Below are 57671 nucleotides of genomic sequence, written 5' to 3' on the forward strand. Positions count from 1 at the left end.
GTCGTCGGACTCGGAGGAGATACCGATGCCGGACCCCTCGCCCGAGCCGGTCTCCGGCTCGCCCAAGTACCCGACCGCCGGGTTGTCCCGCTCACCCGGGACATGCGACTTGGCGGCGCCGGTACCGGCGGCGGCCGGGTCGCGGTCGGCGGAGACGGCCCATGCGGGTCCGGAGGCGATACAGAGGGCCGCCGCGCCGACGCACAGCACCTGCACGGGCCAACGGAGACCTGAAATGCGCTTCATTCGCTGCTCGTTCCTTACGCAACAGAAACCTGCGGAACGCACAGCGTGTCCTACCGCCCGAGGGCATATGCCCGTTACTACGCCAGGCCGGGGGTAATTCAGATCACAGACAACTCTTCCGGATGAGGGGTCGCAGAAAACTCCGAAGACTTCTCCCTGCCCCCCTGTTACCCTGGTCGCATGACGAACGTCAGGCCCCGTACCGGCACTGCTACCGCGCGAGCGACCAGCTCCTCGGTTGCCGCTGCCTGACGTCTCACCGCACGCCGGCGACCGGAAACGGATCGCCGGCGTTTTTCGTGCTCAGCTCCGACTCGGCTTCTTTTCCGGTTCGTCGTATCAGCGTCATCGCCCATTTCTCGTACGAACCCGACCGGAAAGCGAACCGCCATGAATTCCGAGCAGATCACCGACACCTTCGAATCCTTCTACCGGGACCGCGGCCACCGCCCGATCACCGGCAGCACCCTGCTGCCCCCACCCGGCGACCCGGTGCTGTTCACCACCTCCGGCATGCATCCGCTGACCCCGTACCTGGAGGGCGACCTCCCCCATCCGCTGGGGCGGCGGCTGACCAACGTCCAGCGGTGTCTGCGCACGACGGACCTCGACGAGGTCGGCGACAGCCGGCATCTGACGGTCTTCGAGATGCTGGGCTCCTGGTCGCTCGGCGACTACGGCCACGCGCAGAGCCTGCGCTGGGGGTACGAACTGCTCACCGACGGCTACGGGATCGACCCCGGCCTGCTGTACGCCACGGTCTTCGGCGGCGACGGACAGGTGGGCCCCGACACCGAATCCCTCGACACCTGGGACGAACTGGGCGTCCCGGTGGAACGTACGACCGAGGACAACTGGTGGTCCAACGGGCCCACCGGGCCGTGCGGTCCCGACTCGGAGATCTTCCACTGGACCGGCGACGGCCCGCCCGAGTCCACCCCGACCGGCGACGAGCGCTGGGTGGAGGTCTGGAACCACGTCCACCTGCGCTACCGCCGGCACGAGGACGGCAGCCTCACCCCGCTGCCCCGGCCCGGCGTGGACACGGGGATGGGGCTGGAGCGGCTGGTGACGATCCTCCAGGGGAAGGAATCCGTGTACGGGACCGACCTGTTCGAGCCCTGGACGCGGCTGGTCCCGGGCCTGTGGGGGCCGCTGGACGAGCCGTCGCTGCGGCTGGTCCTCGACCATCTGCGGTCCGGGATCGTGGTGACGGGCGACGGCGTCCGGCCGTCGAACACCGGGCGGGGTTACGTGCTGCGCCGGCTGCTGCGGCGGGTGCTGACGGTGCTGTGGCGCGACGACCCCACGCGGACGCTCGCCGATCTGCCGCGGGAGCTGCTGGAGCACACCCTGGGCCACTTCCGGCAGGAGATGTCGCCGGACGAGGTGCTGCGGGTGCTGGCCGGGGAGGAGCGGCGGTTCCGCGGGCTGCTGGAGCGCGGCCGTACGGTGCTGTCGAGGCCCCGCTTCTCGGGCCGGGAGCTGACGCCGGAGGACTACGGCTATCTGCACGACACCCACGGGCTGCCGCGCGAGCTGGTGGACGGGCTGACCGGCGGGCCGACGGTGTAGCCGGCCGGGGGAGACGGCAGGGCCGTGTGGGGCCGGCCCCGCCGTCGTACCCCGGTGACACCGGGGGCGGCCCGAAGCGCGACGGGCTGGAAAACGGTAGCCGCGCCCCCGGAAGTCTGGCAAGTACGCGTCAAAACCATGGGCGACGACCGGCCACTCCCGCACCCCGGCGGCGCGTCAGGGATCCGTCAAAGGTCCGTCCGGCGCCGGGATCCGTCCGGTTCGTCCCGAAGTCGCGCCGTAGGCTTCGAGTGAGTGGAATGGCCGACGAGACGGACAATCAGCACATGGGACGCGGCAAACTGCGGATATACCTGGGATCCGCCCCCGGCGTGGGAAAGACCTACGCCATGCTGTCCGAGGCCCACCGGCGGCTCGAGCGCGGCACGGACGTCGTCGTCGGCTTCGTGGAGAGCCACCGCCGCCCCCGTACCGAGGTGATGCTGCACGGGCTGGAGCAGATACCCCGGCGCGAGATCGAGTACCGCGGCTCCGTCTTCACCGAGATGGACGTGGACGCCGTCCTGGCCCGGCATCCGAAGATCGCGCTGGTGGACGAGCTGGCGCACACCAATGTCCCCGGCTGCCGCAACGAGAAGCGCTGGCAGGACGTGGAGGAGCTGCTCGCAGCCGGCATCGACGTGGTGTCCACGGTGAACATCCAGCACCTGGAGTCCCTGGGCGACGTGGTGGAGAACATCACCGGAGTCCGCCAGCGCGAGACCGTCCCCGACGAGATCGTGCGCAAGGCCGACCAGATCGAGCTGGTCGACATGTCGCCCCAGGCCCTGCGCCGCCGGATGGCCCACGGCAACGTCTACGGCCCCGACCGGATCGACGCCGCGCTGTCCAACTACTTCCGCCCCGGCAACCTCACCGCCCTGCGCGAGCTGGCCCTCCTGTGGGTCGCCGACCGGGTCGACGAATACCTCCGCGAGTACCGCAGCGAACACCACATCCGCGCCACCTGGCAGGCCCGCGAGCGGATCGTCGTCGGCGTGACCGGCGGACCCGAGGGCCGCACCCTCATCCGGCGCGCCGCCCGGCTGGCCACCAAGGGCTCCGGCGGCGAGATCCTCGCCGTCTACATCTCCCGCAGCGACGGACTGTCCACCGCGTCCCCCAAGGAGCTCGCCGTCCAGCGCAGCCTCGTCGAGGACCTGGGCGGCACCTTCCACCAGGTCGTCGGCGACGACGTCCCCGAGGCGCTGCTGGAGTTCGCCCGCGGGGCCAACGCCACCCAGATCGTGCTCGGCTCCAGCCGCCGCAAGGCCTGGCAGTACGTCTTCGGACCCGGCGTCGGCGCCACCGTCGCCCGCGACTCGGGCCCCGACCTGGACGTGCACATCGTCACCCACGAGGAGGCCGCCAAGGGCCGCGGACTGCCCGTCGCCCGCGGCGCGCGCCTGGGCCGCGGCCGGATCCTCGCGGGCTGGCTGGCGGGGCTGGCCGGGCCGGGGCTGCTCGCGCTGCTGCTGACCACCGCCGGCGAGGGCTTCGGCTTCGCCAACACGGTGCTGGTCTTCCTCACCATGACCGTCGTCGCCGCGATGCTCGGCGGCATGCTGCCCGCGCTGGGCTCCGCGGCGTGGGGCTCGCTGCTGCTGAACTACTACTTCGCCGAACCGACCGGCACCCTCACCATCGCCGACCCGGAGAACATCGTCGCCATCGCGGTCTTCTTCGCCGTCGCCGCCTCCGTGGCCTCCGTGGTGCATCTCGCGGCCCGCCGCACCCAGCAGGCGGCCCGGCTGCGCGCCGAGGCCGAGACGCTGTCCTTCCTGGCCGGCAGCGTGCTGCGCGGGGACACCTCGCTGGAGTCGCTGCTGGAGCAGGTACGGGTGACGTTCGCGATGGACTCCGTCGCCCTGTACGAGCGCACCGCCGACCCCGAGGGCTGGACGTGCGCCGCCGTCGTGGGCTCGGCGCAGCCCGCCTGCCCCGAGGACGCCGACGTCGACCTCCCCGCCGGGGAGGGCCGCGCGCTCGCGCTCACCGGGCGCAAGCTGCCCGCCTCCGACCGCCGGGTGCTGGGCGCCTTCGCCGCGCAGGCCGCCGTGGTACTGGACCGCCGGCGGCTGGAGGAGGAGGCCGGCGAGGCCCGTAAGCTCGCCGAGGGCAACCGCATCCGCACCGCGCTGCTGGCCGCCGTCAGCCACGATCTGCGCACCCCCCTCGCCGCCATCAAGGCCGCCGTCACCTCGCTGCGCTCCGACGACGTCGAGTGGTCGCCGGCGGACGAGGCGGAGCTGCTGGAGAGCATCGACTTCAGCGCCGACCGGCTGGACGCCCTGGTCGGCAATCTGCTCGACATGTCCCGGCTGCAGACCGGGACCGTCACCCCGCTGCTGCGCCCGGTCGGGCTGGACGAGGTGGTGCCCCGGGCGCTGGCCGGGGTGCCGGAGGACAGCGTCGTACTCGACATACCGGAGAGCCTGCCGCTGGTCGTGACCGACCCCGGGCTGCTGGAGCGGTCCGTGGCCAACGTGGTGGAGAACGCGGTGAAGTACAGCCCGCCCGGCGAACGCGTCATGGTGCGGGGCAGCGCGCTGGGCGACCGGGTCGAGCTGCGTGTCCTCGACCAGGGCCCCGGCGTGCCCGAGGCCGACAAAGAGCGGATATTCGAGCCGTTCCAGCGCTCCGGCGACGTTCCGCGCGGCGCGGGCGTGGGCCTGGGCCTGGCCGTGGCGCGCGGGTTCGCGGAGGCGATGGGCGGCACACTGGTGGCCGAGGACACCCCGGGGGGCGGGCTGACGATGGTGCTCACGATGGACGCGGCGGCGTAGGCGCGCGGTGGAGAAGGAACGAGAGGCCGACGCGATGCACAGGGTGTTGGTGGTGGACGACGAGCCGCAGATCGTACGGGCGCTGGTCATCAACCTCAGGGCACGCAAGTACGAGGTGGACGCGGCGTACGACGGCGCGAGCGCGCTGCGGCTGGCGGCGGACCGCCACCCCGACGTGGTGATCCTCGACCTCGGGCTGCCCGACATGGACGGCGTGGACGTGATCCGCGGGATCCGCGGCTGGACCCGGGTGCCGATCCTGGTGCTGTCCGCGCGGCACTCCTCGGACGAGAAGGTCGAGGCGCTGGACGCGGGCGCCGACGACTACGTGACGAAGCCCTTCGGCATGGACGAGCTGCTGGCGCGGCTGCGCGCCGCCGTCCGCCGCGCCGAGCCCACCCCCGGCGCGGAGTCCCCGGGGACGGTCACCACCGACGCGTTCACCGTCGATCTGGCGGCGAAGAAGGTCAACCGGAGCGGGAAGGACGTCCGGCTGACGCCCACCGAGTGGCATCTGCTGGAGGTTCTGGTCCGCAACGCGGGGCGGCTGGTCAGCCAGAAGCAGCTGCTGAAGGAGGTCTGGGGCCCGTCGTACGGGACGGAGACCAACTATCTGCGCGTCTACATGGCGCAGCTGCGCCGCAAGCTGGAGACCGACCCGGCCCACCCGCGCCATTTCGTCACCGAACCGGGGATGGGCTACCGCTTCGAGCCGTAGGGCTCCGACCGGGGACCATCCGCCGCGAAACGGGCGGAGACGGATCTTCCGGTGTCGTACAACCATTTGTAGCGGCGGGTGGTCCTGACTGACGACGGGGGGTGACCTACAGAGTCAGGAAGGGCAGGGTGGCGTCCGATGCGTGACGAGTGGGGTCCGCTTCATCTCCCGCAGCTTCTTCTCCCGCTGTCCGGCGAGGACCACGAGGCGGTGGTGCGCCGGCTGCTGCACCGCGCCGATCTGCTGCGCCAGCTGCTGCACCTCGGCCACGAGCAGCCGGGGTTCGCCGAGCTGCGGCCGGACGTCCCGTAGCCCGGCCGATACCCAGCGTCAAGTGTCCGGCGATTCCCCGTGATGCTCTTGTGATCTGACCGCCGGGTCTCCTAGGGTCCTTGGCGTTCGCACATGCGAGCGCCGTGCCTCCGGGTCGCCGAGTCCTGCCCGCCGGAGCCGGCTTCCGTCGTCCGTACCGTCGGGCAGGAGCGGGGGACCCACACGTTCTCCGTCGGTGCGGGAGCGGTGCCAAGGCGCGCCGTCCCCGCCGACTCGGGGTGAAGCCGCGCCGTGCGGCCGGGCGAACTCCAGCCCGAACCCGACAGCTCACCTCGCAGGCGTCGGAGGAGGACCCCATCCATGGCATCCACCGGCACCCATCGCGCGGCCAAACCGCGCACCGCCCGCCGCGCCCTGACCGTCGCGGGTCTCGCGATACCCACCGTCGCGGGGCTCGGCACCTCCGCGGCGGCCGCCTACACCGTGCAGTCGGGGGACACCCTCTCCGACATCGCCGCCGACAACGGCTACGGATCCGACTGGCAGAGCCTGTACGAGGCGAACAAGGGCACCGTCGGCGACGACCCGGACCTGATCCTCCCCGGTCAGGAGCTGGACCTCGGTGACAAGCCCACCGGAACGACGGCGACCACCACCACCGCCCGTTACGTCACCCACACCGTCGCCGCGGGCGACACCCTCTCGAAGATCGCCGACCGCTACGACGTCCCGGGCGGCTGGCAGCGCGTCTACGTCGACAACAAGGCCGCCGTCGGCTCCGACCCGGCGGCCCTGCGCCCCGGCACCGAGCTGAAGATCGACACCCAGGGCGGCAAGGTGACCGAGCCGGTCACCACGGAGGCCGAGACGACCGAGGCCACCCAGGCGTCCACCAGCACCCCCTCGGTCCCGACCACGGTGTCCGGGATCAAGGCCGCGGCGCAGAAGATGATGCCGGCCGACCAGTTCACCTGCTTCAGCAACATCGTCCAGCGCGAGAGCGGCTGGAACTACCGGGCCACCAACCCCACCTCCGGCGCCTACGGCCTGATGCAGGCGCTCCCCGGCTCCAAGATGGCCACCGCCGGCGACGACTGGCGCACCAACCCGCTCACCCAGATCGAATGGGGCCTCGGCTACATGAACGACCGCTACGGCAGCCCCTGCGGCGCCTGGTCGTTCTGGCAGGCCAACAGCTGGTACTGACCCCGGCTGCCCCGTCGCCGCCTCCTGATCAGGCGGCGGCGGGGCGCTCCGTCATCCACCGCGCCGCCAGCAGACCCGACCCGGCGGTCAGCACGGCGGCGGCGATCACCGTGGCGTTCAGCCCGAGGAGGTCGGCCAGCACCCCGGCGACCAGCGCGCCGGCCGCGTAGCCGATGTCGCGCCAGAACCGGTACGTGCCCAGCGCGCCCACCCGCCACGCGGGATGCGCGTGATCGGACACCGAGGCGATCAGCGCCGGGTACACCATCGCCGTGCCCAGGCCCAGCGCCACGGCCGACAGCACCCCGGCGAGCAGCGGGCGCTCCAGCAGCGCCAGGGCCAGGGCGAAGCCCCCGGACTGGACGAGCATGCCGCTGACGACGAGCGGCTTGCGCCCGATCCGGTCCGCCAGCTGGCCCGTCGGGATCTGCCCCAGGCCCCACAGGATCGGGTAGAGACCCTTGATCAGCCCGACGGCGGCCAGTCCGAGGCCGTGGTCGGTGAACAGCAGCGGGAACACACCCCAGGTCAGACCGTCGTTGAGGTTGTTGACCAGCCCGGCCTGGCTGGCGCCGCGCAGCGACCGGTCGCGCCAGGAGGTCCGTACGAACGTCTCGGCGAGCCCGGGCGTGTCCGCGGCCGACAGCGGCTTCGGGTGCCGGGCGAGCTCGAGCGCGACATGGCCGGCGGTGTCCTTGGCCAGCAGGGACAGCCCGAGGCCGGCGACGACGAAGACGACGCCGATGAGCTCGGGCAGCGGGCGCAGGCCGTGGGTGGTGGCGAGGTAGCCGGTGAGCAGGGCCGTGACGCCGACGGCGGTGTAGCCGGCGGCCTCGTTCAGGCCGGTGGCCAGGCCGCGGCGGGACGGGCCGACGAGGTCGATCTTCATGTTGACGGTCATCGACCAGGCCAGGCCCTGGTTGAGGCCGAGCAGGACGTTCGCGGCGACGATCCAGCCCCAGGAGGGCGCCCAGGCGAGGACGAAGGGGACGGGGATGCCCAGCACCCAGCCGGCGAGCAGCAGCTGCCTGCGGCGGTAGCGGGCGGTCAGGGCGCCGGCGGCGAGATTGGTGAGGGCCTTGGTGAGGCCGAAGGCGATGATGAAGGAGAAGACGGCCAGATCGCTGGTGAGGCCGAAGACGTCGGTGCCGATCAGCGGCACGGTGGTGCGCTCCAGACCGACCAGCCCGCCGACGGCGATGTTCACCACGACGAGCAGGACGAACTGCGGCCGGTTCGCGCGCAGCCCCAGGCGGATCGGCTCGGTCGCGGTGGCGTTCATGAGGGGTCCTCCGGGGTGGCGGCCGGCGGGTGGCCCTGCGCACCCACGTCCGGCTATGATATTCCATGGATTAATGGAGGATGCAATGTCGGACGTCACACACGAGGCTGCGCCGAAGGCTGAGCTCTACGAGGCCTTCGCGGCCAGCGGCAAGGCTCTGGCCAGCGGAAAGCGGCTGGAGCTGCTGGATCTGCTGGCCCAGGGGGAGCGCGGCGTGGACGCGCTGGCGAAGGCCGCGGGGCTGAACGTGACCACGGCCTCCGCGCATCTGCAGATCCTCAGGCAGGCCGGCTTCGTCGCCACCCGGCGCGCGGGGGTGCGGATCTTCTACCGGCTGGCGGGGGAGGACGTGGCGCGGCTCTTCGCCCTGCTGCGCAGCGTCGCCGCGCGGCACCGGCCGGCGGTGCCCGCGGCCCGGGAGGCGTATCTGGGGGAGGGCGCCCCCGAGGAGCTCGACCCCGCCGAGCTGCTGTCCCGTACGGACGCGGTGGTCCTGGACGTGCGCCCGGCGGAGGAGTACCGGGCGGGCCATGTCCCCGGCGCCCTGTCGATCCCGGTCGACGAGCTCGCCGGGCGGATCGGGGAGCTGCCGGAGGACGCCGAGATCGTCGTCTACTGCCGGGGCGAGTACTGCGTCTTCGCCCACGACGCGGTCCGGCTCCTGCACGCCCGCGGCCGCCGCGCGATACGGCTGCGCGACGGCATGCTGGAGTGGCGGCTGGCGGAGCTCCCGGTCGCCGTGGAGGGTTAGCTCACAGGCGCGCGGCCACGCAGGTGACGTCGTACTCCAGCAGGTGTGCGAGGGTCGCGACCGGGGCGGCCGTGCGTGTCCGCCGGCTCGAGCAGCGCCGTGGTGTCGCCCAGGACGAGGTGCGCGCCCGCGCGCATGAGGGCGAGTTCGGTGCGCGGGGAGCGGGCGCGGTCGAGGGCCACGATCAGCCCGGCGCCGGTCCGGCGGGCGGCGACCACCCCGTCCCGGGTACCGCCCAGCGGCGACGACACCACGACGGGCACCCCGGCCCGGGTCAGCGCCGACACCAGACGCATCGCGCCCGGCGAGGCGACGGTGGCGTGACGCCGCACATACGCGCCGAAGACCCGGTCGTGGTACGCCTCGACGGCCCGCAGCGACCGGAACCCCGGCGGATCCGCCGGAGGCCCCAGGGGCAGCTTCATCCCGCGCGAGGCGAGGAACGCGGCCACGGCCGCCGCCCCGCCGCGGCCCGCGATCAGGTTCCGGTAGTCGGACCGTACGTCGAAGGGCCGGATCCGCAGCGGTTCCGGCACCGTGACCTCGCGCAGCAGACCGTCGAAGACCCGCTGCCACGCGGCGGCGTGCACGGAGGGCAGATACGTCAGCACCGCGTCCAGATCCAGCACGACACCGCGTACGGCCTTCAGCCGCGGGATCACGGCGAGTCCGGCGGCGCTCACGAACGGAGCCGTCATGGCCCCTCCTTCCCGGGCGGGTCACCCCCGCTCCAGGATCACCGCCGGCTCCCCGCGGGGCCCGGGCCGGGCGGCTCCGGACCCGGGGCCGGCGATGCCCGGCCGCCGGGGCCCACCGGTCCCCGGACAAGGCGCCCGCCGCCGGTCAGAAGTACCGCAGCCAGACGTAACCGGCCGAGACGGCCAGGGTGACGGCGGTGACCAGCAGCCCGTACTTGGTGAACTGCCAGAACGTGATGGGCTGGCCGTTGCGCTCGGCGATCCCGAGGACGACGACGTTGGCGCTGGCGCCGATGGCCGTGGCGTTGCCGCCCAGGTCGGCTCCGATCGCCAGGGCCCACCACATCACGTGGTTGCCGCCGCCGCCCAGGGACTCCACCAGATCGGCCGTGATGGGGGCCATGGTGGCGACGTAGGGGATGTTGTCGACGACGCCCGAGAGCACCCCGGAGGCGGCGAGGAGCAGCATGGAGCCGCCGAGTTCGTTGTCCCCGATCACGTCCGCCAGGGTCGAGGAGATCTCGCTGATCACGCCGGTCTCGATGAGACCGCCGATCATGATGAACAGGCCCCCGAAGAACGCCAGGGTGGGCCACTCGACCTCGCTCAGCGCGTCGGACGTCTCCACGCTGGACACGGCGATCAGCAGCCCCGCGCCGAGCAGCGCGACCACGGACGGCGCGTAGTGCAGCACGGGGTGCAGCACGAAGCCGACGACCACGGCCACCAGCACGAACAGGCCCTGGGCCAGCAGCCGGTGGTCACGGATGGCCTCGCGCTCCTCCAGTGCCATGACCTCGGCGGCCCGGGCCTCGTCGTACACGAAGTACTTCGCGAACATGAACCGGCACATCAGCACCAGCACCGCGATGAGCAGCGCGGACAGCGGCGCGAGATGGACCAGGAAGGCGTTGAAGGACAGCTCGCCGCGACTGGCGATGATGATGTTCGGCGGGTCGCCGACCAGCGTCGCCATGCCGCCGATGTTGGAGGCGAGCACTTCCGCGATCAGGAACGGCGCGGCGGGGAGCCGCAGCCGCTCGCACACCAGCAGCGTCACCGGGGCGACCAGCAGCACGGTGGTGACGTTGTCCAGCAGCGCGGAGGCGAGGCCAGTGATGACGACGAGCATGGCCATCACCCGGAACGGCCGGCCCCTGGCCCGCTTCACCGACCAGATCGCCAGATATTCGAAGACTCCGGTCTTCCGCAGCACGCCGACGATGATCATCATGCCGAGGAGCAGGAAGATGACATTCCAGTCGACACCACTGTGCTCGGAGAAGAACGCGGAGCGGTCGTCGGTCGCGCCGACGGCGAGCATCAGCGCGGCGCCGCCGAGCGCGGCGGCGACGCGGTGGATCTTCTCGCTGATGATCAGCACGTAGGTCGCCGCGAAGACGACGACGGCTGCCCAGCTGTGCCAGTCGTTCACAAAGCTCCAGTCGGTCTCAGTCGTTGACGGCCAGCAGCCGGTGCAGAAGCTGGGAGGCGGTGATGACGCCCAGCAGATTCGGGCCCGCCTTGTCGGTGTCCACCACCGCCACCAGCGGGCTGCGCTCGCGGGCCATCAGCGCCGCCACTTCCAGCGCGGTGTCGTCGGGGGCGGCCACCGGCGGCGCGACGGCCGGGTTCGGCAGGCAGTCCCCGACGGTGCGGCCGGCCAGCGCCGCGCAGAGCCGGTCCGCGTGCCGCTCGTCCACCACGGCCGCCAGCGCCGGATCCTCGATCACGTAGCCGGGCACGATCACCTTGACCAGCTGGGAGGCGGGCAGGATGGCCACCGGTGTCCCGCCGTCCAGCACGAGCAGGCCCGGCAGCCTGTGCTCGGCCAGCAGCCGGGCCCCGTCCAGCGCCGGGCTGTCGACGGTGACCGATTCGTAGCCGACGGCCATGTCACGTGCGCGCATCGTCGGAGTCCTTCCGTACGGTGGGTTCCCCGGCGCCGGCGTCGTCGCCGTCCGGGATGCCGACCAGATCGTCGACGTGGAACATCCTGGCCACCGGTACGTCGGTGCTGGAGTGCGCCACGATGGAGAAGGCGATGCACACCGCGATCAGGGTGAACGCCTGCTCTCCCTGGGGGATGCCGGCCTGGAGCACCAGCAGCCCGTACACCACGGAGGCGAAGCCCTTCGGGCCGAACCAGGCCGCCGCGTACTTCTCCCGCGGCGTCAGCTCCCCGGCCCGCCACAGCGACAGCAGCAGCGACGCCGGGCGGATCAGCACGATCGACAGCACCGCCACCACATAGCCGCCCACCGGCAGATCGCCGAACAGTTGCGGGGTGAGCAGCGCGCCGAAGACCAGCAGCGCGGCGAACTTCGCCAGCTCGGCCAGTGACTCGCCGAGCGGCTCGAAGGCCCGGTGGCCCTCCGGGGACACGGTGGCGATCACGGCGCCGGCGGAGAACGCGGCCAGATAGGGGTTGGCGTGGGTCAGATGGCAGGCGGCGTAGAGGATCACGCCGACGGCCAGCGGCAGCAGCGGCTGCAGCTTCGGCTCCGCGCCCAGCAGCCGGAACCGGATCAGCCAGTTCACCACCAGCGGCAGCACGATGCCGAAGGCCAGCCCCAGCACCAGCTCCAGCGCGATCTCGCCCAGCGAGGTGTGCTCGCCGGTCCTCTCGGCCGCCGCGGCGAGGAAGATCAGTACGAACGGCAGCGCGAGCCCGTCGTTGACGCCGCTCTCCACGTTCAGCAGCCCGCGCAGCCGGGCGGGGACCTCCTTGCGCGAGACGATCGCCGAGGCGAACACCGGGTCCGTGGGCGCCAGCACCGCGCCCACCAGGAACGACGTCGTCCAGTCCAGTCCCGCCAGATAGTGCGTGAGCAGCGCCGTGCCGAGGAACGCCAGCGGCATGCCCAGGCCCAGGGCGCGCGCCGGGTTCTTCCAGTTGGCCTTCAGCTGCGGCAGCGCGGCGTGCATGCCGTCGCTGAACAGCACCGTGAACAGCGCCAGATCGGCGGTCACGGAGACGATTTCGCTGTCGGGCCCGATGTGGATGAGGCCGAGGAAGCCGTCGCTGACCAGCGCCCCGCCGACCAGGAACAGCAGTGAGGTGGACAGTACGGTGCGGGCTGCCAGACCGGACAGCAGTACGGCTATGAGCAAGGCCACGCCGAAGACGGCGACGAGTACCACGATGGAATCTCCGATCGGCCGAAACGAGGGCTGTCCCTGTTCGCCGACCAGACTTCCCGGCACACCGCATCCGACCTTACCGGACTTTGACGCCGTCTTGACAGTCCCCTCACGCCGGAGCCCGCCGCGGGGTCAGATGTCGATCCGGGAGCCCATGACGACGGTCCGCTCGCGGGGCAGGCCGAAGTGGTCGGCGGCGTCGGCCGTCAGATACGAGGTCGCGATGAACAGCCGCAGCCGCCAGGGCGCCATCGTGGGCTCGGGCCCGCGGCGCAGCTCGATCTTCGACAGGAAGTACGTCGCGTCGTCCAGCTCCAGCTCGCCCTCGGTCTGCTCCGGGGTGAGCGTGGCCAGCAGGGCGGGGACGTCGCGGTCCTCCATGTAGCCGTAGCGGGCGGTGACATGGGTGATGCCGTCGTCGGGGTCGCCGAGGGCGTCGATCACGGTCCGCTCGCCGTCGGGGACACGGGGTACGGGCTCGGTCTCGAGCGAGACGACGACCACGTGCTCGTGCCGTACGTGATTGCGCTCGACGTTGGCGCGCATGGCCAGGGGCGCGGTCTCCTTGCCCCGGTTGAGGAACACGGCCGTGCCCGGCACGGTCACCACCTTCGGCGGCCGGGCCGCCCGCAGCCGCTCCACGAACCCGAGCAGCGGCCCCTCGCGCTCCCGGCGCCGGGCGGTGACGATCTTCCGGCCGCGCCGCCAGGTTGTCATCACGGTGAACGCGGTCAGCCCGATGAGCAGCGGCAGCCAGGCGCCGTGCAGCAGCTTGGTGAAGTTGGCGGCGAGGAACAGCAGGTCCACGGTCAGCAGCAGGACGGCGCCGGGGACGACGAGCCACCGCGGGGTGCGCCACTGGGAGCGGGCCACGTAGAAGAAGAGCAGCGTCGTCGTGGTGATCGTCGCGGTGACCGCCATGCCGTACGCGAAGGCCAGCCGGGTGGAGGTGCGGAAGGCGAAGACCAGGGTGAGGACGGAGACCAGCAGCAGCCAGTTGATCCACGGCACATAGATCTGGCCGCGCTCGGACTCGGAGGTGTGGGTGATCCGCAGGCGCGGCAGATAGCCGAGCTGGACGGCCTGGGAGGCGACGGAGTACGCGCCCGTGATGACCGCCTGCGAGGCGATCACGGTGGCGACCGTGGCCAGCAGCACCATCGGCAGCCGCCCCCAGCCGGGAACCAGCAGGAAGAACGGACTCGAGATCTTCGCCGGATCACCGAGGATCTCCGCGCCCTGCCCGAAGTAGTTGAGCATCAGCGCGGGGAACACCAGGAACAGCCACCCGCGGGTGATCGACCGCCGCCCGAAGTGCCCCATGTCCGCGTACAGCGCCTCCGCGCCGGTGACCGCGAGGACGACCGCCGCGAGGGCGAAGAAGGCGATGTGGAAATGACCGAAGAAGAACCCCAGCGCGTACGTCGGCGACAGCGCCCGCAGGATCTCCGGATGACCGGTGATGCCGTTGACGCCCAGCGCGCCGATCGCCGTGAACCAGACGATCATCACCGGCCCGAACGCCCGGCCGACCGCCTCCGTGCCCCGGCGCTGGACCAGGAACAGCGCCAGGATGATCACCGCGGTGACCGGCACGATCCACTCGTGCAGCTTCGGCTCGACCACCTCCAGCCCCTCCACGGCGGACAGCACCGAGATCGCCGGGGTGATCATGCTGTCGCCGAAGAACAGCGCGGCCCCGAACACCCCCAGCGCCGCCAGCACGGCCGCCGTCCGCCGCCCCCGCCCACCGCCGCCGCCCCGCCGGACCAGACCGATGAGCGCCATGATCCCGCCCTCGCCGTCGTTGTCGGCGCGCATGGCGAGGAACACGTAGGTGACGGTGACGACGACGGTGACGGACCAGAAGACGAGCGACACGACCCCGTACACGTTCCCGGTGGTCACAGGCACCGGATGCGGATCGTCCGGGCTGAAGAGGGTCTGCAGCGAGTAGATCGGACTGGTCCCGATGTCCCCGAACACCACCCCCAGCGCCCCGACGACCAACCCCGGCCGCACCACGTCCCGCACCACGCCACCGCGCCCGGGCCGCTCCTCGGGATCGTCCGCGGACACGGTCAGCGAATGACGTGGGCTCACGGCGCTCCTCCTCGGCACGGGCATCCGCCGCGCGGCGGCACGATACCGGCGAAGATCACCCGATACGCCCGTTCGCGCCCCGGCGCCCCGGCGTATCGCCCGAACGGCCCGCTCCAGCCGCCGCACCCCGAACCCGAACCGCAGCGCGGCCACGGCGGCCTCGGTGGCCGGCCCCGACCGTCCGAGCCTCAGACGGGCACCGGCGCCTGGATCCGCAGATCCCCGCGCATCGCCTCGTGGAACAGCGATTCGGTCTCCGCCGCCGGCGACAGGCCCAGGTCCTCCTCCAGCCGGCGGGCACAGATCCGGTACCAGGCCAGCACCGAGCCCAGTTCGCCGCGTCGCCCGTGCGAGATCATCAGGGCCTGGTACGCGCTCTCCCGGTACGGGTCGATGGCCACGATCCGCCGGCACCAGTGCACGACCGCCGCGTCGGTCCCCCGCCGGATCCCCTCCTGGGCGAGGCGGTCCAGCGCCCGCAGGGCGATCGACCGGAGCCACTGGCGGGGCTCCTCGGCCCAGAGGCCGGATTCGCCGGGGAGGAAGTCGCCCCGGTAGTGGGCCAGGGCGCGCTCGTACGCGGCGACCGAGAACGCGGTGTCGCCGCGCGACTCGGCGGCGCTGCCCTCCCGTGCCGCCGCCTCGAAGCTCTCGGAGTCCAGGACCAGCCCCGGGGCCTCGAGCACGTAACCGCCGTCCTGATGCCGGACCTCGACGGCCCCCGCGAGCCGGCTCCCGGTGAGATGGCGGCGCAGGGAGTGGACGACGACCCGCAGGGAGCTCGACCTGGCGTCCAGCCCGGTCTCCGGCCAGAGCACGTCCTGCAGTTGTGAACAGGACACGACCTGCCCCCGCCGGGCGAGCAGACACTGCAGGAGTCTTCGGGTCTTCCCCGCCCGCGGCACCGCCGCCGCGCAGCCGTCGATCAGCAGGGTGAACTCACCCAGGAGACGGGCCTCCAGCGAGGGCTCTCGTCCTGTGGACACCGCCCTTACCTCCCTTGTCGTCACACGGCTTACTCAAGCGAGGACACAGTGGCGGTGTCATCGGGACCGGGCGCCACCTTGCTGACATGGCCGCAAACTGACATCAAGAGGAGGGGAGCCGGGCGGGGTTCCCGCCGGGCTCCCCCCGGGGTCCGCGGTGGCTGGTCAGCCGTTGTTGCGGTTGTTGTTGTTCGGGTTGTTGTTCATGACAATTCCTTCCGAGAGGAGGTTCGGGGTGCCTTCTTCCGGGTTCCACTCTAGGAAATGGTGCGTTAATCGGCCGTTATGTACGAGGGGTTGTTTCTTCGCTGAGGGTAAAAATTAGAAACCGTTCGGTGGTATGGAATCCAGATAGAGGGCAACTGTAAGTGCGAACCCCTGCTGGACCTCGCGGCCGCCGAAATTGCCCCCAACTTGGTGAGTCTTACCAGGCGGGACGAGGGACGGCGGACGAGGTGCCCGTCACGAACGGGTTCTCCGCCGTTACAGGGGCCGCGCGTCGTGAGCGGCGGCGATCCGGTCGATCCGCTCGGCGAGGTCGAAGTCTGCCTCGGTGAGCCGGTGACCCGCATCGTGAGTCGTGACGGTGAACCGAATCCGATCCCAACGCAGATCAATGTCCGCGTGGTGGCCGATCAGCCTCTCCACGTCGGATACATGCACGATCATCGCGACGCCGCCGCGATAGCGGATTCCGAAAGAACGAGTGATCTCGTTTCCGACCCGCTGCCATCCGGGCCGTTGCCCGAGGTACTCGGCGACCTCGCAATCGCTGAGTATGTCCAGACCTTCCACCACGTCATCCCCTCTCACTCACAGGTGCCAGAGCGTCGTCCAGATCCCGGCCGACCGAGGTATCGAGCCACGGCTCCATCGCTCGTCGAACGGCGGACAACTCCCGCAACATGCGCGCCGAGCGCGTCTCGGCCGCGATCGCCGCCGCCTTACGGACGAGCTCCAGAGCTTGGTCAGGGTGCCCGGAGGCGGCTGCGGAGGTGGCGTACCGGGCCAGGTATACGCCCTGATCCCGTCTCGCTGTGCGGGGGACAGCCTCCAACACCTGAGCCCACAGTCCGTTCGCGTCGGCGTCGGCGCCCAGCCGGCCGTAGCACGTCGCCCGCTGAACCTCCAGATAACCGGGGGTACGACGGCACGCGTTGCCCCAGGGGAGATCGTCGTCGACGAGGACGAGAACGCGGTCGGCTTCGCCGATGAGCTGATCGACCGCATGGCGGTCGCCGGTCAGGCTGGCCCCGTGCGCCTGCTGCTGCAGCGCCATGAGGCGGACCTTGGGCACCACGCGGCGCGCTTCCGACAGAACCGCTTCGCACAGGTCGATCACACCGAGCCCATCGCCCAGGTCGGTCCTCACCCTGGTAGAGCCGGCCGACCAGCGCGGCGTAGGCGGTCCCGACGCGCAGCAGTCCGATCCGTGTCTCACCTGTGGCACTACGCACGAGGCGATCGATCAGCTCGTACTGCGCCGAGACGGTCCCGATCAGATCGTGGGGACCGAGGAACATATCGGCCCGGTAGTGCCCCTCCAACTGCTCCTGGAAATAGCGGACCAGCGCCGGATCGACGTGACGTCGGGGTACGGGCCCAGTGACAAGCGCCGCAGCCGTGACCGACACGAATGTGCCCCGCTCCACGTCCGCCTCTTCGTGATGCTCGGGTCGAATCCAATCCGGGGGTGGGGTGAAGCCCAGATCCTCGGGCCAGCGCCCGAAGGCGTCATGGAGTACGAGGGCTGTCTCGTCGGACGGCCAGCCGGGGCGTTGCGACTCCCAGCGGCGCCATGTGTGTGGCGAGACGTTGAAGTGCCGGTCACCGAGCAACTGCCGGCCGTGTGCGGTAAGTCCACTCGAAGCTGCCTCCGTCGATCGCCATCCGCGTCGGAGGCGAGCGGCCCGCAACAGTGACAATTCAGCGAGGGCAGAACCAGCCGACTCACCCCGTCACCAGCGGCGCAGCGGTTTCCGAAGCCGATGCACGGGAGTGCGCCATGCGCTACGCGATGGTGCACGGATCCGTCGCCCTTGCCCGCATACACACCCGGCGAATCGCTCGCCCAGTGGTGCTGGCCCGGTGAGGTGGAGGACGCCACGCTCGTGGTCTTCGAGCTGGTGACCAACGCGATCAGGCATGCACGGGTCATCGATCAGGACCTCGGGCTCAAGCTACTACTGCTTGCGACAGGCGAATTGGTGATCGAGGTATCGGATCCACTCGGCGCCTTCCCGAACTTTGCCGAAGTCCTGACCTCGACGCCCGCATGCGATCGGGAATCCGGGCGTGAGCTGTGGTTCCTTACGCTCCTTGGCGCCGAACTGGCCTTCTTCCTGCGCGAAACGGGCGGAAAGATCGTACGTGCCCGCCTCACCCCACTATGTAGCCCGGTCCTCGCTCCACCCCGGGGTTCTTGCGGGTGTTGACCCGACCCCCACGCCCTGGCTCGGAATGATCACGGTGTGGTGTGGGAGCTTCCGAGGAGCCACCCGGGGGTGGGCGAGCGGGGTTGCCGGGGGCGGGAACTCCAGTACCGCCCGGCGGAATGGCAGGGCGACGTCGGACGGACGACCGCCTCGGTGGTGGCCCGGCGCACCGCCCTGCCGGGGTCAGGTGCTGGATGCCTCGAACGTCTCGATCGTGCAGCGTGCAGCCCCGCTTCGCTCGATTCTGGCGTCGCTGGTGATCAGCGGAACACCGAAGCTCTCGGCGAGGGCCACGTAATGTGCGTCGTAGACGGAGAGGTTGTTCGACAGCGTGCGTACGCGCTTCCACAGGACCAGCGTGGGGCGCAGGTCGAGAGCCAGAGTCTGGTAGTCGGCGATTGCCTTCACCGCCTCCTTTTCCGTGATCTTCGGTTCGTTCCCTCGTCGGCCGCGCGAAAGTCCGAAGACGGCCGAGGTGATCTCGTAGTCCAGCAGACCGGGCGCCGCGAGAGTGTCGGCGCGGCCGACCCGCTCACGGATCGCGGTGCCGGTTTTTCCGTGGTCAAGGAGGAAATGCACAAGGCTGGAGCAGTCAATGACGATCAACGTCGGTTCCGCCCGTCCTCAATGGCGTCGAGGATGTCGGTCGTGCCGAGCTCGGTGCGGGTTTCGCGCTCCAGCCGTGCGGCCATGTCCGCGAGGGTGGGCTTGGCGGCGTCCCGTGCGAGTAGCTCAAGGGCGTACGCCTGGAGCGACTTGCCCGCTTGTGCGGCGCGGACCTTCAGGGCGTTGAGGGTGTCGTCCGGGACGTCCCGGATCGTGATCGCAGTCATGCCTTCATTTTAGCGGCGATGCAGGCAATATGCAGCTACCGGGGAGTGGTCGCACTGCGGACCGGTGGTGACTTGCCCGTACGGCGAGTGGCCGGAAGGCCGGTGCCTCTTTCCGTGGCGTGCGCAGGGAAGGCCCAGACGGCGCACAAAGACATGAACGCGCAGGTCAATCCCACCCCGTCAGCACTCGATGACGTTCACCGCCAGCCCGCCCCGGGCCGTCTCCTTGTACTTGACCTTCATGTCCGCCCCCGTCTCCCGCATCGTCTTGATCGCCTTGTCCAGCGAGACGTGATGCCGGCCGTCGCCCCGCAGGGCCATGCGGGCCGCCGTGACCGCCTTGACCGCCGCCATGCCGTTGCGCTCGATGCACGGGATCTGGACCAGGCCGCCCACCGGGTCGCAGGTCAGGCCCAGGTTGTGTTCGATGCCGATCTCCGCCGCGTTCTCCACCTGCTCCGGGGTGCCGCCCAGGAGCTCCGCCAGGCCGCCCGCCGCCATCGAGCAGGCCGAGCCGACCTCCCCCTGGCAGCCGACCTCCGCGCCGGAGATCGAGGCGTTCTCCTTGAACAGCATGCCGATGGCCCCGGCCGCCAGCAGGAACCGTACGATCGCGTCGTCGTCCACCCCCGGGACGAACGCCCGGGCGTAGTGCAGGACCGCCGGGATGATGCCCGCCGCGCCGTTCGTCGGGGCCGTGACCACCCGGCCGCCCGCCGCGTTCTCCTCGTTCACCGCCATCGCGTACAGCGTCGTCCACTCCATCGCGTGCTGCGCGCGGTCGCCCTCGGCGCGCAGCTGGCGTGCCGTCTTCGCGGCCCGGCGGCGGACCTTCAGGCCGCCGGGGAGGATGCCCTCCACCGACATGCCGCGGTCCACGCACTCGCGCATCACCCGCCAGATCTCCAGCAGCCCGGCGCGGATCTCGTCCTCCGTGCGCCAGGCCTTCTCGTTCTCCAGCATCAGGGAGGACACCGACAGCCCCGTCTCACGGGTCAGCCGCAGCATCTCGTCGCCGGTGCGGAAGGGGTACTTCAGCACCGTGTCGTCCAGCTTGATGCGGTCCTCGCCGACCGCGTCCTCGTCGACCACGAAACCGCCGCCGACCGAGTAGTACGTCTTCTCCAGCAGGGGGGCGCCCGTCGAGTCGTACGCGAAGAGGGTCATCCCGTTCGCGTGGTACGGAAGCGAGCGGCGCCGGTGCAGGACCAGGTCACGGTCGGTGTCGAAGGCGATCGGATGGTCCGTGCCTATCGCGGCGCCCAGCAGGTGCAGCGTGCCGCTGGTACGGATCCGCTCGGCCTCCGTGTCCGCCCACGCGACGTCCACCGTGCGCGGGGAGTGGCCCTCCAGGCCCAGCAGGACCGCCTTCGGGGTGCCGTGACCGTGGCCGGTGGCGCCCAGGGAGCCGAACAGCTCGGCGCGGACAGCGGTGGTGTGGGCGAGCAGCCCCTCGTTCTTCAGCCGGCGGACGAACATCCGCGCGGCGCGCATCGGGCCGACCGTGTGGGAGCTCGACGGCCCGATGCCGATCGAGAAGAGGTCGAAGACGGAGATAGCCACGGTGGTCCGGACTCCTTTGTCCTGTCGTGGGTCGTACGTACAAGCAGGGGGCGCACACGACACCGCCCTCCCACCCCAGTGTGCGCCCCAGGGTGAGAGGGCGGGCCAAGCGCCGGTTACAGCCCCGGGTACAGCGGGTGCTTCTCCGCCAGCGCGGTGACCCGCGCCGCGAGCTCCGCCGTGCGGGCCTCGTCGAAGCCCGGCTTCAGCACCTCGGCGATGATGTCCGCGACCTCGCGGAAGTCGTCAGCCGTGAAGCCGCGCGTGGCCAGCGCCGGGGAGCCGATCCGCAGGCCCGAGGTGACCATCGGGGGCCGGGGGTCGTTCGGGACGGCGTTGCGGTTGACCGTGATGCCCACCGCGTGCAGCCGGTCCTCGGCCTGCTGGCCGTCCAGCTCGGAGTTGCGCAGGTCGACGAGGACCAGGTGGACGTCCGTACCGCCGGACAGGACGGACACGCCCGCCTCCGCCGCGTCCGGCCGCAGCAGCCGCTCCGCGATGATCTTCGCGCCCTCCAGGGTGCGCTGCTGGCGCTCCTTGAACTCCCCGGACGCGGCGACCTTGAACGACACCGCCTTCGCCGCGATCACATGCTCCAGCGGACCACCCTGCTGACCGGGGAAGACCGCCGAGTTGATCTTCTTGGCGAGCTCCTGCTTGGACAGGATCACGCCACCGCGCGGACCGCCCAGGGTCTTGTGCGTGGTGGTCGTCACGATGTCCGCGAACGGCACCGGGTTCGGGTGCAGCCCCGCCGCGACCAGCCCGGCGAAGTGCGCCATGTCGACCATGAGCAGCGCGCCGACCTCGTCCGCGATCCGCCGGAACTCCGCGAAGTCCAGCTGCCGCGGGTACGCCGACCAGCCCGCGATGATCAGCTGCGGCCGGTGCTCCTTGGCGAGGCGCTCGACCTCGGCCATGTCGACCCGCCCGCTCTCGGCGTCCACGTGGTACGCGGCCACGTCGTACAGCTTGCCGGAGAAGTTGATCTTCATGCCGTGGGTCAGATGCCCGCCGTGCGCCAGATCCAGCCCCAGGATGGTGTCCCCGGGCTTGAGCACCGCGAACATCGCCGCGGCGTTCGCGGACGCGCCGGAGTGCGGCTGCACGTTCGCGGCCTCGGCGCCGAACAGCGCCTTGATCCGTTCCCGGGCGAGGTCCTCGACCACGTCGACGTACTCGCAGCCGCCGTAGTAGCGGCGGCCCGGGTAGCCCTCGGCGTACTTGTTCGTCAGCACCGAGCCCTGCGCCTCGAGGACCGCGACGGGCGCGAAGTTCTCGGAGGCGATCATCTCCAGGGTCGACTGCTGGCGCTTCAGCTCCGAGTCGACGGCCGCCGCGACGTCCGGGTCGACCTCGTGCAGGGAGCCGTTCAGAAGATTCGTCATCGTCGGTCCTAGCCCGCGGTGAACGCGGTGTACTCGTCGGCGGTCATCAGGTCCTGCGGCTCGCCGTCGATCCTGACCTTGAACAGCCAGCCGCCCTCGAAGGGCGCGCTGTTCACCAGGGCCGGGTCGGCGGCGACATCGTCGTTGATCGCGGTGACCTCACCGCTGACCGGGGCGTACAGGTCGCTCACGGACTTCGTGGACTCCAGCTCGCCGCAGGACTCGCCGGCGGTCACGGTGTCGCCGACCGCGGGCAGCTGGACGAAGACCACGTCACCGAGCGCGTCCGCGGCGTGCGCCGTGATGCCGACGGTGGCCACGCCGTCCTCGGCGGGGGACAGCCACTCGTGTTCCTTGCTGTAGCGGTGCTGCGTGGGGTTGCTCATGGGGTGATTCTCCTGGATGGGTGGATGTGCTGCGTGCCGGGAGGGTACGGGCGGGTCAGCGCTCGCGCTTGTAGAACGGCAGGGCCACGACCTGGTACGGCTCATGGGTGCCGCGGATGTCCACCGCGACGCCGGCGGTGCCCGGCGCGGCGTGCGCGGCGTCGACGTACGCCATCGCGATCGGCTTGCCCAGCGTGGGGGAGGGAGCGCCGGAGGTGACCTGCCCGACGACGGCACCGCCGGCGACCACGTCGAACCCGGCGCGCGGCACCCGCCGCCCCTCGGCGACCAGCCCGACGAGCACCCGCGGCGGCGCCTGCCCGGCGCGCTCGGCGGCCTGCTCCAGGGCCTTGCGCCCGACGAAGTCACCCGGCTTGTCGAACTTGACGACCCGGCCCAGCCCGGCGTCGAACGGCGTCAGATCGGTGCTGAGCTCGTGCCCGTAGAGCGGCATACCCGCCTCCAGTCGCAGCGTGTCACGGCACGACAGACCGCACGGCACCAGGCCGTGGTCCTTGCCGGCCGCCGTGAGCGCCTCCCAGAGCGCCACCGCGTGCTCCGGGCGGACGAACAGCTCGAAGCCGTCCTCGCCCGTGTAGCCGGTCCGGGCGACGAGTGCCGGCACGCCCGCGACGGTACCGGGCAGACCCGCGTAGTACTTGAGTCCCGCCAGATCCGCGTCGGTGACGGAGGCCAGGATCGCCGGGGACGCCGGCCCCTGCACCGCGATCAGCGCGTACGCGTCCCGGTCGTCGCGTACCTCGGCGTCGAAGCCCGGGGCCCGCTCGGTCAGGGCGTCGAGCACGACCTGGGCGTTGGAGGCGTTGGCGACGACCATGAACTCCTGGTCGGCGAGCCGGTAGACGATCAGGTCGTCCAGGATGCCGCCGTCCTCGCGGCAGATCATGGTGTAGCGGGCGCGGCCGGGGCCCAGCACGGAGAGCCGGCCGACCAGGGCGTGGTCCAGGAGCTCACCGGCCTGCGGGCCAAAGACGGTGATCTCGCCCATGTGGGAGAGGTCGAAGAGGCCGGCGCGGGTGCGTACGGCGTTGTGCTCGTCGCGCTCGCTGCCGTAGCGCAGCGGCATGTCCCAGCCGGCGAAGTCGGTCATGGTCGCGCCGAGCGCGCGGTGCACGGCGTCGAGCGCCGTCAGACGGGGCCCTGCGGAGGATGCGGTATCGGTCATGGTCAGGCTCCAGGACAGACAGGGGTGGGCGGATACATCCTCCCCCTCTGTCATCGGTACCTGAGAGGTTCGCCACAGCCTCGGTCGAGGATGGCTTGCACCTTGGGTGGGGCACGGCGTCGCGTGCCCGCTTTTCAGAGCTGCCTCGCCCGCGCGGTACGGGGCCTGAGAGATTCCAGGGAGGGACTTGCTCCTTCGGCGCCCGGCGGCCGCACGGCGGTCCCGGGACTCTCCCGCGCGGATTCGAGCGGCCGGTATGCAGTTGAGGGGGCTCATCATCGCATGCCCCGGAGCCCACCCGGGGCCGCATGCCTCCTTGTCCCGCGGACCGGGACTTGCCAGGCTGCACGGTACGACCGAGCTGAGGGGGACGAGGACGTGGAGCACACGCCGGCGGTGGTACGGGACGGCCGGGAGACACGGGAGAGGACGGCGCCCGATCCGCCGCCCCCGCTGGTGCTGAACTATCCGGCGGGGGACGTCGTGGTGATCTCCGGGCTGCCCGGCTCCGGCAAGTCCACGCTCATCCGGCGGGCCGTGCCGGACGGGGTGGGGCGGATCGATTCGCAGACGGTGCGTGACCGCTGGGACGCCGGTGTGGCGGGGCGGCTGCTGCCGTACGCCGCGTACCGGCCGCTGGTGCGCGTCGCCCACTATCTGGGGCTGCTCCGCGCCCTGCGGACGGGACGCAGCCTGGTGGTGCACGACTGCGGGGTGCTGCCCTGGGTGCGCGGCTGGATCGCGTGGTCGGTGCGGCGCGGGGGGCGCGGGATGCATCTGGTGGTCCTCGACGTCCCGCCGGGCACCGCCCTGGACGGCCAGGCGGCGCGCGGGCGCACGGTGTCGCGGTACGCCTTCGCCCGGCACCGGCGCGCGGTGGGGCGGCTGCTGGCCGCGGCGGCGGACGGCCGGACGCGCTTCCCGGTGACGGTGCTGGACCGGGGGGCGGCGGACCGGGTGCGCGCGGTGCGGTTCGAGTAGCCCCGTGTCCTGTCGGTGCGCCGCGCTATCGTGCCCGGGTGAGTTACCCGGATCAGCTTCCCGAACCGTCTTTCCCCGTGAACGAGCTGGAGGAGGTCCTCCAGGCCGCCCTGGGCACCCCCGGCGCGATGCCGCGGCTCGTGGAGGTGCTGGGGCGCAGCAGCCTGTGGGTGCCGCTGCCCGAGGGCGGCGGTCCGGACAGCCGGTCGCTGAGGCTGCCGACGACGGAGATCGGCGGGGCCCCGTACGTCCCGGTCTTCTCCTCCGCGGAGCAGTTCCGGACGGTCGTCGGCGCCCATATGTCGTTCACGGTCGCCCCCGCCCGCGAGTTCGCCCGCGGTCTGCCGCCGCAGCTGGGCCTGGCGGTGAACCCGGGCGGCGCGGTCGGTGTCCCGCTGCCGCCCGCCGCGGTGGCCGAGCTGGCCCGGGACCGCTCGGCGCAGTCGGGGGTGCCCGGGGCGCCCAGCGGGGGGCGGGTGCGGCTGTACGAGCCGGACTGGCAGGACGACCCGGTGGACTTCCTCACCGCGGCGCGCACGGAGTTCGGGCACACGCCGGGCGTGCTGACCGCGCGCCGGGGACTGGCGAGCGTCGAGGCCGGGGCGCCGCAGCTGTTCGTCGGCATCGAGCTGTCCGACCCCGGCGCGCGGGACGCGGCCCTGGCGGCGCTGGGGCGCGCGCTGGCGGCGCACCCGGTGCCGTGGGAGGTGCAGCTGGTGTTCCTCGACGCGGCGGACGACCCGGTCACCGACTGGATGCGCGCCAAGGTCCGCCCGTTCTTCGCGCCAGCCGGCTGACGGCACGCCACGCGGTACGCACCGGCCGACCCCCGGGGCTTCAGCCGCACGCTCTAACCTGGTTGGATGACCGCGGGCGCACACGCTGGAGGGGATTGTGAACGGGGGCGGACAGACAGGTCTCGGCCGACTGGTGGGCGATATGGCCCCGGGCCGCTACGAGGCGTACGAGCAGCTGCTCACCGCCCTGCACGACGGCCGGGTCTGGATGCTGCTCTGGCAGGGCCGGCCGGGTGCCCCCGACGCCCAGTACGGCGGCATGGAGGTGGCCGGCCTCGGCTACGCCCCCTGTGTCACCGGCGAGGCGGAGCTCGGGCGCAGCGGCTGGACGCGGGCGCACGAGGCGATCTCCGGCCGTGACATCGCCGCCGCCCTCTACCCCGACCGCTGGGGCCTGTGGCTCGACCCGCACGCTCCCGGCGGCGGCGTCGGTATCCCGTGGCTGGATCTGCGCCGTGTCGCCGGGGGTCTCACGTCCCTCCCGGCCGGCCCGCTGCGGATCTCCGAACCCTCCGTGGACGTCCAGCAGTTCTACGCCCTCCTCGGCCAGAACGCCCACCGCACCCCCGCCGTACGCACGCTGAGCCGCGCCTGGGTGCAGCCGGCGCTCGGCGAGCCGTATCTCGCCATCGGCCTCGACCTGTACGACACCGGTGACCAGTCGGTGACCTCCGCCCGCCGGATGATGCAGGACTCCGTCGCCGCCGTGCCCTCCGGGCTGCCGGTGTCCTCCGTCGCGCTCGCCGACGACTACGACCCGGTGGCGATGTGGATGCGGGCGAACGCCCGTCCGTTCTTCGACCGCGGCGCCTTCGGCGGCGGTCCGGCCGCCCCGCCGTCGGGCTACGGCTACCCCCCGGCCCCGGGCTGGAACCCCGGCGCCGCCCCCGCGTCCTACTGAGCCGCCCCACCGAGTCGCAGCCGATACCTACCGGTTGGTTTCACGCCCCGGCGGGCCGGGAAGCGTGCCGTACGGCTGCCGTCACATCCTGAGACTGATCCGTCCGATCCGCCCCGCTTCGCCGTGAGTTCGGCGGGTCGGAATGTCCGTCATGCATCCGCTCAGTCCCTACGAGTGTCCGTATAACGGAAACCGGCATCGCACATCACGGTTGCGCATCCATTCCCGGACAGGACTGGTGTGTGATCGCGAGCCCGATGAAGACTCCCGCACCAAGGGTTATCTGTTTCCGGGCGCGACACCTACTCGACAGAGACTGCGCACCACAGCACCACCTGCACCAGTGATGACGACCAGCCGTACCCATACGGCAGGTACCGGGCCGGTCACCTCCGGCCGAGAGGGGTTCCCCACCACCATGACGGCACCTTTGCACGACACCAGCGCGGCGGAAACCGCAGCCGTCGATGTGGCTGCCGACGTCCCGGCAGCGGCGATCGAGGGCCGGTCGCCCTGGCGGATCGCCTGGACCCGGCTGAAGCGCGACAAGGTCGCGCTCGCCGGCGGCGTCATCGTCGTCTTCCTGGTCCTCGTCGCGGTCTTCGCCCCCCTCATCGTCGACGCGTTCGGACATCCGCCCGACGAGTTCCACGAGGACCAGATAGACCCGCTGTTCGGCACCCCGGTCAAGGACTGGGGCGGTATCACCAAGGACTTCCTCTTCGGCGTCGAGCCGATCAACGGCCGCGACATCTTCAGCCGGATCGTCTACGGCGCGCGGGTCTCGCTGCTGGTGGCGTTCCTCGCCGCGGTGTTCGCCGTCATCCTCGGCACCCTCTTCGGGATCGTCGCCGGCTTCTTCGGCGGCTGGGTCGACGCGATCATCAGCCGCACGATGGACATGCTGCTGGCGTTCCCCCAGCTGCTCTTCACCATCGCGCTCGTCTCCGTCGTCCCGAACGAGATCTGGGGCTTCGAGGGAACGGCCGTCCGCATGGCGGTACTCGTCGTCGTCATCGGCTTCTTCGGCTGGCCCTACGTGGCGCGCATCGTGCGCGGCCAGACCCTCTCGCTGCGCGAACGCGAGTACGTGGAGGCCGCCACCAGCCTGGGCGCCGGCCGCGGGTACATCCTCTTCCGCGAGCTGCTGCCCAACCTGATCGCGCCGATCACCGTCTACACGACGCTGATGATCCCGACGAACATCCTCACCGAGGCCGCGCTCAGCTTCCTGGGCGTCGGGGTGAAGGCGCCGACCTCCTCGTGGGGCCAGATGCTGTCGAAGGCCATCACCACGTACGAGACCGATCCGATGTTCATGATCATTCCTGGTATGGCCATCTTCATCACGGTGCTGGCCTTCAACCTCTTCGGCGACGGCGTGCGTGACGCGCTCGACCCGAAGGGCTCCCGGTGAGCCCTGCAGTTCCACCCGTTTCACACGCACCAACGTTCCGGACAGGCAGGTGGCCCGGAGCGCAGGCAAAACAGGCGGCCCGCTCCCGGGTTCGCGTCTACCACGGAGGTTGCGACATCGTGACAACCCATCGCTCAGGAAGGCGCCGCAAGGCAGCCGCGTCGGCCGTCATAGTCGCGGCGCTGCTCTCGACCGCAGCATGCGGTGGTGGCGACGACAGCTCGGACGACTCGGGCAAGAAGAACTCGGCCAACGGCAAGATCGAGTTCAACGGCGCCGTCGGCAAGGTTCTCAACGCCTCGACGAAGAAGGGCGGCGAGCTGAAGTTCATCGGCTCGCAGGACTTCGACTTCCTCGACCCGCAGCGCGGCTACTACGGCTTCATGTGGGACTTCGCCCGCTACTACACCCGCCAGCTGGTCACCCCCAAGCCGGTGCCCGGCAAGGAGAGCACCGAGCTCGTCCCGGACATGGCGACCGCGCGGGCCGAGGTCTCCGCGGACGGCAAGACGTACAAGTACACGCTGAAGGACGGCGTGAAGTGGGAGGACGGCAAGCCCGTCACCTCCAAGGACGTCAAGTACGGCATCGAGCGCATCTGGGCGCAGGACGTCCTCTCCGGCGGTCCGGTCTACCTGATGCAGGTCCTCGACCCCGACGGCAAGTACAAGGGTCCCTACAAGGACACCGCGCCGGACAAGCTGGGCCTGAAGGCGATCGAGACGCCCGACGACAAGACCATCATCTTCAAGCTCCCGAAGCCGAACGCGGACTTCGAGCAGATGCTGGCGATGCCGTCGGCCACCCCGGTGCGCCAGGACAAGGACACCAAGGAGAAGTACACCCTCAAGCCGTTCTCCAACGGCCCGTACAAGGTGGACAGCTACACGCCCACCAAGGGTGCCCAGCTGTCCCGCAACCCCAACTGGGACGCGGCCACCGACGACGTGCGCAAGGCGCTGCCGGACACCATCTCCGTCACGCTGACCACCAACGCCGACGACATGGACAAGCGCCTGATCGCCGGTGAGTACGACGTCGACCTGAACGCGACCGGCATCGGCCAGGCCGCCCGCGCCGAGGCGCTGAACCCGAAGAACCGGGCCAACGTCGACAACCCGCAGACCGGCTTCATCCGGTACGCGGTCATGCCGACCGACGTCAAGCCGTTCGACAACATCGACTGCCGCAAGGCCGTGGTGGTCGGCGCCGACCACAAGTCGCTGCAGACCGCCCGGGGCGGCCCGCAGGCCGGCGGCGACATCGCCACCAACATGCTGCCGCCCGCGATCGGCGGCGCGGACCCGGCGTACGACCCGTACGAGTTCAACAAGAACCCGAACGGTGACGTGGCCAAGGCCAAGGAGTACCTGAAGTCCTGCGGCAAGCCCAACGGCTTCAAGACCACCATCGCGGTCCGCAACAACAAGCCGCTCGAGGTCGCCACGGCCGAGTCCCTCCAGGCCTCGCTGAAGAAGATCGGCATCGACGCCCAGATCGACCAGTACGACGGCGCCCAGACCTCCGGCATCATCGGCGCTCCCGCCAACGTCCGGAAGAAGAACTACGGCATCATCATCATGGGCTGGGGCGCGGACTTCCCGACCGGGCAGGGCTTCTCCCAGCCGCTGGTCGACGGCCGCTTCATCCTGGACTCCGGCAACAACAACTTCTCGATGACGGACGACCCCGCCATCAACAAGCTCTTCGACGACGCGATCGCCGCGAAGACGCCCGAGGAGGCCTCCGGCTTCTACAAGCAGATGAACGAGAAGGTCTCGGACTCCGCGGTCTATCTGCCCTTTACCCAGGAGAAGAACCTGATCTGGCGCTCCTCGCGGCTGACCAACGTCTACACGGCCGACTCCTACAACGGCCGCTACGACTACGCCTCCCTGGGCGTTGTGAAGTAAACCCGTACGCCCCACGGCGCCACCCGCCGCCAGGCACGAAGGGCAGGTGATGGCCGCGTGCGACGGCCCGGGGATGAACTCCCCGGGCCGCCGCCGGGCCGACTGCAGTGCTCGCATACCTCATCCGACGGCTGTTCGCCGTCGTACTGATGCTGATGGTCGTCACCCTGGTGACCTTCGGTATCTTCTTCCTGATCCCCAAGATGGTCGGTACCGACCCCGCGACGATGTACGTCGGCAAGCAGGCGGACCCCGCGGCCATCGAGGGCATCCGGCAGAAGATGGGTCTGGACGACCCGATTCTGGTCCAGTTCTGGGAGTTCGTCCGGGGCATCGTCGTCGGCCGCGACTACACGAGCGGCGGCGAGACGACGCACTGCGCCGCGCCGTGCTTCGGCTACTCGTTCCGTACGGAGCAGGCGGTCTGGCCGATCCTCCTCGACCGCATCCCGGTCACCCTCAGCCTCGCCGCGGGCGCCTGCGTCCTGTGGCTGCTGGGCGGTATCACCACGGGTGTCGTCTCCGCCCTGCGCCGGGGCACGGTCGTCGACCGTTCGGCCATGGGCGTCGCCCTGGCCGGCGTCTCGCTCCCCATCTACTTCACCGGCGTCGTCGCGCTGGCGATCTTCCACTACAAACTCGAGTGGTTCGACGCCACGTACGTGCCGATCGAGGACAGCTTCACGGGCTGGCTCGAGGGCTTGGTGCTGCCCTGGGTGACCCTCGCCTTCCTGTACGCCGCGATGTACGCGCGGCTCACCCGGGCCACCATGCTCGAGGTGCTGGGCGAGGACTACATCCGTACCGCCCGGGCCAAGGGCCTGAAGGAGCCCGTCGTCATCGGCAAGCACGCCATGCGCTCCACGATGACGCCGATCCTCACCATCCTCGGCATGGACCTCGGCGCCCTCATCGGCGGCGCGATCCTCACCGAGACCACGTTCAACCTGCAGGGTCTGGGCCAGGCCGCGATCAGATCGATCGGCGAGCGCGACCTGCCCATCATCGTCGGCGTCACACTGATCACCGCCGCGTCGGTGGTCGTCGCGAACCTCATCGTGGACCTGATGTACGCCGTGATCGACCCCCGAGTGAGGCTCGCATGACACCCGACCTGACGAAGACCGGCGCCGCCGTCGGCGAACCGGTGCGCGACGGCGCCGAGGGCTTCCTGGACGTACGCGACCTGCGGATCCACTTCCCCACCGACGACGGCCTGGTCAAGTCGGTGGACGGACTGTCGTTCAAGCTGGAGAAGGGCGAGACCCTCGGCATCGTGGGCGAGTCCGGCTCCGGCAAGTCCGTGACGTCGCTGGGCATCATGGGCCTGCACACCGTCGGGCAGTACGGCCGCAACAAGGCCCGGATCTCCGGCGAGATCTGGCTGAACGGCACCGAACTGCTCTCCGCCCCGCCGGACGACGTGCGCAAGCTGCGCGGCCGGGAGATCTCCATGATCTTCCAGGACCCGCTGTCGGCCCTGCACCCGTACTACACGATCGGCCAGCAGATCGTGGAGGCGTACCGGATCCACCACCCGGTGGACAAGAAGACGGCGCGCCGGCGCGCGATCGAGATGCTCGACCGCGTCGGCATCCCGCAGCCCGACAAGCGCGTCGACAGCTACCCGCACGAGTTCTCCGGCGGTATGCGCCAGCGCGCGATGATCGCGATGTCGCTGGTCAACAACCCCGAGCTGCTCATCGCCGACGAGCCGACCACCGCGCTGGACGTGACCGTCCAGGCGCAGATCCTGGACCTGATCCGCGATCTGCAGAAGGAGTTCGGCTCCGCCGTCATCGTCATCACCCACGACCTGGGCGTGGTCGCCGAACTGGCCGACCAGATCCTGGTGATGTACGGCGGCAGATGCGTCGAGCGCGGCACCGCCGAGAAGGTCTTCTACGAGCCCCAGCACCCCTACACCTGGGGTCTGCTCGGCTCGATGCCGCGTATCGACCGCGAGCAGACCGAGCGGCTGATCCCGGTCAAGGGCACCCCGCCCAGCCTCATCAACGTGCCGTCCGGCTGCGCGTTCCACCCGCGCTGCCCGTACGCCGGCGAGACCGGCGGCCGCAGTCAGACGGAGCGGCCGGAGCTGCGGGAGGTGGCCGAGCGGCATCTGTCCGCCTGCCATCTCACCGACGAGCAGCGCGGCCGGATCTGGACCGAAGAGATTGCGCCGAAGCTGTGAAGGGCGAGGCTGTGAAGAGCGATGCCGTGCCGGCCGACCCGGTGAAGGTTCCCGCGCAGAGCACTCCCGCGCGGGAGGACGGTGCGCCGCTGCTGCGGGTGCAGGGGCTGGTCAAGCACTTCCCGATCACCAAGGGCGTGCTCAAGCGGCAGGTCGGCGCCGTGCAGGCGGTGGACGGGCTGGACTTCGACGTGTTCCCGGGGGAGACCCTGGGCGTCGTCGGTGAGTCCGGCTGCGGCAAGTCGACGATGGGGCGGCTCATCACCCGGCTGCTCGAACCGACCGCCGGGCGGATCGAGTTCGAGGGTGTCGACATCACCCATCTCGGCACGTCGAAGATGCGGCCGCTGCGCCGCGACGTCCAGATGATCTTCCAGGACCCGTACTCCTCGCTGAACCCCCGGCACACGGTCGGCGCCATCGTCGGCGCCCCGTTCAAGCTCCAGGGCATCAACCCGTCCGGCGGGATCAAGAACGAGGTCCAGCGGCTGCTGGAGACCGTGGGCCTCAACCCCGAGCACTACAACCGCTATCCGCACGAGTTCTCCGGCGGCCAGCGCCAGCGCATCGGCATCGCCCGGGCCCTCGCGCTCAAGCCGAAGATGATCGTCGCCGACGAGCCGGTCTCCGCGCTCGACGTGTCCATCCAGGCGCAGGTGGTGAATCTGCTGGACGACCTCCAGCAGGAGTTCGGCCTCACCTACGTGATCATCGCGCACGACCTGTCCGTCGTCCGGCACGTGTCGGACCGGATCGCCGTGATGTACCTCGGCAAGATCGTCGAGCTGTCGGACCGCAAGAGCCTGTACGAGGCGCCCATGCACCCGTACACCAAGGCGCTGCTGTCCGCCGTGCCGGTGCCCGACCCGCGGCGCCGGCAGGAGCGCGAGCGCATCTTCCTCAAGGGCGACGTGCCCTCGCCGATCTCCCCGCCCACCGGCTGCCGGTTCCACACCCGCTGCTGGAAGGCCACGGAGGTCTGCAAGACGCAGGAGCCGCCGCTGCTGGAGCTCAAGCCCGGCCGGCGCGTCGCCTGCCACCACCCGGAGAACGCCGAGGACCAGGTCCCCGAGGACGCGGTGCTCGCGAGTGCGGCCGATGCCGCGGAGATCAAGACGATCGACTGAGCCTCCCACCGGCACACCTTCCGCCCGCGCGGCAGGTGTGCCGGTGGACCGGGCCCGCAGCCATACCGGTACAAATGATCGGGTGGCACTCGCATTCGAACTGTTCAACGCCTCGGTGCAGCACTGGCTGGACCTCGCCGGCATCTTCGTCTTCGCCCTGTCCGGGGCACTGCTCGGCGTCCGCAAGAACCTCGACGTCTTCGGCATGGCCGTCCTGGCCGAGGCGACCGCGCTGGGCGGCGGGCTCTTCCGCGACGTGGTGATCGGCGCCGTCCCCCCGGCCGCCTTCGCGGACCTCGGCTACTTCCTCACCCCGCTCGTCGCCACGCTGCTGGTGTTCTTCCTGCACCCCGAGGTGGAGCGGATCAACAAGGCGGTCAACTTCTTCGACGCCGCCGGACTCGGCCTGTTCTGCGTCGTCGGCACCACGAAGGCGTACGAGTACGGACTGGGCCTGACCGCGTCCGGCGCCCTGGGCCTGGCCACCGCGGCCGGCGGCGGCGTGCTGCGCGACATCCTCGCCGGTGATCCGCCGCAACTCCTGCGCTGGGACCGCGATCTGTACGCGGTGCCGGCCATCGTGGGGGCGGGGGCCGTGGCGCTGCTCATCCACGCGGGGGAGCTGACCGGGGTCACCGCGGGCGGGGCGGCGGCGCTGGCGTTCGTGCTGCGGCTGGCGGCCATGCGGTACCACTGGCGGGCGCCGCGGGCCTGGCAGCGGCGGTCGACCGCCGTGGGGGAGGGGTGAGGGTCAGCGGTCGCCGGTGAGCTCCGCCGCCGCCGACAGCACCGCCTGGGACTGGAGCTCGACCTGGTCCCGTACCGGGAGCCAGCGCGGTTTGTGCTCCGCCTCGAACTCCGTGTACCAGGCGTCGAGCTGCGCCAGCACCGCCCGCCGCGCCCCCTCGGCGCCCCTGCGGCCGGCCAGGGAGCGGGCCAGCATGCCGGCGCCCCGCAGCGGCAGCCGCTGGGCGATCATCCGCAGCGCGGCGGTGCTGCCGGCGGAGCGGGCGAGGCGGGCGCGGCCGGCGCGGCTGCCCAGGCCCGCGTGCCACTCGTCGGCGATGGAGAAGCAGCCGTCGATCACCCAGCGGGCGGAGGCCTGCAGCCGCCCGGGGACCGGATCCAGCCAGGGTCGCGCCCGCTCGAACAGCTCCGCGAGCCGGGTCGTACGGGCCCGCATCCCGGCCACCAGCCAGTCCACCGCCGCCTGCGGATCGTCGAGCGGAGTGTCGTCCGCGATCTCCGGCACCGTCCACTGCGGGGCCTCGACGAGCACCGTCACCGTGCCGTACCGGACGGGATGGAACCAGGTCGACCGGGCGGAGAGGTCGTTCAGCGGCCGCCCCTCGCTCTCCGGCCCCGGACCCGGCATCACGAAGATCCCCGGCGCCGGGGACGGCATGTGGAACGCGTCGAACGGCGCCGTCTCCAGCGGAACGTCCAGCTCCGCCGCCACCTTCGCGAACCGCGCGGACAGCCCCGGCAGATCCGCCGTCGTCTGCACCCACGTCCCGCCGACATCGTTGGCGTGCAGGGAGAACTGGGCCACTGGACGCAGCTCGTCCAGCACCCCGACGAGCGCCGCCGTCTCGGGCAGCGGCTCCGCCCCCGCCTGTGGCAGCCACTCCGGCTGGCGCTCCGTCACCGGGCGGTACATCCCCCGGAAGTAGTCCGCCGGATCCCCCGGATCCGTCAGCCAGCCCTCGTTCAGCCGGGACCCCTCCGGGTCCAGGCACAGCAGGAAGTGCCAGGCCAGCCCGTGCCGCAGCGCCGGGTCGCCGGCCAGCAGCGCGGCCAGATGCAGCGCCGTCGCCCCGCCCACCGGCTCGTTGGCGTGCGGCCCGCCGACCACCACGGCATGCCCCGCCGACCCGTCCGCGTCGCCCACCGTCAGCAGCGTCAGCGGCTCCCCGCCACGCGTGCGGCCGAGGGTACGAAGCGTGCTCACCCCGGGATGTCCGACCACCACCTCCCTGGCTCCGTCCAGCAGATCGTCCACCGTGGGATAGCCGTGGGATGAGGTCAGCACAGTGACAAACCTTGCCCACCGGTAATGGCCGGGAAACGCCCTGACCGGGGCGCACGGCCACACACCGGGGGGAATCGCCCGCCCCTCGAGTCCGTTCCAAGGAACCGGGCGCCGCACGGGCGGTGCCGCGGGGCGTCCGAGAGGGGCCCCACCCCCCGGCCGTAGAATCGGAGCCACCATGGATCAGGGTGCCTACTTCGACCACGCCGCCACGACGCCGATGCTTCCCGAGGCGGTGGAGGCGATGACGGCGCAGCTCACCGTCACCGGCAACGCGTCCTCCCTGCACGCCGCCGGCCGGCGCGCCCGGCGCACGGTCGAGGAGGGGCGGGAGAAGCTGGCGGCGGCCCTCGGCGCCCGGCCCAGCGAGGTGGTCTTCACCGGCGGCGGCACCGAGTCCGACAACCTCGCCGTCAAGGGCCTGTACTGGGCCCGCCACGACGCCGACCCCCGGCGCGTCCGGGTGCTGGCCAGCCCCGTGGAGCACCACGCCGTGCTGGACGCCGTGCAGTGGCTCGCCGACCACGCGGGCGCGACGGTGGAGTGGCTGGCGGTCGACGCGTACGGGCGGGTCCTGCCCGAGGTGCTGCGCGCGGCGATCGAGCGCGAGCCGGGGGACGTCGCCCTGGTCACCGTGATGTGGGCCAACAACGAGACCGGCACCGTGATGCCGGTCGCCGGGCTCGCGGCCGTCGCGGCGGAGCACGGCATCCCGATGCACGCCGACGCGGTGCAGGCGGTGGGCCAGCTCGACGTCGACTTCGGCGCCTCGGGGCTGGCGGCGATGACCGTCACCGGGCACAAGATCGGCGGGCCGTACGGCATCGGCGCCCTGCTGCTGGGCCGCGACTACGCCCCCGTGCCGCTGCTGCACGGCGGCGGGCAGGAGCGCGACGTGCGCTCCGGCACCCTCGACGTCCCCGCGATCGCCGCCTTCGCGGTGGCCGCGGACCTGGCCGTCGCCGGGCGCGCGGACTTCGCCCGGGACGTGGGCGCGCTGCGGGACCGGGTGATCTCCGTCGTACGGTCGGTCGTCCCGGACGCCGTGCTGGGCGGCGACCCCGTCGACCGGCTCCCCGCCAACGCCCACTTCGCCTTCCCCGGCTGCGAGGGCGACTCCCTGCTGCTGCTCCTGGACGCCGCCGGGGTCCAGTGCTCCACGGGCTCCGCCTGCACCGCCGGCGTCGCCCAGCCCTCGCACGTCCTGCTCGCCTCCGGCGTGGACCCCGACCTGGCGCGCGGCACCCTGCGCTTCTCCCTCGGCCACACGTCGACGAAGGCGGAGGTCGACGCCCTCGAGGCGGCGCTGGGTCCGGCGGTGGAGCGGGCGCGGGCGGCGGGTCTCACGTAGGCCGCGCGGAACCGTGAGCAGGCGGATCGCGTTCTTCCCGGCGTGGAGAAAGAACCGGGCGGGGGGATCAGCCGCCGTGCTCTGATCATCGGCGGCGGCGTCGTCGGGCTGGGCGTCGTCGGGCTCGCGCAGCGGGAGGCGATCAGCCGGCTGTGGTGGCGGATCCCGGGCAACGACAAGCCCCGTAAGCCCGGCGAGCTCGACTACCCCGCCGCCCGCTGGACCGGCGCCTCCGACGCGAACTGGCGCCGCGCCGACCGGCCCGCCGACTACGAGATCGACCGCGTCGTGATCCATGTCACCCAGGGCTCCTGGGCCACCACCCTCAAGGTCTTCCGCGACCCCGGCCACCGGGCCGCCACGCACTACGTCGTCCGCTCCCGCGACGGCCACGTCGAGCAGATGGTCCGCGAGCTGGACGTCGCGTACCACGCCGGAAACCGGCTCTACAACGAGCGCAGCATCGGCATCGAGCACGAGGGCTTCGTCGACCGGCCACGCTGGTTCACCGCCGCCATGTACCGCGCGTCCGCCCGCCTCACCGCCGACATCTGCCGCCGCTACGACCTGCCCCGCGACCGCGAGCACATCGTCGGCCACGCCGAGATACCGGGTACCGACCACACCGACCCCGGCCCGCACTGGGACTGGGACCGGTACATGAAACTGGTGCGCGCCGTCTGACCCGTACCCTGGAGGGGTTATGTCTGAGACCCTTGCGCGCCCCCTGAAGGTCCTCGCCGCCATGTCCGGCGGGGTCGACTCCGCCGTTGCCGCCGCCCGCGCCGCCGAGGCCGGACACGACGTGACCGGCGTCCATCTCGCGCTGTCCGCGAACCCGAAGTCCTTCCGCACCGGAGCCCGCGGCTGCTGCACCATCGAGGACTCCCACGACGCCCGCCGCGCCGCCGACGTGATCGGTATCCCGTTCTACGTCTGGGACCTCGCCGAGCGCTTCCGCGAGGACGTCGTCGAGGACTTCGTCGCCGAGTACGCGGCCGGCCGCACCCCGAACCCGTGTCTGCGCTGCAACGAGAAGATCAAGTTCGCCGCGCTGCTCGACAAGGCCCTCGCGCTCGGCTTCGACGCCGTGTGCACCGGCCACTACGCCCAGGTCGTCACCCGCCCCGACGGCTCCCGCGAGCTGCACCGCGCCGCCGACATGGCCAAGGACCAGTCGTACGTTCTCGGCGTCCTCGACGACCGCCAGCTCGCGCACGCCCTCTTCCCCCTCGGCGACACCCGGACGACCAAGGAGCAGATCCGCGAGGAGGCCGCCGCGCGCGGGCTGTTCGTCGCGAAGAAGCCCGACAGCCACGACATCTGCTTCATCGCCGACGGCGACACCCAGGGCTTCCTCGCCAAGCGGCTGGGCACCGCCGAGGGCGACATCGTCGACCAGGACGGCACGAAGCTCGGCACCCACTCCGGCGCGTACGGCTTCACCATCGGCCAGCGCAAGGGCCTGCGCCTCGGCGACCCGGCGGGCGACGGAAGGCCCCGCTACGTACTGGACATCTCCCCCGTCGACAACACCGTCACCGTCGGCCCCGCCGCCGCCCTCGACGTCGTCGGCCTCACGGCCGTCCGCCCCCGCTGGTGCGGTACGGCCCCGGCCGGCCCCGGCACGTACACCGCCCAGCTGCGGGCGCACGGCGGCGAGACGGCCGTCACGGCCGAGCCGGTCGGGCAGGACGAGCTGCGCGTCGCCTTCGCCGAGCCGGTACGGGGCGTCGCGCCGGGGCAGGCGGTCGTCCTGTACGACGGGACGCGCGTCGTGGGCTCGGCGACCATCGCGGCCACCGAGCGGGCGACGGCGCCGGCTCAGCCGGCGAGCTCGGTGTCGTAGAAGCAGAAGTGGCCCTTGATCGCGGCCACTTCCTCCTTCGGCTCCAGATACGCCCAGACGAGGTCGGGGGCGCCCGGCAGCGACCAGTACGAGGCGTCGCCCTTGAACGGGCAGTGCGTGCTGCTCGCGGACGGCTCCAGCAGCTCGGTGCGGACGTCCTCGGGCGGCAGGTAGTAGCGGTCCGGACAGCCCGTCTCGCGCAGCAGCAGCGGGCGGCGGCTCTCGGCGAGCACCCGGCCGTCGCGGACGACGCGGACGTGGGCGGCGGACGGTTCGACGGTGATGGTGTGGGTTCCCATACGTGGGAAACCACCCGGGGCCGCCGGTCGATTCCCCCCGCCCGGGTGACAGGATGGCCCGTATGGCAACGCATCTGATCACTGGCGCGGGATCCGGAATCGGCGCGGCGGTCGCCCGCAGGCTGCTGGCGCGCGGCGACGAGCTCTGGCTCCTCGCCCGCGACGCGGGGCGGGCCAAGGAGCTCGCGGCCGCCTTCCCGGGCGCGCGGACGGTCGTCGGCGACCTCGCGGAGCCGGAGCGGCTGTCGTGGGCCTTCGGCCACCAGGCGCTGCCGGAGCGGCTCGACTCGCTGCTGCAGGTGGCCGGTGTGGTCGAGCTCGGCACGATCGGCGAGCTCACGCCGAAGATCTGGAACGACCAGCTCGCCGCGAACCTCGTCGGCCCCGCGGAGCTCACCCGCCTCGTGCTGCCGCAGCTGCGGCTGGCGCGCGGACACGTGGTGTTCGTGAACTCCGGCGCCGGGCTCGACGCGCACGCCGAGTGGGGGGCGTACGCGGCCTCGAAGCACGGGCTGAAGGCGCTCGCCGACTCGCTGCGGTGGGAGGAGAAGCCGAACGGGCTGCGGGTGACGACGGTCTACCCGGGGCGGACGGCGACGCCGATGCAGGAGAAGGTGCATCGGCAGGAGGGCAAGGAGTACGACGCCGCGAAGTGGATCGATCCGGAGTCGGTGGCGACGACGATTCTGCTGGCGATCGATCTTCCGCGGGACGCCGAGATCAAGGACCTTACGGTACGGCCGGGGGCTTGAGGGCGGGGGTCACTTCGGGGCGGCGAGGACGAGCAGCCGCTCCGTGTACGACCCGGCGGTCCTGTGCCAGCGGAGGGTGACGACGCCGTCGTCCGCGGACCAGACCACCAGGGTGTTGTCCCACAACGACGGCGACGGGAAGTGCGGCAGTCGCCGACGGTGCCGGAGGGCACCGCTCGACGCGTCGAGGACGAGCAGGTCGGCGGGGCCGGGGAGTGCCGAGTCGTCACCCAGGAGGTCGACCGGCGGCTGTTCCACCACGTACACCCGTCCCCCGGCGACGACCGGATCGCCGAAGCGCCGTCCGGCGGCAGCCTTCCGCGACCAGCGCAGCCTCAAGTCGTGCGGGTCGCGCACGATGAGGCGGGCGTCCACGTCGTCCGCCTCACCGAGCGATCCGACGGAGGCGATCAGCCCCGTACCGCCGGCGGCCACGCCCTGGGAGTAGAGCGTGTTCAGCTCGGTACGGGGGAGCTCGCGGATCCGGGGACGGGCGCCGGACACATCCGCGACGGCGGGGACGTCGATTCCCCAGGCGAGTGTGTGGTCGTCCACGACGGCGAGGGTGTGGTGGTCGGCGTAGGGGAGTCGCCATCGGACGACTCCCGTCCTCCCGTCGAGGCCCCACACCGTCTGGCGGCGTGTGCAGTACTCGACGTTCAGCGTGTCGACGTCCCCCACGGCAAGGCTGAAGCGGCCGGAGACCTGGCAGCCCTTCGGCAGCCGACGACCCCACAACAGGGTGCCGTCCTTGGCGTCGTACGCCGCCATCCCCGTGGCCGCGACGGCGAGGATACGGCCGCCGTGCACGGAGAGCCCTTCCGACTGTGGCCCCTGACCCGTCGTGTGAACACGCCAGCGGGGCCGCCCCGTCCGCAGATCGACGGCGATCAGCAGACCGTCGTCCCACCACTGGACGACGTAGTCGTCACCCGTCGCCGTCCCGACGACCCTCGTGCCCGAGCGTTCGTACACCCAGAACACCTTCCCGGTGCGCACGTCCCGCGTCATGACCCCCTGCTTGCGCGAGCGCGCGAGGACCCGGTCCTCGAGCGGATGCACGCTGAGCCCGCCCACGACCGTCCCCGCGCTCGCGTCCGTGATCCGCACCACCCTCGACGGCGCCGACGGAGCACCGGAACCGAACGGGGCGGGGAAGGCGCCGTACGGGCCGGACACCGACTCGTGGAACCGCGTCCGGTGCTCGTACGCCGCGAAGCCCGCCCCCGCGAGGACCAGCACCAGCGCGGCCACCGCCCAGCGCCGCCGGCCCCGGCACGATTGTGCGTCCCCCTGCATGGCCGGACCACCTCCCCCTCGTAGGCTTCAACGGTGAGTACGCAGAAGAGTTTCGGCTGGAGGCGCGGCGCCGCGACGGGTATCGGGTCGATGCCCGGCGGGGACGCGCGCGAGACGGCGCGCACGGTGACCGGTGAGCTGGAGGGCTTCCCCTTCCTCGCGGAGCTGCCCGCGCGGGGGCCGGGGGCCGACATGATCGGGCGGACCGCCGGGATGCTGGCGGACATCTACGCCCGCGTCGAGCCCAGCGGCTGGCGGATCGGCGACCGGCCGGGGCGCGACACCAAGCGCGCGCGGGCCTGGCTGGGGGAGGACCTGGACGCGCTGGAGGAGTTCACCCAGGGCTACACCGGGCCGCTGAAGACGCAGGTCGTCGGCCCGTGGACGCTCGCCGCCGCGCTGGAGCTGCACGGGGGCGAGGCCGCCCTGCGCGACCCCGGCGCCTGCCGGGACCTCGCCGCGTCGCTGGCGGAGGGCGTACGGGAGCATCTGGCCGAGCTGCGGCGGCGGGTGCCGGGGGCGGAGCCGGTGCTGCAGCTGGACGAGCCGTCGGTCACCGCCGTGCTGCGCGGCACCGTGAAGACGGCGAGCGGCTACCGGACGTACCGGGCGGTGGACCGGGCGGTGGTCGAGGGGGCGCTGCGGGCGCTGATCGACGCGGCGGGGGTGCCGGTGGTCGTGCACTCGTGTGCGCCGGAGGTGCCGGTGGCGCTGCTGCGGCGGGCCGGGGCGACCGGGGTGTCACTCGACTTCTCCTTGCTCACGGAGCGTCAGGACGACGCGATCGGGGAGGCCGTGGAGGGCGGGGCGGCGCTGTTCGCCGGTGTGGTGCCCGGCACGGACCGGCAGGGGGGCGGAATGTCAGACCCGGGCGGTAGCGTCGGGGGTGTCAGGACGTTGTGGCGCAGGCTGGGGCTGTCGCCGGGGACCCTCGCGGACTCCGTGGTGATCACCCCGGCGTGCGGACTGGCGGGGGCCTCGCCCGGGTATGCCCGGCGGGCGCTCGCCCACTGCGCCCGGGCCGCGCGGACGCTTGTCGATGACCCTGAGTGAGATCCAGCCGATACGGGAGGCCCTTGTGAGTGCGAACGCCGAGGCACGGGAGAAGCACCGGCTGCTGGCCGAGCAGGTCGAGGAGCACCGCTTCCGGTACTACGTGACGACGCCGATCGTCACGGACGCCGAGTTCGACCGGATGCTGCGGGAGCTGGAGGCGCTGGAGGAGGCCAATCCCGAGCTGCGCACCCCGGACTCGCCGACGCAGAAGGTGGCGGGGGCGTACGAGACGGAGTTCGCCTCCGTCCAGCACCCGCAGCGCATGCTGTCCCTGGACAACGCCTTCACGGACGAGGAGCTGGACACCTGGGCCGACCGCCTGGAGCGGGAGCTGACCGGCATCGACCACCGGTTCCTGTGCGAGCTGAAGGTCGACGGCCTCGCGGTCGACCTCACGTACGAGGACGGCCGCCTGGTCCGCGGCGCGACGCGCGGTGACGGCCGCACGGGCGAGGACATCACGGCCAACGTCCGCACCCTGAAGGACATCCCGCACCGGCTCACGGGGGAGCACGTCCCGGAGCTCGTCGAGATCCGCGGCGAGGTCTACTTCCCCGCGGACAAGTTCGAGGAGCTGAACGCCTCCCTGGTGGCCCAGGAGAAGGCCCCCTTCGCCAACCCGCGCAACGCCGCCGCGGGCTCCCTGCGCCAGAAGGACCCGAAGGTCACGGCGAGCCGACCGCTGCGGATGGTGGTGCACGGCCTCGGCGAGCTGCGCGGCACGACCATCGACCGGCTCTCCGAGGCGTACGACCTGCTCAAGGGCTGGGGCCTGCCCACGGCCAGGCACAACAGGGTCTGCGCGGACATGACCGAGGTGCGCGAGTTCATCACCTGGGTCGGCGAGCACCGGCACGACATGGAGCACGAGATCGACGGCGTCGTGATCAAGCTCGACGAGATCCCCCTCCAGGGCCGCCTCGGATCCACGTCCCGCGCCCCGCGCTGGGCGATGGCCTGGAAGTTCCCGCCGGAGGAGGTCAACACCAGGCTGGTGGACATCCGCGTCGGCATCGGGCGTACGGGCCGGGCCACCCCGCAGGCGGTGCTGGAGCCGGTGAAGGTGGCGGGTTCGGAGGTCGAGTTCGCGACGCTGCACAACCAGGACGTGGTCAGGGCCAAGGGCGTGCTCATCGGCGACACGATCGTGCTGCGCAAGGCCGGCGACGTGATCCCGGAGATCCTCGGCCCGGTGGCGGACCTGCGGGACGGTACGGAGCGGGCGTTCGTGATGCCCGCGGAATGCCCCGAGTGCGGGACGGCCCTCCAGCCGATGAAGGAGGGCGACATCGACCTGCGCTGCCCGAACGCCGAGGGCTGCCCGGCGCAGCTGCGCGAGCGGCTCTACTATCTGGCCGGCCGCAAGTCCCTGGACATCGACCACTTCGGCTATGTCACGGCCACCGCGCTCGCCCAGCCGCTGGAGCCGTCCGACCCGGTGCTGAAGAACGAGGGCGACCTCTTCGACCTCACCATGGAGCAGCTGCTGCCCATCAGGGCGTACGTCCGCGACAAGGACTCCGGCCTGCCCAAGCAGGACCCGGCCACCGGCGAGCCGAAGATCGTCTCCGTGTTCGCCAACCAGCAGGGCGAGCCCAAGAAGAACGCCCTGTCCATGCTGGAGTTCATCCAGGCCGCCAAGGAGGCCCCGCTGGCCCGGATCCTCACCGGTCTGTCGATCCGCCACGTCGGCCCCGTCGCCGCCGAGGCGCTGGCCCGCGAGTTCCGCTCGCTGGAGCGGATCGAGCAGGCGAGCGAGGAGGAGCTGGCCGCGACCGAGGGCGTCGGGCCGATCATCGCGGCCTCCCTCATCCAGTGGTTCACCGAGGACTGGCACCGGGAGATCGTCGCCAAATGGCGTGCGGCCGGTGTCCGGATGGAGGACGAGGCCGGCGAGGAGGAGGGCCCGCGTCCGCTCGCGGGACTCACCGTCGTCGTGACGGGCACCCTCCAGTCGCACACCCGTGACGGCGCGAAGGAGGCCCTGCAGCGCCGCGGTGCGAAGGTGACCGGTTCCGTGTCCAAGAAGACCGACTTCGTGGTCGTCGGTGAGAACCCGGGGTCCAAGCACGACAAGGCGGTGCAGCTGAAGGTGCCCGTGCTCGACGACGACGGCTTCGCCGTACTGCTGTCCGAGGGACCGGACGCGGCGCGGGAGGCGGCGCTCGCCGGGGACGACGCCGGGGAAGTTACGGAGTAGTACTGGGAAGCAGGCACCCGGAACGGATCGGATGGGACACCTGGGGGGTTATCGGGCGACCGAAGGCGATCGCCGCCCGCGACGGCTTTTTGCGGCCTACTGTTGAGGAAGTGGTGTGCGCTCGTGCGTACATCTGGCTGTGAGAGGGTTGGGGATGGTGCGACTTCCCGGGGAACTCCCCCCGGACGCCGGCGCCGCGAGCGACACCGCCGAACGGGCGGCGCGGCTGCGCCGGTTCCTGGTGCCCCTGGCGGTCCAGCTGACGGCGGCGATCGTCCTCGCGGCCGGACTGTACACGTCCGTGGACAACGGGCACGCCCTCTTCCCCGAGAAGACGGCCGGCTGGTCCCTCGCGGTGCTCACGGCGGTCATCGTCGGACATCTGGTCGCCCTCGGCCGCGACCGCTGGTGGGGCGGGACGGGCTCCGGCGCCGCGCTCACCCTGGCGACGTTACTGCTCTACGGCTGGCTGCCGGCGATGTTCATCAGCCTGGTCGTGGTCGTCCTGGTCGGCGCCGCCCGCCGGCACCGGTGGCGCCAGGCCCTCGCCCACGGCTCGATCGACGTGATCGGGCTGGCCGCCGCCGCGCTCACCCTGCTGGCGTTCGGCGAGCACCCGACGGTCGAGCACCCCTGGCGGCCGGACACCTGGCAGCTGTCCGCCGTGCCCGAGGTCGTCGCCGCCGCCCTCGTCTACATCGTCACCACCCGGGTGCTGCTCTGGCAGGCCCTCGCCCCGCAGCCGGCCAAGCTGCGGTTCCAGAGCGTCCTGGCCCGCACCGCGATGAAGCGCCAGGGCCTGGTCGGCATCGCGCTGCTCGGGATCGCGCCGCTGATCGTGGTCGTCGCCGACGACACGCCCATGCTGCTGCCGCTCTTCGCCGTGCCGCTCATCGCCCTGGACTCGACCCTGTGGATCGCCCGCGCCCGGGCCGAGGAGCAGCTGCGCGACCCGCTGACGGGCCTGCCCAACCGGCAGTGGCTGCTGGAGCGCACCCGGGTGGCGCTGGACCACGCCGAGCAGCTGGGCAAGCGGTCCTCGCTGCTGCTGATCGACCTCGACCGCTTCCGCGCGGTCAACGACACGCTCGGCCACCTCGCCGGCGACCGGCTGCTGCTGCAGATCGCCGACCGGCTGCGGCTGGCGCTGCCGCACGGCGCCGAGGCCGCGCGGCTGGGCGGGGACGAGTTCGCGGTGCTGCTGCCGGTCGTCGACTCCACCACGGCCGCCCAGCGCGTCGCCCGCGAGCTCGTCGCGGCCCTCGGCTCGCCGCTGGACCTGGACGGGCTGACGCTGGTGCTGGAGGCCAGCGCCGGCGTGGCGGTGTTCCCCGAGCACGCGCTGGAGACCGAGGGGCTGCTGCGCCGGGCGGACGTCGCCATGTACCAGGCCAAGCGCGACCGCAGCGGCGTCGAGGTGTACGAGGCGCGGCGCGACGCCAACACCCCCGACCGCCTCGGCCTCCTCGGCGATCTGCGGCGGGCGCTGCAGACCCACGACATCGAGCTGCACTACCAGCCGAAGGTCGGCTTCGACGGCACGGTCGTCGGGCTCGAGGCGCTGGTGCGCTGGGAGCATCCGGAGCGCGGCCGGGTCTCGCCGGAGGAGTTCATCGCGATCGCCGAGACGTCCGGGCTGATGCCGGTCCTCACGGAGTACGTGCTGGAGACCGCCCTCGGCCAGGTCGCGGCCTGGCGCGCGGCGGGCCTGCACGTACCGGTCGCGGTCAACGTCTCCCCGCGCGACGTGCACACGCCCGGCTTCGCCGGGGCGGTGGCGGCCCGGCTGGCCCGGCACAAGGTGCCGCCGGGGTCGCTGCAGCTGGAGATAACGGAACACGTGCTGCTGGAGGACCCGCAGCGCGCGGCGGACACCCTGGCCGGACTGTCCGGCCACGGGGTGAAGATGTCGCTGGACGACTTCGGCACGGGCTACTCGTCGCTGGTGCATCTGCGCCGGCTGCCGGTCAGCGAGCTGAAGATCGACCGGTCCTTCGTGGCGCGGCTGGCCATCGACGACGAGGACGCCGAGATCGTGCGCTGCACGGTGGACCTGGCGCACTCGCTGGGGCTGCGCGTCGTGGCGGAGGGCGTGGAGGACGACGAGACCTGGGAGCGGCTGCGCGACATGCGCTGCGACGCCGTCCAGGGCTGGCTCGTCTCCGCAGCCATGCCGCCGGAGGAGACGACGGCCTGGCTGCGTGCCCGCGAGGCGGGCGTGACCCGCGGCACCCCCGCGCTCCCGCCGGCGCCGGAGGGCACGGGGTCACCCGTCTAGGGCTTCACAGCCACGCCAGCGTCTGCGCCTGCCGCAGCACGTCGGCCGCCACCGCCTCGTCGCCCGAGGCCGTCCACGACACCCGCCCCGGCGTGACCCGGTCCCCGATCAGCAGACAGAAACCGACCGGATCCATCGCCACGTCCGCCCGCACCGCCCCCTCGGACGCGCCCAGCACCGTCGGCGCGTGCCCCGCCACCGTCAGCCGCACCGGCGCCGGGTTCCCGGCGAACGCGGCCGTCAGCAGCCGCAGCCCCAGCTCCGTCAGCGTCCGCAGATGCGCGTCCGGCGGCGGCGGTACGGGCAGACCCACCGCCTGCCCGATGTCATCGGTATGGATCCAGCACTCGAACGCCCGCACGACGAAATGCTCGGCCAGCGGCAGCGGCATCCCCAGCAGCGTCACCGCCCGCGCCGCCGCCCCCGCGTCCCGCCCCGGAGCCGACTCCAGCAGCCCCCGGACCTGCTCCCGCCACCGGCCCCACGTCTCGGCGGGCGCGAAGCCGGACTCGTACGCGACGACCGACGCCGTCCTGGCCTCCCAGTCCTCCCGCCACGACGAGGACACCGGGGCCTCCCCGCCGACCGCCAGCCGCAACGGCTCGTCCGCGGCCAGCAGATGAGCCACCATCCCCTGCACGTCCCACCCGTACCGCACCGGCGTCCGCCACACCCCCCGCGCGTCCACCTCACGCAGCAGCGCGTCCAGCCCCGCCGTCACCGCGGCGTACGGCGCGGCATGCGCGGCCGTACCGGACCCGGCCGCCGGCCGCCGCCGCAGCGCCGCCGCCAGCACCCCGCCGGCCGAGGGCGAAGCCGGAGCCGAAAGGGGAGCCGCCCCCAGCACCCCCGCCACTTCCCGCAGGGACTCCGCCTCACCCGCGCACAGAGCGCACCCGGCGAGATGCCCCAGCACCCGCTCCTCCTCGCCGGGAAGCAGCGCGTCCAGCGCCCAGGCGCCCAGCAGTTCCCGTACCGCGTCGTGCTCCCCGGTCATCGGGCCCCTCCTTCCGGGCCGGCGCGCCCCGTGCCCCCCGGATTCGGACCCCGCCCGCTCCCCGGATTGGACCGGCGCGGGTCCCTCTCCTCAGCATGCCGCCCGCCGCGGGGCCGTGAACCCTCCCGGTCGGGGTCGTCCCGCTCGTCCAGCCGCTCGGCGAGCGTCCGCAGCGCCGCCCGCAGCCGGGTCTTCGCGGTCCCCTCGGGTATCCCGAGCTCCCGCGCCGTCTGCCGGTAGCTGTGCCCGGCGAAGTACGCCAGATGCACCACCTCGCGCTGCGCCGCCGGTAACCGCGCCAGCGCCGAGTGCAGCAGCAGCCGCTGCTCCGCCGCCACGGCCGCCTCCGCCGGGCCGGGCGCCGGATCGGGTTCGGGCTGCGGTACGGAACGCTGCACCGCCCGCCGCTGCTTCTCCTCGCCGCGCACCCAGTCGACGGCGCGCCGGTGGGCCAGCATCGACAGCCAGGTGCGCAGCGCCCCCCGGTCCGGGTCGAAGGCGTACGGGCGTTCCCACAGATGGGCGAACACCTCCTGGGCGACCTCCTCCGCCCCCGGCAGCGACCGCGTGACCCGCAGCGCGACGCGCCGGACGAGTCCCCCGTGCGCGTCGTACACCTCGCGCAGCGCGGCCTCGTCGCCGTACACCAGCCGCCGCCGCAGCTCACCGTCGGCCGGCGGCTCACCCCGCACCGCGGGCTCCACAGCCACCCCTCCCCGAGCGTCCCCGGCGTGCACCCTTCCGGAGCCCATACTGTCCCAGTCCCCGGCGGACGACCAGGGTCCTTCGGGCCGGGGAACCCAATCCGGTTCGGTGCACCGCGGGCCGCCCCATAGGATTGGGGCGAAACCACACACCCACCCCGTGAGGAAGCCGATGCCTGGCATCACGCGCGAGGAGGTCGCGCACCTGGCGAAGCTGGCGCGACTGGAGCTGAGCTCCGCGGAGCTGGACCATTTCGCCGGCCAGCTCGACGACATCATCGGCGCGGTCGCAGCCGTGTCCGATGTCGCCGACGCCGATGTTCCGCCGACCTCCCACCCGCTGCCCCTGACCAATGTCATGCGTCAGGACGAGGTCCGCCCGTCCCTGACGCCCGAGCAGGCGCTGTCCGGCGCCCCCGCTCAGGAGCAGCAGCGCTTCAAGGTGCCGCAGATCCTGGGGGAGGAGTGACCGACATGACCGACATCATCAAGCTCACCGCGGCCGAGACCGCGGCGCGGATCGCCGCCGGCGAGCTCACCGCCGTCGAGGTCACCGAGGCCCATCTGGCCCGGATCGACGCGGTGAACGAGAAGGTCAACGCCTTCCTGCACATCGACCGCGAGGGCGCTCTGGCCCAGGCCCGCCGGGTCGACGAGAAGCGCGCGAACGGCGAGACGCTCGGCCCGCTGGCCGGCGTGCCGCTCGCCCTGAAGGACATCTTCACCACCGAAGGCGTGCCCACGACGGTCGGCTCGAAGATCCTCGAGGGCTGGCTCCCGCCGTACGACGCCACGGTGACCAGGCGGCTGAAGGACGCGGACGTCGTCATCCTCGGCAAGACCAACATGGACGAGTTCGCCATGGGGTCCTCCACCGAGAACAGCGCGTACGGCCCCACCGGCAACCCGTGGGACCTCACCCGCATCCCCGGCGGTTCCGGCGGCGGTTCCTCCGCCGCGCTGGCCGGTTTCATGGCCCCCCTGGCCATCGGCACGGACACCGGCGGCTCGATCCGCCAGCCCGCCGCCGTCACCGGCACGGTCGGCGTGAAGCCGACGTACGGCGGGGTGTCGCGGTACGGCATGGTGGCGTTCTCCTCCTCCCTCGACCAGGGCGGTCCCTGCGCCCGTACGGTCCTGGACGCGGCGCTGCTGCACGAGGTGATGGGCGGCCACGACCCGCTGGACTCCACGTCCATCGACGCTCCCGTCCCCCCGGTCGTCGAGGCTGCGCGGGGCGGGTCGGTCGCCGGGATGCGGATCGGCGTCGTCAAGGAGTTCCGCGGCGAGGGTTACCAGGCCGGTGTGATGCAGCGCTTCGACGAGGCCGTGGAGCTGCTGAAGGAGCTCGGCGCCGAGGTCGTCGAGGTGTCCTGCCCGTCGTTCACCAAGGCGCTGGCGGCGTACTACCTGATCGCCCCCTCCGAGTGCTCCTCCAACCTCGCCCGCTTCGACGGCCTGCGCTACGGCCTGCGGACCGGCGACGACGGCTCGCACTCCGCCGAGGAGGTCACGAGCCTGACCCGCGAGGCGGGCTTCGGTGACGAGGTCAAGCGCCGGATCATGCTCGGCACGTACGCGCTGAGCTCCGGCTACTACGACGCGTACTACGGCTCGGCGCAGAAGGTCCGCACCCTCATCACGCGGGACTTCGAGAAGGCGTACGAGCAGGTCGACGTGCTGATCTCGCCGACCACCCCGACCACCGCCTTCCCGATCGGCGAGCGCGCCGACGACCCGATGGCGATGTACCTGGCCGACCTGTGCACCATCCCGGCCAACCTGGCGGGCAACGCCGCCATGTCGCTGCCCTGCGGCCTCGCGCCCGAGGACGGCCTGCCGGTGGGGCTGCAGATCATCGCCCCCGCCATGAAGGACGACCGGCTCTACTCGGTGGGCGCCGCGGTCGAGGCCGCGTACCTCGCCCGGTGGGGTCACCCCCTGCTCGAGGAGGCACCGGCGCTGTGAGCAAGCTCGCGAAGGCCAAAAACTTCAAGAAGTCCAAGGCCGGTACGTATCTGTCCATCGGGACCACGCTGTTCGGCGCCGTCCGCGTCGCCAAGCAGATGAAGCAGGCCCGGATCGACGACGACAAGCTGCGGCAGCTCGACTCCGTGATCGCCGCGGCCGCCCTGGCGACCGGGGTCGCGCTGCTCATCCGCGAGCTGAGGCGGATGAACGACGACGAAGACATCCTCGCGGGTTGAGAGGCAGAGGAACACCGTGACTGTCACGTATGAGGACGCGCTGGCGACCTACGAGCCGGTGATGGGCCTGGAGGTCCATGTCGAGCTCGGCACGAAGACCAAGATGTTCTGCGGCTGCTCGACGGCGCTGGGCGCCGACCCGAACACCCAGACCTGCCCCACCTGCCTCGGCATGCCCGGCGCGCTGCCGGTCGTCAACGCCGTCGGCGTCGAGTCCGCGATCAAGATCGGGCTCGCGCTCAACTGCGAGATCGCCGAGTGGTGCCGCTTCGCCCGGAAGAACTACTTCTACCCGGACATGCCGAAGAACTTCCAGACCTCGCAGTACGACGAGCCGATCGCCTTCAACGGCTATCTGGACGTCCAGCTCGAGGACGGCGAGATCTTCCGCGTGGAGATCGAGCGCGCCCACATGGAGGAGGACACCGGCAAGTCGCTGCACGTCGGCGGTGCCACCGGCCGGATCCACGGCGCCTCGCACTCGCTGCTCGACTACAACCGGGCCGGCATCCCGCTGATCGAGATCGTCACCAAGCCCATCACGGGCGCGGGGGAGCGGGCGCCGGAGATCGCCAGGGCGTACGTCGCGGAGCTGCGGGAGCTGATCCGGGCGCTCGAGGTCTCCGAGGCCCGGATGGAGCAGGGCCAGATGCGCTGCGACGTGAACCTGTCGCTGATGCTGCCGGGCGCGGAGAAGTTCGGCACCCGGTCCGAGACGAAGAACGTCAACTCGCTGCGCAGCGTGGAGCGCGCCGTGCGCTCGGAGATCTCCCGGCACGCGGAGGTCCTGAACGGCGGCGGGACGATCATCCAGGAGACCCGCCACTTCCACGAGGACACCGGGTCGACGACCTCGGGCCGGGTGAAGGAGGAGGCGGAGGACTACCGCTACTTCCCCGAGCCGGACCTGGTGCCCGTGGCCCCCGCCCGCGCGTGGGTGGAGGAGCTGCGCGCCGTGCTGCCGGAGCTGCCACGGGTGCGGCGCAACCGGCTGCGCGAGGAGTGGGGCGTCGGCGAGCACGACATGCAGTCCATCCTGAACGCCGGCGCGGTCGACCTGATCGTCGCCACCATCGGCGAGGGCGCGTCGTCCGCGGCGGCCCGCAAGTGGTGGATGGGCGAGCTGGCCCGGCGGTCCAACGAGGACGGCGTGGAGCTGGCCGAGCTGAAGATCACCCCCGCCCAGGTGGCGCGGGTGGCGGCGCTGGTCGACGAGGGCTCGCTGAACGACAAGCTCGCCCGCCAGGTCATCGAGGGCGTGCTCGCCGGCGAGGGCGGGCCGGACGAGGTCGTCGCGGCGCGCGGGCTGGCGATCGTCAAGGACGAGGGCGCGCTGGGCGCGGCCGTGGACGAGGCCATCGCGGCGAACGGCGCCATCGCGGACAAGGTCCGCGGCGGCAAGGTCCAGGCCGTGGGCGCACTGGTCGGCGCGGTCATGAAGGCCACGCGCGGGCAGGCGGACGCCGGCCGGGCGCGGGAGTTGATCCTGGAGAAGCTGGGCGTCGAGGGCTGACGTCGTTTCGTACACGGGGCAGGGGCCGGGGATCTTCCCCCGGCCCCTGCCCCGTACTCACGCCCCTATCAGCTCCAGTGCGTGCGCCGGATCCGCGGTGAAGTGCATCAGCTCGTCCAGCGGGCGGGGCAGGAAGCCCTCGGCGTCCATCCGGCGGAACTGCTGCTCCAGGCCGTCGTAGAAGCCCGCGGTGTTCAGCAGGACGACGGGCTTGTCGTGCATCCCGTGCTTCTTGAGCTCGAGTATCTCCGTGGCCTCGTCCAGCGTGCCCGTACCGCCCACCATGATCACGACGGCGTCGGAGCGGCCGAGGAGCTCCGCCTTCCGCTCGGCGAGATCGCGGGCCACGATCATCTCGTCGCAGCCGGGCCGGGCCTTGCCGGAGAGGAAGGTCACGGAGACCCCGACGAGGCGCCCGCCGGCCTCCTGCACGCCGTCGGCGACGACCTTCATCAGCCCGGCGTCGGAGCCGCCCCAGATCAGGGTGTGGCCCCGGGTGCCCAGCAGGGTGCCGAACTCGCGGGCGGGAGCGGTGTATCGGTCGTCGAGGTCGGCGGCGGAGAGGAAGACGCAGATGTTCATGGGGTCCACGGTAAGCGGGCGGTGAACGGGTGACGGCCGGATCCGGCCTGCCGCCGTTCGGCCCTGTCCGGGGTGTCTGCCGACGGGCGATTCACGTGTGATGTGAATATCAACACGTAAGAGGTATTTGATCTTTTCCTGATGGAAGAGTGCATTCCGCAAGGTTGTGTTCTTCGGGGCGTCTCCCCGACAGATCCATGAACCGTTTCAGGGAGCAGGTCCGTCCGTGGCGACTCTTGCCCGCTGGTGCCTCACGCGCCGCCCCCTCGTCATCGCGCTGTGGCTGGCCGCCCTGGCGGCCGCCGCGGTGGCCGCCCTGCTCGCGGGCCCCGCCTACTCCAACGACTACGAGGGTCCCGGCACCGAGTCCGGGAAGGCCTACGAACTGCTCGCCGACGCCTTCCCCGACCTCGCCGGCGACTCCGGCACGGTCGTCTGGCACCACGACGACGAGTCCGTCGCCTCCCCGGGCGTACGGGAGCGGATGACCGCCGCGCTCGACGCGATGGCGGAGCTCCCCGACGTGACGGCGGTCACCGGTCCGTACACCCACGGGGGCGAGGGGCAGATCAGCGCGGACGGGCACACCGGGTTCGCGACGGTCGTCTTCGCGGAGCCGTTCGGCGAGCTGTCCGCGGACGAGGTGCGGGGCGTGGTGGACATCGCGCGGGGCGCCGGCGGGGACGGGCTGCGGGTCGAGGTCGGCGGTTCCGCGCTCGGGCTGACGCAGGCGCCGGCCGTCCACTACACGGAGGGCATCGGGGTCGTCGTCGCGGCCGTCGTGCTGTTCCTCGCGTTCGGGTCGCTGGCCGCGATGGCGCTGCCGCTGGCCACCGCGCTGGTCAGCGTGGGGACCGCGTACTTCGGGGTCACCCTGCTCGGGCACGTGATGACGGTGGCGGACTTCGCGCCGATGCTCGGCATGCTCATCGGGCTGGGGGTGGGCATCGACTACGCCCTGTTCATCGTCACCCGGCACCGGCGGGGGCTGCGGGAGGGGCTGCCGGTGGCGGAGGCCGCCGTGCGGGCGGTCGCCACGTCGGGGCGGGCGGTCGTCTTCGCGGGCGTCACCGTGTGCATCGCGCTGCTCGGGATGCTGATGCTGCGGCTCGGCTTCCTCAACGGGGTGGCCGTCGCCGCCTCGCTCACCGTGCTGCTGACGGTCGCCGCGTCCGTCACGCTGCTGCCCGCGCTCCTCGGGGTGATCGGGATGAAGGCGCTCAGCCGGCGCGAGCGGCGCACGCTCGTCGAGGACGGGCCCCGGCCGGCCGTCCCGGGCGGGACGGCGGCGCGCTGGGCGGCGTTCGTCGAGCGGCGGCCCAAGCTGCTGGGGGCGCTCGCCGTCGCGCTGATGGCCGTGCTCACCCTCCCCGTGTTCGCCCTCCACCTCGGCACCTCCGACCAGGGCAACCATCCGCGCGGGTCCACCACCCGGGAGGCGTACGACCTGCTCGCCGACGGCTTCGGCCCCGGCTTCAACGGCCCCCTCACCCTGGTCGCGACGATCGACGGCGCCGACGACCGGGTCGCCTTCCAGCGGCTCGGCGAGACCCTGCGCGACACCGAGGGCGTCGCCGCCGTGGGACCGGCGCTGCGCGGCGGTACGACGGGCACGCTCACCGTGATCCCCACCACGTCGCCGCAGTCCGAGGACACCTCACGCCTCGTCCACCGGCTGCGCGCCGAGGTGCTGCCGCAGGCCACGGACGGCACCTCGCTGGAGGTGTACGTCGGCGGGATCACCGCCGGCCACGACGACTTCGCCGCACTCATCATCGGCAAGCTCCCGCTCTTCGTCGGCGTGGTCATCACGCTGGGCGCGCTGCTCCTGCTGCTCGCCTTCCGCTCGCTGGGCATCCCGCTGAAGGCGGCGCTCATGAACGTCCTCGCCGTCTCCGCGGCCTTCGGCGTCGTCGTCGCCGTCTTCCAGTGGGGCTGGGGCAGCGAGACGCTGGGGCTGGGCGGGCCCGGGCCGATCGAGCCGTTCCTGCCCGTGATCATGGTGTCGGTGCTCTTCGGGCTGTCCATGGACTACCAGGTGTTCCTGGTCAGCAGGATGTACGAGGAGTGGCTGGAGACCCGCGACAACCGGCGTGCGGTGCGGGTGGGCCTGGCGGAGACCAGCCGGGTGATCAACTCGGCCGCGGTGATCATGATCGCGGTGTTCGCCGCGTTCGTCCTCGGCGGCGACCGGATCATCGCGATGTTCGGCATCGGGCTGGCGGCGGCGGTCGCCCTGGACGCGTTCGTGCTGCGCACCCTGCTCGTACCGGCGCTGATGCATCTGCTGGGCGGGGCGAACTGGTGGCTGCCGGCCTGGCTGGAGAAGCGGCTGCCGCGCATCGGCATCGACGGCCCGGCGCCGGCGGGGCCGGAGCTGCTGCCGCTGCCGCAGGACGCGCCGGCCCGCTGAGGCGGCCACTTCGCCGGCGGCTAATCCCGGCGTGGGATGTCAGGGCCATGTGCGATGCTCGGAGCGTGGAGTCCCCAGCCATAAGTCCCGTATTCGTCGGCCGGGCCGACGAATTCACCGCACTGTCCGCCGCCCTTGCCCGCGCCACCGCCACGGGTGAGCCGCAGTTCGTCCTCGTCGGCGGGGAGGCGGGCGTCGGCAAGACCCGGCTGCTCGAGGAGTTCGCGGCGCACGCCTGTGACCAGGGCGCGCACACCGCGGTCGGCGGCTGCCTCGAGCTGGGCGCCGACGGCCTTCCCTTCGCCCCCTTCGCCACGGCCCTGCGCGCCCTGCACCGCGCCGTGGGGGACGAGCTGACCGAGGCCGTCGCCGGCCGCGAGGCGGAGCTCGCCCGGCTGCTGCCCGACCTGGGCGCCGCCGCGCCCGGCGCGCACGACCAGGACGGCCGCGCCCGGCTCTTCGAGCTGACGGCGCGGCTGCTGGAGCGGCTCACCCGGGAACGCACGGTCGTCCTGGTCATCGAGGACCTGCACTGGTCCGACCGCTCCACCCGTGAGCTGCTGGGGTATCTGGTCCGCTCGGTGCAGAGCGCCCGGCTGGTGGTGCTGGCCACGTACCGCTCCGACGACGTCCACCGCCGCCACCCCCTGCGCCCCTTCCTCGCCGAGCTCGACCGGCTGCGCACCGTGCGCCGGCTGGAGCTGGAGCGGCTCACGCCCCAGGAGGTGCGCGAGCAGTTCGCCGGGATCCGCGGCGTCGCCGACCCGGACCGGGCGACGGTGGCGGACATTTACGCCCGCTCGGAGGGCAATCCGTTCTTCGTCGAGGAGCTCACGCTCTCCTGCGACGGCGCCTGCGGGCTCAGCGAATCCCTGCGGGACCTCTTGATGGTCCGGGTGGAGGGCCTGCCCGACGCCGCCCAGCGCGTGGTGCGCATCGCCGCCCGCAACGCCCGGGTGGAGCACGGACTGCTGCAGACCGTCGCCGGACTGTCCGAGGACGAGCTGATCGAGGGGCTGCGCGGGGCGGTCGGCGGCAACGTGCTGGTGCCGCTGGAGGAGGGCGGCGCGTGGGGCGGAGCCGCGTACCGCTTCCGCCACGCGCTGCTGCGCGAGGCCGTGCTCGACGACCTGCTCCCCGGCGAGCGCACCCGGCTCTCCCGGCGGTACGCGGAGGCGCTGGAGGCCGAGCCCTCGCTGGTGCGGCCGGAGGAGCGCGCCGCCCGGCTGGCGAGCTACTGGTATCACGCCCGCGACGCCGCCAAGGCCCTGCCCGCCGTCCTCGACGCCATCGCCGACACCCGTGAGCGGCACGCGTACGCCGAGCAGACGGAGCTGCTGGAGCGGGCCATGGAGCTGTGGGACGAGGTGCCCGAGGAGCTGCGCCGGACCCTGCCGCCGCTGGGCAGCCTGGAGTCGTACCCGCCGTGCGGCTGCCGGATCGGCGCCGAGCTCGAGCTGCACTTCCTCGATCTGCTGGCGGAGGCCTCCGTCGCCTCCCGGCTCGACGGGCAGCGCGACCGCGGGCTCGGGTTCGTGAAGAAGGGGCTGAAGCTGATCGACCGGATGCCCGGCGGCGACGCGATGCGCGCGGCCTGGTTCTGGATGGAGCGCTCCCGGCTGGTCACCGGCCTCGGCCGCGGCGACGGCTGGGCCGAGCTGGCCCGGGCGATGGAGCTCATCGAGGGCGAGAAGCCGTCCCCCGTGCACGCCGACGTCCTGTCGCACGTCGCCGCCTGGCACATGCTGCACACCCAGAGCGAGGACACCGTGCCGCTCGCCACCCGGGCCGTGGAGATGGCCCGGCAGGTCGGCGCGGACGAGGTCGAGCTGCACGCCGGCATCACCCTGGCCACCCTGCGCTCGCGGACCGGCGAGACGGACGCCTGGATCAGCGAGATGTACCGGCTGCGGGAGCTGGCGCTGCGCATCGGCGCGCCGCGCACCGTGCTGCGGGTGCTGATCAACCTGCCCGACGCGCTGCTCAAGATGGGCCTCGCGCGCGAGGCCGTCGACGAGGGGCTGGCGGGCATCGAGGAGCTGCGCGCCCGCGGACTGCACGACGGGGCCGCCTTCTGCGCCGCCAACGTCGTCGAGGCGCTCATCGCGCTGGGGGAGTTCGACCGCGCGCAGGTGCTGCTGGACACCTGGCGGCCGTCCGCCGTCGGCTCCGGCACCCAGACCTCCCTCGCCCTGCACGCGGCGGAGCTCGCCCTGCTCCGGGGCGATCTCGACGCCGTCCCCGCGCTGATCGACGCCGCGCGCACCCATCTGGGCCGCAACGACCGGCTGCCGCAGTGGGCGATCCCCCTCGCCGTCGTGGAGATGGGCTACGCGGCGGCCCGCGCGCGGTACGCGGACGCCCTCGCCGTGCTGGAGGGGATGCTGGAGCAGCTGCCGCTGCCCGGGCAGGACGCGTACGTGTGGATGCTCCTCGCGCACGGCGCCGGACTCGCCGCCGAGCTGCGCGATCCTTCGGGCGTGGAAGGGCTTGTCGCCCGGCTGGAGGCGACGGCCGCGGGGCTCGCGGAGCGGCCGACGGCCCCGCTGGACCTGGTGCTGCGGGCACAGGTGGCGCGGGCCCGGGGGGCGTTTGACCCGGTGGCGCTGGAGGCGGCGGCGGAGGCGTTCGGGCGGCTCGGCTATCCGCACGCCGTGGCCCGGCTGGCGCTGGCGCGGGCGGACGCGCTGCTCGCGGGCGGCGGGTCGCGTACGGAGGCCGGTGAGCTGCTCGCCGGGGCGTGGGACGCCGCGGGGCGGATGGGGGCCGTGCCGCTGCGGGAGGAGATCGGGCGGCTGGCGGGGCGGGCGCGGATTCCGGTGGGCGCGGACTCGGCTTCCGATGCGGAGTCAGAGGATCCGGTGGAGGCGTTCGGGCTGACGGCGCGGGAGCGGGATGTGCTGCGGTTGGTGTCGGCGGGGCGTACGAACCGGCAGATAGCGGAGGAGTTGTTCATCTCGCCGAAGACGGCGTCGGTGCATGTGTCGAATCTGATGGCGAAGCTCGGGGTCTCGGGACGGGGCGAGGCGGCAGCGCTGGCCCACCGGATGAGGCTGTTCGAGGCCGTCTAAGGCCCCCTTTCCGGGGGGCCTTAGACGCCTTACGGCGCCTTACCGGCCGACGCGGCCGGCAACTAAGGCCCGGGCGCGGCAGAGATGAGGAAGTCGCCCGATGTGCCGGACCCCCCTGGGACGCGAAGCTTGAGGCACAAGGGAAGAGGCCGCCAAGGAGCCTCGGACCGGACCTCGAG

51 protein-coding genes and 3 riboswitches (1 of these 54 only partly in view) are annotated in these 57671 nt (G+C 71.9%); of the genes, 29 read left to right on the forward strand and 22 right to left on the reverse strand.

Annotated elements, in window-relative coordinates; all coding sequences use genetic code 11:
- Positions 1-246, reverse strand: the 5' end (the start) of a protein-coding gene (locus SRB5_RS11190; RefSeq protein ID WP_153451450.1) for an LPXTG cell wall anchor domain-containing protein. Its footprint begins 318 nt before the window's first position; the window shows 246 of its 564 coding nt (coding positions 1-246); the start codon lies at positions 244-246; its stop codon lies off the left edge, out of view.
- 390 nt (positions 247-636) lie between these two features.
- Here SRB5_RS11190 and SRB5_RS11195 point away from each other — a divergent pair, with 390 nt between their 5' ends.
- The 5 genes from SRB5_RS11195 to SRB5_RS11215 all read left to right on the forward strand — a co-directional run bounded on the left by SRB5_RS11195 (position 637) and on the right by SRB5_RS11215 (position 6804).
- A complete protein-coding gene (locus SRB5_RS11195) occupies positions 637-1821 on the forward strand; it encodes an alanine--tRNA ligase-related protein (RefSeq protein ID WP_153451452.1) in 1185 nt (394 codons plus the stop codon).
- Between the two features lie 287 nt (positions 1822-2108).
- The gene (locus SRB5_RS11200) at positions 2109-4607 is read left to right on the forward strand and encodes an ATP-binding protein (RefSeq protein WP_153451454.1); all 2499 of its coding nucleotides are present in this window, start codon (positions 2109-2111) and stop codon (positions 4605-4607) included.
- Between the two features lie 34 nt (positions 4608-4641).
- The gene (locus SRB5_RS11205) at positions 4642-5325 is read left to right on the forward strand and encodes a response regulator (RefSeq protein WP_153451675.1); all 684 of its coding nucleotides are present in this window, start codon (positions 4642-4644) and stop codon (positions 5323-5325) included.
- Between the two features lie 138 nt (positions 5326-5463).
- Positions 5464-5637 (forward strand): hypothetical protein, encoded by a 174-nt coding sequence (locus tag SRB5_RS11210; RefSeq protein ID WP_153451456.1) that lies wholly within the window; start codon positions 5464-5466, stop codon positions 5635-5637.
- Between the two features lie 139 nt (positions 5638-5776).
- Positions 5777-5950: riboswitch (cyclic di-AMP (ydaO/yuaA leader) on the forward strand.
- Positions 5951-5958: 8 nt separating this feature from the next.
- Positions 5959-6804: an aggregation-promoting factor C-terminal-like domain-containing protein gene (locus SRB5_RS11215; RefSeq protein ID WP_153451457.1), complete on the forward strand. Its 846-nt coding sequence runs from the start codon at positions 5959-5961 to the stop codon at positions 6802-6804.
- Positions 6805-6832: 28 nt separating this feature from the next.
- Here the strand turns inward: SRB5_RS11215 and SRB5_RS11220 are convergent, their stop codons facing one another.
- Positions 6833-8086, reverse strand: coding sequence for an MFS transporter (locus SRB5_RS11220; RefSeq protein WP_153451459.1), 1254 nt, complete (start codon positions 8084-8086; stop codon positions 6833-6835).
- Between the two features lie 85 nt (positions 8087-8171).
- Here SRB5_RS11220 and SRB5_RS11225 point away from each other — a divergent pair, with 85 nt between their 5' ends.
- A complete protein-coding gene (locus SRB5_RS11225) occupies positions 8172-8837 on the forward strand; it encodes an ArsR/SmtB family transcription factor (protein ID WP_153451461.1) in 666 nt (221 codons plus the stop codon).
- Here the strand turns inward: SRB5_RS11225 and SRB5_RS11230 are convergent.
- The 8 genes from SRB5_RS11230 to SRB5_RS36395 form a co-directional block, all read right to left on the reverse strand.
- A complete protein-coding gene (locus tag SRB5_RS11230; protein WP_153451463.1) occupies positions 8834-9535 on the reverse strand; it encodes a hypothetical protein in 702 nt (233 codons plus the stop codon). The genes SRB5_RS11225 and SRB5_RS11230 overlap by 4 nt on opposite strands.
- Before the next feature lie 145 nt (positions 9536-9680).
- A complete protein-coding gene (locus tag SRB5_RS11235) occupies positions 9681-10970 on the reverse strand; it encodes an ArsB/NhaD family transporter (protein ID WP_323377713.1) in 1290 nt (429 codons plus the stop codon).
- Positions 10971-10986: 16 nt separating this feature from the next.
- Positions 10987-11445 carry a CBS domain-containing protein gene (locus SRB5_RS11240; protein WP_153451464.1) on the reverse strand — a complete coding sequence of 153 codons (459 nt, stop codon included), beginning with the start codon at positions 11443-11445 and terminating at the stop codon, positions 10987-10989.
- The gene (locus SRB5_RS11245) at positions 11432-12679 is read right to left on the reverse strand and encodes a cation:proton antiporter (protein ID WP_323377714.1); all 1248 of its coding nucleotides are present in this window, start codon (positions 12677-12679) and stop codon (positions 11432-11434) included. Before SRB5_RS11245 ends, SRB5_RS11240 begins: the two co-directional genes overlap by 14 nt.
- Before the next feature lie 132 nt (positions 12680-12811).
- Positions 12812-14782, reverse strand: a complete 1971-nt coding sequence (locus tag SRB5_RS11250) for a potassium transporter Kup (RefSeq protein ID WP_323377715.1) — start codon at positions 14780-14782, stop codon at positions 12812-12814.
- A 188-nt stretch (positions 14783-14970) separates the two neighbouring features.
- On the reverse strand, positions 14971-15768 hold the full coding sequence (locus SRB5_RS11255) for an AfsR/SARP family transcriptional regulator (RefSeq protein ID WP_153451466.1): 798 nt from the start codon (positions 15766-15768) through the stop codon (positions 14971-14973).
- A 483-nt stretch (positions 15769-16251) separates the two neighbouring features.
- On the reverse strand, positions 16252-16563 hold the full coding sequence (locus SRB5_RS11260; RefSeq protein ID WP_323377778.1) for a 4a-hydroxytetrahydrobiopterin dehydratase: 312 nt from the start codon (positions 16561-16563) through the stop codon (positions 16252-16254).
- A gap of 4 nt (positions 16564-16567) precedes the next feature.
- Positions 16568-17140, reverse strand: a complete 573-nt coding sequence (locus tag SRB5_RS36395) for a hypothetical protein (RefSeq protein WP_228389952.1) — start codon at positions 17138-17140, stop codon at positions 16568-16570.
- A 667-nt stretch (positions 17141-17807) separates the two neighbouring features.
- Here SRB5_RS36395 and SRB5_RS11270 point away from each other — a divergent pair.
- A complete protein-coding gene (locus SRB5_RS11270) occupies positions 17808-18203 on the forward strand; it encodes an ATP-binding protein (protein ID WP_153451467.1) in 396 nt (131 codons plus the stop codon).
- A 183-nt stretch (positions 18204-18386) separates the two neighbouring features.
- On the opposite strand, the gene SRB5_RS11275 is transcribed toward SRB5_RS11270, so the two are convergent.
- The 6 genes from SRB5_RS11275 to gcvT form a co-directional block, all read right to left on the reverse strand.
- Complete coding sequence (locus SRB5_RS11275; RefSeq protein WP_153451469.1) at positions 18387-18809, reverse strand: type II toxin-antitoxin system VapC family toxin; 423 nt, start codon at positions 18807-18809, stop codon at positions 18387-18389.
- On the reverse strand, positions 18806-19036 hold the full coding sequence (locus SRB5_RS11280) for a FitA-like ribbon-helix-helix domain-containing protein (RefSeq protein ID WP_153451471.1): 231 nt from the start codon (positions 19034-19036) through the stop codon (positions 18806-18808). Before SRB5_RS11280 ends, SRB5_RS11275 begins: the two co-directional genes overlap by 4 nt.
- Before the next feature lie 180 nt (positions 19037-19216).
- Positions 19217-20599, reverse strand: coding sequence for an L-serine ammonia-lyase (locus SRB5_RS11285; protein ID WP_323377716.1), 1383 nt, complete (start codon positions 20597-20599; stop codon positions 19217-19219).
- A 116-nt stretch (positions 20600-20715) separates the two neighbouring features.
- Positions 20716-21987, reverse strand: coding sequence for a serine hydroxymethyltransferase (gene glyA, locus SRB5_RS11290; protein ID WP_153451473.1), 1272 nt, complete (start codon positions 21985-21987; stop codon positions 20716-20718).
- Positions 21988-21995: 8 nt separating this feature from the next.
- Complete coding sequence (gcvH, locus tag SRB5_RS11295) at positions 21996-22373, reverse strand: glycine cleavage system protein GcvH (protein WP_153451474.1); 378 nt, start codon at positions 22371-22373, stop codon at positions 21996-21998.
- A 55-nt stretch (positions 22374-22428) separates the two neighbouring features.
- Positions 22429-23559 (reverse strand): glycine cleavage system aminomethyltransferase GcvT, encoded by a 1131-nt coding sequence (gcvT, locus tag SRB5_RS11300; RefSeq protein ID WP_153451476.1) that lies wholly within the window; start codon positions 23557-23559, stop codon positions 22429-22431.
- Between the two features lie 37 nt (positions 23560-23596).
- Positions 23597-23703, reverse strand: a riboswitch (glycine riboswitch).
- Positions 23704-23805, reverse strand: a riboswitch (glycine riboswitch).
- 132 nt (positions 23806-23937) lie between these two features.
- Here gcvT and SRB5_RS11305 point away from each other — a divergent pair.
- From SRB5_RS11305 to SRB5_RS11345, 9 genes are all read left to right on the forward strand, one after another.
- On the forward strand, positions 23938-24540 hold the full coding sequence (locus SRB5_RS11305; protein ID WP_323377717.1) for an AAA family ATPase: 603 nt from the start codon (positions 23938-23940) through the stop codon (positions 24538-24540).
- Positions 24541-24578: 38 nt separating this feature from the next.
- On the forward strand, positions 24579-25337 hold the full coding sequence (locus SRB5_RS11310) for an enhanced serine sensitivity protein SseB C-terminal domain-containing protein (RefSeq protein WP_323377718.1): 759 nt from the start codon (positions 24579-24581) through the stop codon (positions 25335-25337).
- A gap of 142 nt (positions 25338-25479) precedes the next feature.
- Positions 25480-26238, forward strand: a complete 759-nt coding sequence (locus SRB5_RS11315) for an enhanced serine sensitivity protein SseB C-terminal domain-containing protein (protein WP_153451480.1) — start codon at positions 25480-25482, stop codon at positions 26236-26238.
- A gap of 418 nt (positions 26239-26656) precedes the next feature.
- The gene (locus tag SRB5_RS11320; RefSeq protein ID WP_153451481.1) at positions 26657-27655 is read left to right on the forward strand and encodes an ABC transporter permease; all 999 of its coding nucleotides are present in this window, start codon (positions 26657-26659) and stop codon (positions 27653-27655) included.
- A 119-nt stretch (positions 27656-27774) separates the two neighbouring features.
- On the forward strand, positions 27775-29568 hold the full coding sequence (locus tag SRB5_RS11325) for an ABC transporter substrate-binding protein (protein WP_323377719.1): 1794 nt from the start codon (positions 27775-27777) through the stop codon (positions 29566-29568).
- Between the two features lie 107 nt (positions 29569-29675).
- Entirely contained in the window at positions 29676-30674 is a 999-nt protein-coding gene (locus tag SRB5_RS11330; RefSeq protein ID WP_323377720.1) for an ABC transporter permease, read from the forward strand.
- Positions 30671-31762: an ABC transporter ATP-binding protein gene (locus SRB5_RS11335; protein WP_153451483.1), complete on the forward strand. Its 1092-nt coding sequence runs from the start codon at positions 30671-30673 to the stop codon at positions 31760-31762. The genes SRB5_RS11330 and SRB5_RS11335 overlap by 4 nt, the downstream gene beginning before the upstream one ends.
- A gap of 26 nt (positions 31763-31788) precedes the next feature.
- Positions 31789-32889, forward strand: coding sequence for an ABC transporter ATP-binding protein (locus SRB5_RS11340; RefSeq protein WP_407703906.1), 1101 nt, complete (start codon positions 31789-31791; stop codon positions 32887-32889).
- An 82-nt stretch (positions 32890-32971) separates the two neighbouring features.
- Positions 32972-33637: a trimeric intracellular cation channel family protein gene (locus tag SRB5_RS11345; RefSeq protein ID WP_323377722.1), complete on the forward strand. Its 666-nt coding sequence runs from the start codon at positions 32972-32974 to the stop codon at positions 33635-33637.
- A 3-nt stretch (positions 33638-33640) separates the two neighbouring features.
- On the opposite strand, the gene SRB5_RS11350 is transcribed toward SRB5_RS11345, so the two are convergent.
- A complete protein-coding gene (locus tag SRB5_RS11350) occupies positions 33641-34921 on the reverse strand; it encodes a M14 family zinc carboxypeptidase (protein ID WP_194292899.1) in 1281 nt (426 codons plus the stop codon).
- A gap of 178 nt (positions 34922-35099) precedes the next feature.
- Here SRB5_RS11350 and SRB5_RS11355 point away from each other — a divergent pair, with 178 nt between their 5' ends.
- The 3 genes from SRB5_RS11355 to mnmA are packed head-to-tail and all read left to right on the forward strand — an operon-like array spanning position 35100 to position 38121.
- Positions 35100-36272, forward strand: a complete 1173-nt coding sequence (locus SRB5_RS11355; RefSeq protein ID WP_153451488.1) for a cysteine desulfurase family protein — start codon at positions 35100-35102, stop codon at positions 36270-36272.
- Positions 36273-36314: 42 nt separating this feature from the next.
- Positions 36315-36956 (forward strand): N-acetylmuramoyl-L-alanine amidase, encoded by a 642-nt coding sequence (locus tag SRB5_RS11360; RefSeq protein WP_323377723.1) that lies wholly within the window; start codon positions 36315-36317, stop codon positions 36954-36956.
- A gap of 19 nt (positions 36957-36975) precedes the next feature.
- On the forward strand, positions 36976-38121 hold the full coding sequence (gene mnmA / locus SRB5_RS11365) for a tRNA 2-thiouridine(34) synthase MnmA (RefSeq protein ID WP_153451490.1): 1146 nt from the start codon (positions 36976-36978) through the stop codon (positions 38119-38121).
- Here mnmA and SRB5_RS11370 read toward each other — a convergent pair.
- Positions 38097-38420: a DUF427 domain-containing protein gene (locus SRB5_RS11370; protein ID WP_153451491.1), complete on the reverse strand. Its 324-nt coding sequence runs from the start codon at positions 38418-38420 to the stop codon at positions 38097-38099. The genes mnmA and SRB5_RS11370 overlap by 25 nt on opposite strands.
- Positions 38421-38482: 62 nt before the next feature.
- On the opposite strand from SRB5_RS11370, the gene SRB5_RS11375 reads away from it, so the two are divergent.
- A complete protein-coding gene (locus SRB5_RS11375) occupies positions 38483-39172 on the forward strand; it encodes an SDR family oxidoreductase (RefSeq protein WP_153451493.1) in 690 nt (229 codons plus the stop codon).
- A gap of 9 nt (positions 39173-39181) precedes the next feature.
- On the opposite strand, the gene SRB5_RS11380 is transcribed toward SRB5_RS11375, so the two are convergent.
- On the reverse strand, positions 39182-40471 hold the full coding sequence (locus SRB5_RS11380) for an outer membrane protein assembly factor BamB family protein (RefSeq protein WP_153451495.1): 1290 nt from the start codon (positions 40469-40471) through the stop codon (positions 39182-39184).
- Between the two features lie 33 nt (positions 40472-40504).
- On the opposite strand from SRB5_RS11380, the gene SRB5_RS11385 reads away from it, so the two are divergent.
- The 3 genes from SRB5_RS11385 to SRB5_RS11395 all read left to right on the forward strand — a co-directional run bounded on the left by SRB5_RS11385 (position 40505) and on the right by SRB5_RS11395 (position 46005).
- The gene (locus tag SRB5_RS11385) at positions 40505-41524 is read left to right on the forward strand and encodes a methionine synthase (RefSeq protein WP_323377724.1); all 1020 of its coding nucleotides are present in this window, start codon (positions 40505-40507) and stop codon (positions 41522-41524) included.
- Positions 41511-43727: an NAD-dependent DNA ligase LigA gene (gene ligA, locus SRB5_RS11390; RefSeq protein ID WP_153451497.1), complete on the forward strand. Its 2217-nt coding sequence runs from the start codon at positions 41511-41513 to the stop codon at positions 43725-43727. The genes SRB5_RS11385 and ligA overlap by 14 nt, the downstream gene beginning before the upstream one ends.
- Positions 43728-43881: 154 nt before the next feature.
- Complete coding sequence (locus SRB5_RS11395; RefSeq protein WP_153451498.1) at positions 43882-46005, forward strand: putative bifunctional diguanylate cyclase/phosphodiesterase; 2124 nt, start codon at positions 43882-43884, stop codon at positions 46003-46005.
- A gap of 4 nt (positions 46006-46009) precedes the next feature.
- Here the strand turns inward: SRB5_RS11395 and SRB5_RS11400 are convergent, their stop codons facing one another.
- Both SRB5_RS11400 and SRB5_RS11405 read right to left on the reverse strand, forming a co-directional pair.
- Positions 46010-47002, reverse strand: a complete 993-nt coding sequence (locus tag SRB5_RS11400) for a maleylpyruvate isomerase N-terminal domain-containing protein (protein WP_153451500.1) — start codon at positions 47000-47002, stop codon at positions 46010-46012.
- The gene (locus SRB5_RS11405) at positions 46999-47712 is read right to left on the reverse strand and encodes an RNA polymerase sigma factor (protein WP_407703903.1); all 714 of its coding nucleotides are present in this window, start codon (positions 47710-47712) and stop codon (positions 46999-47001) included. Before SRB5_RS11405 ends, SRB5_RS11400 begins: the two co-directional genes overlap by 4 nt.
- A gap of 166 nt (positions 47713-47878) precedes the next feature.
- Between SRB5_RS11405 and gatC the strand changes: the two genes are divergently transcribed.
- Genes gatC through gatB form a run of 4 tightly spaced genes read left to right on the forward strand, consistent with a single transcriptional unit; the run spans position 47879 to position 51426 of the window.
- Positions 47879-48175: an Asp-tRNA(Asn)/Glu-tRNA(Gln) amidotransferase subunit GatC gene (gene gatC / locus SRB5_RS11410; protein WP_153451503.1), complete on the forward strand. Its 297-nt coding sequence runs from the start codon at positions 47879-47881 to the stop codon at positions 48173-48175.
- Between the two features lie 5 nt (positions 48176-48180).
- Entirely contained in the window at positions 48181-49674 is a 1494-nt protein-coding gene (gatA, locus tag SRB5_RS11415; protein WP_153451505.1) for an Asp-tRNA(Asn)/Glu-tRNA(Gln) amidotransferase subunit GatA, read from the forward strand.
- Complete coding sequence (locus SRB5_RS11420) at positions 49671-49913, forward strand: hypothetical protein (RefSeq protein WP_323377725.1); 243 nt, start codon at positions 49671-49673, stop codon at positions 49911-49913. The genes gatA and SRB5_RS11420 overlap by 4 nt, the downstream gene beginning before the upstream one ends.
- A 16-nt stretch (positions 49914-49929) precedes the next feature.
- Positions 49930-51426, forward strand: a complete 1497-nt coding sequence (gatB, locus tag SRB5_RS11425) for an Asp-tRNA(Asn)/Glu-tRNA(Gln) amidotransferase subunit GatB (protein WP_323377727.1) — start codon at positions 49930-49932, stop codon at positions 51424-51426.
- Between the two features lie 57 nt (positions 51427-51483).
- Here gatB and SRB5_RS11430 read toward each other — a convergent pair whose 3' ends face one another.
- Positions 51484-52008: a TIGR00730 family Rossman fold protein gene (locus tag SRB5_RS11430; protein ID WP_153451506.1), complete on the reverse strand. Its 525-nt coding sequence runs from the start codon at positions 52006-52008 to the stop codon at positions 51484-51486.
- A gap of 226 nt (positions 52009-52234) precedes the next feature.
- Here SRB5_RS11430 and SRB5_RS11435 point away from each other — a divergent pair, with 226 nt between their 5' ends.
- Both SRB5_RS11435 and SRB5_RS37465 read left to right on the forward strand, forming a co-directional pair.
- Positions 52235-54421, forward strand: a complete 2187-nt coding sequence (locus tag SRB5_RS11435; RefSeq protein WP_323377728.1) for an MMPL family transporter — start codon at positions 52235-52237, stop codon at positions 54419-54421.
- A gap of 47 nt (positions 54422-54468) precedes the next feature.
- On the forward strand, positions 54469-57492 hold the full coding sequence (locus SRB5_RS37465) for a helix-turn-helix transcriptional regulator (RefSeq protein WP_153451508.1): 3024 nt from the start codon (positions 54469-54471) through the stop codon (positions 57490-57492).
- Positions 57493-57671: the final 179 nt, after the last annotated feature.

The sequence above is a fragment of the Streptomyces smaragdinus genome (genome assembly GCF_009604385.1).
Lineage (GTDB): Bacteria > Actinomycetota > Actinomycetes > Streptomycetales > Streptomycetaceae > Streptomyces > Streptomyces smaragdinus.

Excerpts from the sequence above, each read along its gene's own strand:
- ligA (WP_153451497.1), top strand. The coding sequence starts at position 41,511 with ATGACCCTGAGTGAGATCCAGCCGATACGGGAGGCCCTTGTGAGTGCG.
- SRB5_RS11195 (WP_153451452.1), top strand. The coding sequence starts at position 637 with ATGAATTCCGAGCAGATCACCGACACCTTCGAATCCTTCTACCGGGAC.
- SRB5_RS11370 (WP_153451491.1), bottom strand. The coding sequence starts at position 38,420 with ATGGGAACCCACACCATCACCGTCGAACCGTCCGCCGCCCACGTCCGC.
- SRB5_RS11375 (WP_153451493.1), top strand. The coding sequence starts at position 38,483 with ATGGCAACGCATCTGATCACTGGCGCGGGATCCGGAATCGGCGCGGCG.
- SRB5_RS11230 (WP_153451463.1), bottom strand. The coding sequence starts at position 9,535 with ATGACGGCTCCGTTCGTGAGCGCCGCCGGACTCGCCGTGATCCCGCGG.
- SRB5_RS11335 (WP_153451483.1), top strand. The coding sequence starts at position 30,671 with ATGACACCCGACCTGACGAAGACCGGCGCCGCCGTCGGCGAACCGGTG.
- SRB5_RS11315 (WP_153451480.1), top strand. The coding sequence starts at position 25,480 with ATGGCCCCGGGCCGCTACGAGGCGTACGAGCAGCTGCTCACCGCCCTG.
- glyA (WP_153451473.1), bottom strand. The coding sequence starts at position 21,987 with ATGACGAATCTTCTGAACGGCTCCCTGCACGAGGTCGACCCGGACGTC.
- gatA (WP_153451505.1), top strand. The coding sequence starts at position 48,181 with ATGACCGACATCATCAAGCTCACCGCGGCCGAGACCGCGGCGCGGATC.
- gcvH (WP_153451474.1), bottom strand. The coding sequence starts at position 22,373 with ATGAGCAACCCCACGCAGCACCGCTACAGCAAGGAACACGAGTGGCTG.
- SRB5_RS11400 (WP_153451500.1), bottom strand. The coding sequence starts at position 47,002 with ATGACCGGGGAGCACGACGCGGTACGGGAACTGCTGGGCGCCTGGGCG.
- SRB5_RS11220 (WP_153451459.1), bottom strand. The coding sequence starts at position 8,086 with ATGAACGCCACCGCGACCGAGCCGATCCGCCTGGGGCTGCGCGCGAAC.
- SRB5_RS11320 (WP_153451481.1), top strand. The coding sequence starts at position 26,657 with ATGACGGCACCTTTGCACGACACCAGCGCGGCGGAAACCGCAGCCGTC.
- SRB5_RS11280 (WP_153451471.1), bottom strand. The coding sequence starts at position 19,036 with ATGACTGCGATCACGATCCGGGACGTCCCGGACGACACCCTCAACGCC.
- SRB5_RS11355 (WP_153451488.1), top strand. The coding sequence starts at position 35,100 with ATGGATCAGGGTGCCTACTTCGACCACGCCGCCACGACGCCGATGCTT.
- SRB5_RS11210 (WP_153451456.1), top strand. The coding sequence starts at position 5,464 with ATGCGTGACGAGTGGGGTCCGCTTCATCTCCCGCAGCTTCTTCTCCCG.
- SRB5_RS37465 (WP_153451508.1), top strand. The coding sequence starts at position 54,469 with ATGTGCGATGCTCGGAGCGTGGAGTCCCCAGCCATAAGTCCCGTATTC.
- SRB5_RS11240 (WP_153451464.1), bottom strand. The coding sequence starts at position 11,445 with ATGCGCGCACGTGACATGGCCGTCGGCTACGAATCGGTCACCGTCGAC.
- SRB5_RS11215 (WP_153451457.1), top strand. The coding sequence starts at position 5,959 with ATGGCATCCACCGGCACCCATCGCGCGGCCAAACCGCGCACCGCCCGC.
- SRB5_RS11200 (WP_153451454.1), top strand. The coding sequence starts at position 2,109 with ATGGGACGCGGCAAACTGCGGATATACCTGGGATCCGCCCCCGGCGTG.
- mnmA (WP_153451490.1), top strand. The coding sequence starts at position 36,976 with ATGTCTGAGACCCTTGCGCGCCCCCTGAAGGTCCTCGCCGCCATGTCC.
- SRB5_RS11380 (WP_153451495.1), bottom strand. The coding sequence starts at position 40,471 with ATGCAGGGGGACGCACAATCGTGCCGGGGCCGGCGGCGCTGGGCGGTG.
- gcvT (WP_153451476.1), bottom strand. The coding sequence starts at position 23,559 with ATGACCGATACCGCATCCTCCGCAGGGCCCCGTCTGACGGCGCTCGAC.
- SRB5_RS11395 (WP_153451498.1), top strand. The coding sequence starts at position 43,882 with ATGGTGCGACTTCCCGGGGAACTCCCCCCGGACGCCGGCGCCGCGAGC.
- gatC (WP_153451503.1), top strand. The coding sequence starts at position 47,879 with ATGCCTGGCATCACGCGCGAGGAGGTCGCGCACCTGGCGAAGCTGGCG.
- SRB5_RS11430 (WP_153451506.1), bottom strand. The coding sequence starts at position 52,008 with ATGAACATCTGCGTCTTCCTCTCCGCCGCCGACCTCGACGACCGATAC.
- SRB5_RS11225 (WP_153451461.1), top strand. The coding sequence starts at position 8,172 with ATGTCGGACGTCACACACGAGGCTGCGCCGAAGGCTGAGCTCTACGAG.
- SRB5_RS11205 (WP_153451675.1), top strand. The coding sequence starts at position 4,642 with ATGCACAGGGTGTTGGTGGTGGACGACGAGCCGCAGATCGTACGGGCG.